Source organism: Acidaminococcus sp. AM05-11, from assembly GCF_003472805.1.
GTDB classification, from domain to species: Bacteria; Bacillota; Negativicutes; order Acidaminococcales; family Acidaminococcaceae; genus Acidaminococcus; species Acidaminococcus hominis.
The window spans coordinates 1-57,671 of the sequence record NZ_QRMX01000011.1 but is presented as its reverse complement, the minus strand read 5'-3'; the positions used below and the strand labels follow the sequence as shown (position 1 = coordinate 57,671).

Annotated in this window: 54 protein-coding genes, 1 tRNA gene and 1 pseudogene; 52 read left to right on the top strand and 4 right to left on the bottom strand. The window is 54.6% G+C overall.

Annotated elements, in window-relative coordinates; all coding sequences use genetic code 11:
* Window positions 1–3 precede the first annotated feature (3 nt).
* The 18 genes from DW089_RS07155 (at window position 4) to DW089_RS07070 (ending at window position 20,015) form a co-directional block, all read left to right on the top strand.
* Window positions 4–534: a TetR-like C-terminal domain-containing protein gene (locus DW089_RS07155; protein WP_105325386.1), complete on the top strand. Its 531-nt coding sequence runs from the start codon at window positions 4–6 to the stop codon at window positions 532–534.
* A gap of 161 nt (window positions 535–695) precedes the next feature.
* On the top strand, window positions 696–959 hold the full coding sequence (locus DW089_RS07150) for an IreB family regulatory phosphoprotein (RefSeq protein WP_105325387.1): 264 nt from the start codon (window positions 696–698) through the stop codon (window positions 957–959).
* Window positions 956–1,375 (top strand): Holliday junction resolvase RuvX, encoded by a 420-nt coding sequence (gene ruvX / locus DW089_RS07145; RefSeq protein ID WP_105325388.1) that lies wholly within the window; start codon window positions 956–958, stop codon window positions 1,373–1,375. The genes DW089_RS07150 and ruvX overlap by 4 nt, the downstream gene beginning before the upstream one ends.
* Before the next feature lies 1 nt (window position 1,376).
* Window positions 1,377–1,691: a DUF1292 domain-containing protein gene (locus DW089_RS07140; protein ID WP_118286986.1), complete on the top strand. Its 315-nt coding sequence runs from the start codon at window positions 1,377–1,379 to the stop codon at window positions 1,689–1,691.
* 16 nt (window positions 1,692–1,707) lie between these two features.
* On the top strand, window positions 1,708–2,724 hold the full coding sequence (gene mltG, locus DW089_RS07135; RefSeq protein ID WP_105325390.1) for an endolytic transglycosylase MltG: 1,017 nt from the start codon (window positions 1,708–1,710) through the stop codon (window positions 2,722–2,724).
* Entirely contained in the window at window positions 2,721–3,953 is a 1,233-nt protein-coding gene (locus DW089_RS07130) for a U32 family peptidase (RefSeq protein WP_105325391.1), read from the top strand. Before mltG ends, DW089_RS07130 begins: the two co-directional genes overlap by 4 nt.
* A 106-nt stretch (window positions 3,954–4,059) precedes the next feature.
* On the top strand, window positions 4,060–5,109 hold the full coding sequence (locus tag DW089_RS07125) for an aminopeptidase P family protein (protein WP_105325392.1): 1,050 nt from the start codon (window positions 4,060–4,062) through the stop codon (window positions 5,107–5,109).
* A gap of 35 nt (window positions 5,110–5,144) precedes the next feature.
* Window positions 5,145–5,702 carry an elongation factor P gene (efp, locus tag DW089_RS07120; protein WP_105325393.1) on the top strand — a complete coding sequence of 186 codons (558 nt, stop codon included), beginning with the start codon at window positions 5,145–5,147 and terminating at the stop codon, window positions 5,700–5,702.
* Between the two features lie 58 nt (window positions 5,703–5,760).
* Window positions 5,761–6,369, top strand: coding sequence for a histidine phosphatase family protein (locus DW089_RS07115; protein WP_118286985.1), 609 nt, complete (start codon window positions 5,761–5,763; stop codon window positions 6,367–6,369).
* 88 nt (window positions 6,370–6,457) lie between these two features.
* On the top strand, window positions 6,458–7,357 hold the full coding sequence (locus DW089_RS07110) for a DUF2156 domain-containing protein (protein WP_231086309.1): 900 nt from the start codon (window positions 6,458–6,460) through the stop codon (window positions 7,355–7,357).
* Between the two features lie 22 nt (window positions 7,358–7,379).
* Window positions 7,380–8,561 carry an enhanced intracellular survival protein Eis gene (gene eis / locus DW089_RS07105; RefSeq protein ID WP_105325395.1) on the top strand — a complete coding sequence of 394 codons (1,182 nt, stop codon included), beginning with the start codon at window positions 7,380–7,382 and terminating at the stop codon, window positions 8,559–8,561.
* A gap of 18 nt (window positions 8,562–8,579) precedes the next feature.
* Window positions 8,580–12,353: a phosphoribosylformylglycinamidine synthase gene (locus tag DW089_RS07100; protein ID WP_105325396.1), complete on the top strand. Its 3,774-nt coding sequence runs from the start codon at window positions 8,580–8,582 to the stop codon at window positions 12,351–12,353.
* An 81-nt stretch (window positions 12,354–12,434) separates the two neighbouring features.
* Entirely contained in the window at window positions 12,435–15,362 is a 2,928-nt protein-coding gene (locus tag DW089_RS07095) for an insulinase family protein (RefSeq protein WP_105325397.1), read from the top strand.
* A 170-nt stretch (window positions 15,363–15,532) separates the two neighbouring features.
* Complete coding sequence (locus tag DW089_RS07090) at window positions 15,533–16,447, top strand: LysR family transcriptional regulator (protein WP_199614657.1); 915 nt, start codon at window positions 15,533–15,535, stop codon at window positions 16,445–16,447.
* 104 nt (window positions 16,448–16,551) lie between these two features.
* The gene (locus DW089_RS07085) at window positions 16,552–17,649 is read left to right on the top strand and encodes an alpha/beta fold hydrolase (RefSeq protein WP_105325398.1); all 1,098 of its coding nucleotides are present in this window, start codon (window positions 16,552–16,554) and stop codon (window positions 17,647–17,649) included.
* Entirely contained in the window at window positions 17,646–18,281 is a 636-nt protein-coding gene (locus tag DW089_RS07080) for a flavodoxin family protein (RefSeq protein ID WP_105325399.1), read from the top strand. The genes DW089_RS07085 and DW089_RS07080 overlap by 4 nt, the downstream gene beginning before the upstream one ends.
* A gap of 12 nt (window positions 18,282–18,293) precedes the next feature.
* Entirely contained in the window at window positions 18,294–18,914 is a 621-nt protein-coding gene (locus tag DW089_RS07075; protein ID WP_105325400.1) for a flavodoxin, read from the top strand.
* Window positions 18,915–19,001: 87 nt separating this feature from the next.
* On the top strand, window positions 19,002–20,015 hold the full coding sequence (locus tag DW089_RS07070) for an aldo/keto reductase (RefSeq protein WP_118286984.1): 1,014 nt from the start codon (window positions 19,002–19,004) through the stop codon (window positions 20,013–20,015).
* Window positions 20,016–20,098: 83 nt separating this feature from the next.
* On the opposite strand, the gene hydF is transcribed toward DW089_RS07070, so the two are convergent.
* Window positions 20,099–21,316, bottom strand: a complete 1,218-nt coding sequence (gene hydF / locus DW089_RS07065; RefSeq protein ID WP_105325402.1) for a [FeFe] hydrogenase H-cluster maturation GTPase HydF — start codon at window positions 21,314–21,316, stop codon at window positions 20,099–20,101.
* A 571-nt stretch (window positions 21,317–21,887) separates the two neighbouring features.
* Here hydF and dprA point away from each other — a divergent pair.
* The 34 genes from dprA (at window position 21,888) to DW089_RS06895 (ending at window position 56,358) form a co-directional block, all read left to right on the top strand.
* Entirely contained in the window at window positions 21,888–22,994 is a 1,107-nt protein-coding gene (gene dprA, locus DW089_RS07060) for a DNA-processing protein DprA (RefSeq protein WP_118286983.1), read from the top strand.
* 12 nt (window positions 22,995–23,006) lie between these two features.
* The gene (gene topA / locus DW089_RS07055; RefSeq protein ID WP_105325404.1) at window positions 23,007–25,346 is read left to right on the top strand and encodes a type I DNA topoisomerase; all 2,340 of its coding nucleotides are present in this window, start codon (window positions 23,007–23,009) and stop codon (window positions 25,344–25,346) included.
* A 7-nt stretch (window positions 25,347–25,353) separates the two neighbouring features.
* Complete coding sequence (trmFO, locus tag DW089_RS07050) at window positions 25,354–26,667, top strand: methylenetetrahydrofolate--tRNA-(uracil(54)-C(5))-methyltransferase (FADH(2)-oxidizing) TrmFO (RefSeq protein WP_118286982.1); 1,314 nt, start codon at window positions 25,354–25,356, stop codon at window positions 26,665–26,667.
* A 78-nt stretch (window positions 26,668–26,745) separates the two neighbouring features.
* A complete protein-coding gene (gene xerC, locus DW089_RS07045) occupies window positions 26,746–27,663 on the top strand; it encodes a tyrosine recombinase XerC (protein ID WP_105325406.1) in 918 nt (305 codons plus the stop codon).
* Between the two features lie 14 nt (window positions 27,664–27,677).
* Window positions 27,678–28,454, top strand: coding sequence for a GTP-sensing pleiotropic transcriptional regulator CodY (codY, locus tag DW089_RS07040; protein WP_105325407.1), 777 nt, complete (start codon window positions 27,678–27,680; stop codon window positions 28,452–28,454).
* An 84-nt stretch (window positions 28,455–28,538) separates the two neighbouring features.
* Window positions 28,539–29,159 carry a site-2 protease family protein gene (locus DW089_RS07035; protein WP_233547571.1) on the top strand — a complete coding sequence of 207 codons (621 nt, stop codon included), beginning with the start codon at window positions 28,539–28,541 and terminating at the stop codon, window positions 29,157–29,159.
* Between the two features lie 30 nt (window positions 29,160–29,189).
* Window positions 29,190–29,912, top strand: coding sequence for a ScpA family protein (locus DW089_RS07030; RefSeq protein WP_105325409.1), 723 nt, complete (start codon window positions 29,190–29,192; stop codon window positions 29,910–29,912).
* Window positions 29,899–30,522 (top strand): SMC-Scp complex subunit ScpB, encoded by a 624-nt coding sequence (gene scpB, locus DW089_RS07025; RefSeq protein ID WP_105325410.1) that lies wholly within the window; start codon window positions 29,899–29,901, stop codon window positions 30,520–30,522. Before DW089_RS07030 ends, scpB begins: the two co-directional genes overlap by 14 nt.
* Before the next feature lie 13 nt (window positions 30,523–30,535).
* A complete protein-coding gene (locus DW089_RS07020; protein ID WP_105325411.1) occupies window positions 30,536–31,264 on the top strand; it encodes a pseudouridine synthase in 729 nt (242 codons plus the stop codon).
* Window positions 31,264–32,523, top strand: coding sequence for an NAD(P)/FAD-dependent oxidoreductase (locus tag DW089_RS07015; RefSeq protein WP_105325412.1), 1,260 nt, complete (start codon window positions 31,264–31,266; stop codon window positions 32,521–32,523). Before DW089_RS07020 ends, DW089_RS07015 begins: the two co-directional genes overlap by 1 nt.
* On the top strand, window positions 32,520–33,203 hold the full coding sequence (cmk, locus tag DW089_RS07010) for a (d)CMP kinase (protein ID WP_199614655.1): 684 nt from the start codon (window positions 32,520–32,522) through the stop codon (window positions 33,201–33,203). The genes DW089_RS07015 and cmk overlap by 4 nt, the downstream gene beginning before the upstream one ends.
* Window positions 33,185–33,781 carry a 1-acyl-sn-glycerol-3-phosphate acyltransferase gene (locus tag DW089_RS07005; protein WP_105325414.1) on the top strand — a complete coding sequence of 199 codons (597 nt, stop codon included), beginning with the start codon at window positions 33,185–33,187 and terminating at the stop codon, window positions 33,779–33,781. Before cmk ends, DW089_RS07005 begins: the two co-directional genes overlap by 19 nt.
* 3 nt (window positions 33,782–33,784) lie before the next feature.
* Complete coding sequence (locus tag DW089_RS07000; protein WP_105325415.1) at window positions 33,785–35,821, top strand: bifunctional 4-hydroxy-3-methylbut-2-enyl diphosphate reductase/30S ribosomal protein S1; 2,037 nt, start codon at window positions 33,785–33,787, stop codon at window positions 35,819–35,821.
* A 16-nt stretch (window positions 35,822–35,837) separates the two neighbouring features.
* Window positions 35,838–36,905, top strand: a complete 1,068-nt coding sequence (fni, locus tag DW089_RS06995) for a type 2 isopentenyl-diphosphate Delta-isomerase (protein WP_105325416.1) — start codon at window positions 35,838–35,840, stop codon at window positions 36,903–36,905.
* Window positions 36,906–38,237, top strand: a complete 1,332-nt coding sequence (der, locus tag DW089_RS06990) for a ribosome biogenesis GTPase Der (RefSeq protein WP_105325417.1) — start codon at window positions 36,906–36,908, stop codon at window positions 38,235–38,237.
* Window positions 38,238–38,250: 13 nt separating this feature from the next.
* Window positions 38,251–38,874, top strand: a complete 624-nt coding sequence (gene plsY / locus DW089_RS06985; protein WP_105325418.1) for a glycerol-3-phosphate 1-O-acyltransferase PlsY — start codon at window positions 38,251–38,253, stop codon at window positions 38,872–38,874.
* A 5-nt stretch (window positions 38,875–38,879) separates the two neighbouring features.
* Entirely contained in the window at window positions 38,880–39,872 is a 993-nt protein-coding gene (locus DW089_RS06980; RefSeq protein ID WP_105325419.1) for an NAD(P)H-dependent glycerol-3-phosphate dehydrogenase, read from the top strand.
* Window positions 39,873–39,944: 72 nt separating this feature from the next.
* Window positions 39,945–40,397, top strand: coding sequence for an ACT domain-containing protein (locus DW089_RS06975; protein WP_105325420.1), 453 nt, complete (start codon window positions 39,945–39,947; stop codon window positions 40,395–40,397).
* Window positions 40,398–40,413: 16 nt separating this feature from the next.
* Window positions 40,414–41,733, top strand: coding sequence for a homoserine dehydrogenase (locus tag DW089_RS06970; RefSeq protein WP_105325421.1), 1,320 nt, complete (start codon window positions 40,414–40,416; stop codon window positions 41,731–41,733).
* 20 nt (window positions 41,734–41,753) lie between these two features.
* Window positions 41,754–42,668: a homoserine kinase gene (gene thrB / locus DW089_RS06965; RefSeq protein WP_105325422.1), complete on the top strand. Its 915-nt coding sequence runs from the start codon at window positions 41,754–41,756 to the stop codon at window positions 42,666–42,668.
* Window positions 42,669–42,728: 60 nt separating this feature from the next.
* Window positions 42,729–42,805: transfer RNA gene (locus DW089_RS06960), tRNA-Pro, on the top strand.
* 133 nt (window positions 42,806–42,938) lie between these two features.
* On the top strand, window positions 42,939–44,549 hold the full coding sequence (locus DW089_RS06955) for a peptide chain release factor 3 (RefSeq protein ID WP_158572337.1): 1,611 nt from the start codon (window positions 42,939–42,941) through the stop codon (window positions 44,547–44,549).
* Between the two features lie 19 nt (window positions 44,550–44,568).
* Window positions 44,569–45,327: a WecB/TagA/CpsF family glycosyltransferase gene (locus DW089_RS06950; RefSeq protein WP_105325424.1), complete on the top strand. Its 759-nt coding sequence runs from the start codon at window positions 44,569–44,571 to the stop codon at window positions 45,325–45,327.
* Window positions 45,328–45,393: 66 nt separating this feature from the next.
* Window positions 45,394–46,035 (top strand): phosphatidylserine decarboxylase, encoded by a 642-nt coding sequence (locus DW089_RS06945; protein ID WP_105325425.1) that lies wholly within the window; start codon window positions 45,394–45,396, stop codon window positions 46,033–46,035.
* The gene (pssA, locus tag DW089_RS06940) at window positions 46,032–46,718 is read left to right on the top strand and encodes a CDP-diacylglycerol--serine O-phosphatidyltransferase (protein WP_105325426.1); all 687 of its coding nucleotides are present in this window, start codon (window positions 46,032–46,034) and stop codon (window positions 46,716–46,718) included. Before DW089_RS06945 ends, pssA begins: the two co-directional genes overlap by 4 nt.
* A 22-nt stretch (window positions 46,719–46,740) precedes the next feature.
* The gene (locus DW089_RS06935) at window positions 46,741–48,033 is read left to right on the top strand and encodes a glycosyltransferase family 2 protein (RefSeq protein WP_105325533.1); all 1,293 of its coding nucleotides are present in this window, start codon (window positions 46,741–46,743) and stop codon (window positions 48,031–48,033) included.
* 135 nt (window positions 48,034–48,168) lie between these two features.
* Window positions 48,169–48,843 carry an HAD hydrolase-like protein gene (locus DW089_RS06930; protein WP_105325427.1) on the top strand — a complete coding sequence of 225 codons (675 nt, stop codon included), beginning with the start codon at window positions 48,169–48,171 and terminating at the stop codon, window positions 48,841–48,843.
* Window positions 48,844–48,848: 5 nt separating this feature from the next.
* Complete coding sequence (locus DW089_RS06925; protein ID WP_105325428.1) at window positions 48,849–49,658, top strand: S-methyl-5'-thioinosine phosphorylase; 810 nt, start codon at window positions 48,849–48,851, stop codon at window positions 49,656–49,658.
* A 14-nt stretch (window positions 49,659–49,672) separates the two neighbouring features.
* Complete coding sequence (locus tag DW089_RS06920) at window positions 49,673–50,953, top strand: amidohydrolase (protein ID WP_118286981.1); 1,281 nt, start codon at window positions 49,673–49,675, stop codon at window positions 50,951–50,953.
* A 16-nt stretch (window positions 50,954–50,969) separates the two neighbouring features.
* On the top strand, window positions 50,970–51,812 hold the full coding sequence (locus tag DW089_RS06915) for a sulfide/dihydroorotate dehydrogenase-like FAD/NAD-binding protein (RefSeq protein ID WP_105325430.1): 843 nt from the start codon (window positions 50,970–50,972) through the stop codon (window positions 51,810–51,812).
* Complete coding sequence (gene gltA / locus DW089_RS06910) at window positions 51,809–53,197, top strand: NADPH-dependent glutamate synthase (RefSeq protein WP_118286988.1); 1,389 nt, start codon at window positions 51,809–51,811, stop codon at window positions 53,195–53,197. The genes DW089_RS06915 and gltA overlap by 4 nt, the downstream gene beginning before the upstream one ends.
* Before the next feature lie 18 nt (window positions 53,198–53,215).
* Complete coding sequence (locus tag DW089_RS06905; RefSeq protein WP_105325431.1) at window positions 53,216–54,376, top strand: hypothetical protein; 1,161 nt, start codon at window positions 53,216–53,218, stop codon at window positions 54,374–54,376.
* 201 nt (window positions 54,377–54,577) lie between these two features.
* A complete protein-coding gene (locus tag DW089_RS06900; protein WP_105325432.1) occupies window positions 54,578–55,063 on the top strand; it encodes a hypothetical protein in 486 nt (161 codons plus the stop codon).
* Window positions 55,064–55,161: 98 nt separating this feature from the next.
* The gene (locus DW089_RS06895; protein WP_105325433.1) at window positions 55,162–56,358 is read left to right on the top strand and encodes a hypothetical protein; all 1,197 of its coding nucleotides are present in this window, start codon (window positions 55,162–55,164) and stop codon (window positions 56,356–56,358) included.
* A gap of 88 nt (window positions 56,359–56,446) precedes the next feature.
* Here the strand turns inward: DW089_RS06895 and DW089_RS06890 are convergent, their stop codons facing one another.
* The 3 genes and pseudogenes from DW089_RS06890 to DW089_RS11625 form a co-directional block, all read right to left on the bottom strand.
* The gene (locus DW089_RS06890; RefSeq protein ID WP_147351156.1) at window positions 56,447–56,710 is read right to left on the bottom strand and encodes a hypothetical protein; all 264 of its coding nucleotides are present in this window, start codon (window positions 56,708–56,710) and stop codon (window positions 56,447–56,449) included.
* Between the two features lie 101 nt (window positions 56,711–56,811).
* Entirely contained in the window at window positions 56,812–57,237 is a 426-nt protein-coding gene (locus tag DW089_RS06885) for a hypothetical protein (protein ID WP_158572336.1), read from the bottom strand.
* A 211-nt stretch (window positions 57,238–57,448) separates the two neighbouring features.
* A pseudogene (locus DW089_RS11625) lies at window positions 57,449–57,671 on the bottom strand (IS200/IS605 family accessory protein TnpB-related protein); the annotation flags it as partial.

Here is a 57,671-nt window from a genome sequence, read left to right as displayed (position 1 = left end):
GATATGGATTCAAAAGTCAAATTGGGTAATGCCATTCATGATCTTTTGGAAGAAAAGGAATTGGACAAGATTACCCGGGAGGAAATCCTCCAAAAAGCTGGTGTAAGCGAAGCGGAGTTCGAAAAGTATTTCCACTCCAACGTTGAATTGGCCCACTGGGAATATCTTCACATCCTGTCCCTGCACGGGAAGGAAATCCTGGGTGCCAGCTGCTGGTCCGAAGCTTTGTACCGGAAATTTTTGGTGTATGATCTGCATTTGAAGTTTCTCCAGAATTTGTATAAAAGCAAGGATGTGGAAGCCATCCGGGTCACCAATCGGCGCTTTGTGCGGGATGCTTACAACATGATGCTGCGCAAGGCCGGGGCAGATCTGGATAATCCCCATATCCAATTCGCCGTGGAAATGGTGGTTGTCGGCGGCGAGGAAATTACCATGCGGTGGGTTATGGAAGGCATGAAGGTGCCTATCGAAGTCATGCTGGTATTGTTCCAGGAATCCATTCCACTTTGTATCAGTCAATATTTCTATTAAGAACGGGGAGTTTTGCCCCCGCAGGTGCAGGAAGCAGCGGGCGGCCGGGGAGAATTTGTACCAGCTGCCGCTGCCTGCGGGTAAGACGGAGTGTTGCTTTTTGGTGACACTCCCGTTTTGCTACCTGCATGCTGCACGCAAAACCTGAGGAGGGATTAACAATGTCTCAAACAACGCAAGAAACTACTATGTTTAAACCGGTTCCGGAGTCCAAGTCCGTGGCGGAAACCATTCTGGAGGTGGCGGCTGCCTTAAAGGAAAAGGGCTACAATCCCATTGACCAGCTGGCCGGCTACCTGCTCAGCGGGGATCCTGCCTATGTGACCAGCTACAAGGATGCCCGGCTGAAGATTCGCCGGTTTGAACGGTATGAATTGATTGAAGCCCTGCTCCAGGCCTATTTGCAGGAACAAACCGGCAAATGAGGATCATGGGGTTGGACCTGGGAACAAAAACCATTGGCGTAGCAGTCAGTGATGAAACGGGCTTCATTGCCCGGGGGATTGAAACCATCCACCGACGGAGCCTGGAAAAAGATTTAGAACGTCTGGCCGAGCTGGTACAGGCGGAAGACGTGGGGGCGTTTGTACTGGGCTACCCCAAAAATATGAACGGTACAGTAGGAGAGCGGGCCAAAGCCAGCGAAGCTTTTGCCGAGATACTGAAAGAACGGTTTCCCAGCCTTCCCGTAACCTTATGGGATGAGCGCCTTTCTACAGTGGCAGCTGAAAAAGTATTGATTCAGGCTGATCTCCAGAGAAAAAAACGCAAGAAAATCATTGATATGATGGCCGCGGTAGTGATACTGCAAAATTATCTGGATAGCCAAAGGAGGCTGTAACATGGAAGACAAGCGGGATTTAATCGACACGGAAGACCAGGAACCCATTGTTGTCATTACCGATGAGGAAGGCAACGAAACCTATTACCTTGAGGAAATGGTGATTCCGGTAAACAACAAGAACTTTGCCATTCTGACCCAGATTCCTGAAGACGAAAACAGCGAGGACGAGGAAGAAGCGGAAGACAACTGCATCATCGCCCGCATTGAATTTGACGAAAACGGCGATCCGACCTACCTGGATCCCACCGATGAAGAGTTCGACCTGGTGGCGGAAGCCTATAACCAGATGATGGACGACCTGGAAAAAGAATAAAAAGGAACTGATCCGGATGTTTAAGAAATTTGTGCCGATTGTGGCGGCGCTTCTATTGGCTTCCCTTTTTGGCGTGTATTGGTATTTCAACTATTTCAACAATAACGCCGCCTTGGCTACGGGGCAGAAGGTGCAGTTTACCGTAACCCAGGGAATGACCACTTCGGAAATCGCCACCATGCTCCATAAGCTGCGGCTGATCAATACCCCGGAATCTTTCCGCCTGGCGGCCAAGTTCCGTGGACTGGACAGTCACTTGCAGGCCGGCAACTACGAAGTGGTGGCTGGGATGTCGGATAAGGAAATCATTGAGATCCTGTCCAAAGGGAAAGTCCGCTACAACAAATTCACCGTTCCGGAAGCAACCACCATCAACCAGATTGCCGCCAAACTCCAGGAAGAGCATCTGGGCAGTGCAGACGCCTTTAAGGCCGCTGCCAAGAATTACACCCCCTATGAATATATGGAGACCAACAACCCCGATGTAGTCTACAAGGCGGAGGGCTTTGTATGTCCGTCCACCTACTACCTGCCGGAAAACGCCAGCGAAAAGGATATCCTCACCATGATGGTCCGGGAATTCAACAAGGAGCTGACGCCGGAAGTACGGGAAGACATCAAAAACAGCAAGATGCCGCTGCGGAGCATTGTGAACCTGGCGGCCATGGTGGAGGAGGAAGCCACCTTCAAGGAAGAGATGCCCCTGATTGCCGGGGTATTCCTGAAGCGCCTCCAGATGGGGATGCCCATCCAGTCCGACACCACCATCCAATATATTCTGGGGTCCCAAAAGAAGGAAATCACCTTTGAGGACCTGAAAATCGAATCCCCTTATAACACCTATCTTCATAAGGGACTGCCGCCGGGACCCATTGCCAATCCCAGCCTGGAAGCCATTGAGGCGGTGCTCCATCCGGTGAAGACCGATTATCTGTACTTTGTGGCGGATAAGCAGGGTCACCATCATTTCACTCGGACTTATGAGGAACATTTGGAAATGATCAAGAAGATTAATGGAGAAGCAGCACAGTGAGTAAACCAGAATTATTGGCTCCTGCCGGGAGCCTGGAAAAAGGAAAAATAGCATTGCTCTACGGGGCAGATGCCATCTATCTGGGCGGTAAAGCCTTTGGCCTGCGAGCATTCGCGGCCAATTTTTCTTTGGAGGAAATCCGGGAAATGACGGCCTTCGCCCACAAGCTGGGGCGGAAGGTGTACGTCACCGTGAACATCGTGCCCCACGATGAGGACCTGCCGGGGCTGCCCCAGTACCTGAAGGACCTGGAGGACGCCCAGGTGGACGGCCTTCTGATTTCCGACCTGGGGGTCTGGGCCATTGCCCGGAAAACCGTGGACCAAAGCAAGGTGGAGCTCCACGTCAGCACCCAGGCCAACGTCACCAACTCTGCCGCCGCCAAGGCCTGGGAAGACCTGGGGGCGGATCGGGTGGTTCTGGCCCGGGAATTGTCCATTCCGGAAATTGCCCAAATCCACCAGAACGTCAAGGCGGACCTGGAAGTGTTTGTGCACGGCGCCATGTGCATTTCCCATTCCGGCCGCTGCCTGTTGAGCAACTACTTTACCGGCCGGGACAGCAACCGGGGGGCCTGTGCCCAGGTGTGCCGCTGGGAATTCAGCCTGGTGGAAAAGAACCGGCCGGGACAGGCTTTTGACATTGCGGAAGATGAGCGGGGTACCTACATTATGAATTCCAAGGACCTGTGCCTCATTGACCACCTGCCGGAGCTTATGGCGGCCGGGGTCCGGAGCCTGAAGATTGAAGGCCGGATGAAGAGCATCCACTACGTGGCCTCGGTGGTCAGCGTCTACCGGAAGGCCATTGACGCCTGCTACGCAGACCCGGAGCATTATCAGGTGCAGGAAGCCTGGCGGCAGGAACTGGAGAAAATGTCCCACCGGCCCTACACCACGGGCTTTGCCCTGGGGCAGCCGGGACCGGAAGACCAGGTATACAGCACGTCTTCCTATGAACAGACTGCAGATTTTGTGGGCCTCATTCAGGGCTATGACCCGGAAACGGGCCGGGTGACTATTGAACAGCGGAACCATGTGAAGGAAGGAGAGCGTTTGGAAATCCTGAATCCGGACGGGGAAATCTTTGCCTGGACGGTAACGGAAATGCAAAACGACCAGGGAGAACCCATTACGGCAGCTCCCCACGCCCAGATGATTTACACTGCCAAAGGGGATTCCCGGATGGAACCCTGGTCCCTGGTTCGGCGGCTCAAGGAAAAAAACTAAGAACTCTCGGAGAAATACTTGATTTTACCGGGCTTTTAAGAGTAAAATAGATTGGTCAGACTTGTCTATAACAACTACAACTATCTTTTGACAGGGAGACGATAGAATGAGCGCACTGGAAAAATTACGTTCCTTTCTGGAACAGCAGCAGGTAACGGGCATTTTTATCAAGGGAGATTCCTCCATCCGGTACTTTACCGGCTTTACCGGCGGTGAAAGCCTTCTCTATGTGGACGGTAAGCGTCAGGTACTGATTACGGATTCCCGCTATACGCTGCAAGCCAGCCAGCAGGCTCCGGAATGTGAAATTATGGAGCACAAGCATGGCTTCTGGCCGGAAGCGGCCAAGCTGGTACAGAAGGGCTGCCTGGCCCTGGACGGGGATTACTTCTCCTACACCCAGCAGCAGGAGCTGGCCAAGGCACTGCCGGAGGTCACCTGGAAAAGCGTGAACCTGGTAGGCCTGCGTGCCGTAAAAACTCCGGAAGAACTGAAAATCATCCGTAAGGCCATTGCCATTTCCGATGAAGCCTTTATGCAGCTTTTGCCCCATATCAAAGTGGGTCGGGCCGAATGTGACCTGGCTGCAGAGCTGGAATACAACATGCGGAAACTGGGGGCTGCAAAAACTTCTTTTGACACCATTGTGGCTTCAGGCAAACGGAGCGCACTGCCCCATGGGGTAGCGTCCAGCAAGCTGGTGGAAACAGGAGATTTTGTCACCTTCGACTTTGGCTGCATCTATGAGGGCTACTGCTCCGATATCACCCGCACGGTGGTCATGGGCAAGGCAGCTCCCTGGCAAAAGGAAATCTATAACATCGTCCTGGAAGCCCAGCTCCTGGGTGAAAAGGTGCTGCGGCCCGGTCTTACCGGTGCCAGCGTTGACCAGACGGTGCGGGACTACATTACGGAAAAGGGCTATGGGCAGTATTTTGGCCACGGCCTGGGCCATGGTGTAGGCCTGGATATCCACGAGAAACCGGTACTGAACAAGTCCAATTTGGAACCGCTGCCGGTGAATGCCATCGTTACCGATGAGCCGGGCATCTACCTGCCGGATAAAGGCGGCGTACGCATTGAGGATACCGTACTGGTAACCGAGAACGGCTGTGAACCTCTCACTTCCGTTCGCAAAGATCTGTTAGAACTTTAAAATACTATAAACGAAAATTTTTGGAGGTTGTACTTATGATTTCTACTAACGATTTTAAAACTGGCGTAACTGTTGAAATTGACGGCGATGCATGGCAGGTCGTTGAATTCCAGCATGTAAAACCGGGTAAAGGCGCTGCTTTCGTACGGGCTAAAATGCGCAACCTGTGCACCGGCGCTGTGGTTGAGCGGACCTTCAACGCTGCTGAACGTCTGCAAAACGCCGTGGTTGAACGGAAAGAAATGCAATACCTGTACCAAGCTGATGAGAACTACGTTTTCATGGACAACGAAACCTACGAACAGCTGGAACTGAACAAGGATCAGCTGGGCAATGCCTTGAACTTCCTGAAAGAAAATATGGATGTTAAGGTTATTACTTTCAAGGATCGCGTCCTGGGCGTTGAACTGCCCAACACCGTAGAACTGACCGTAGTAGAAACCGAACCGGGCATCAAAGGCGATACCGCTACTGGCGGCAGCAAGAACGCCAAAATGGATACCGGCTATGTGGTTAAGGTTCCCCTGTTCATCAATGAAGGCGATGTGCTGAGAATTGATACCCGCAGCGGTGAATACATTGAAAGAGCATAAAAATCAGAAAACGAGCCTGCGACTTGGGCTCGTTTTTTTTACCATTTGAGGAATTCCTATGAAAACGATTTATTTGGTGCGTCATGGCGAAACCGAAGCCAACCGGCAGGGGGTGCTCCAGGGCTGGAACAACAATCCTTTGGACGCCGCCGGCCACAAGCAGGCAGAAGGCCTGGTGCTCCGGGCTTCCCGGGTGCCGTTGGAAACCATCTACGTTTCGGATCTCATCCGCACCCAGGAAACGGCGGCCCCTTTGGCCAGGGCTAGGGGAATGGAGCCGGTAATCCTGCCGGGACTACGGGAAATTTCCTTTGGCCGGTGGGAAGGGCTTACCTTCTGCCAGCTGCGCCGGGAGGAACCGGAACTTTTGGAATGCATCTTTATCACGCCCACCAAGGCCGATGTGGAGGCACCGGAAACCCTGGAGGCTTCCCAGGAGCGGGGCTGGGCGGCACTAACACAGATTACCCGGGACCTGGAGGAAGACAAGAACTGTCTGGTGGTCTGCCACGGGGCGCTGATTCGTCTGCTCCTGTGCCGGATTCTCAGTATGCCCATTGATGCCATGTGGCGGCTGTCCCTGGACAACACGGCGTCCTGCAAAGTGGTCTACACCCAGGAGTTTGGCTACCGGGTAGAAACCATGAATGCTTTAGGCTTTTTATAAGGGAATATTCGTATCTAAAATGCTTGGGTTTGCCCTTTGCCCCTTTACGGCATTTTTGCTATAATATCTTTATCTGTACAAATATAAGTTGGGAGAGATTTCTATTTTAGAATTTAAGCATATAAATATAGAGGATAAACCGATATTCGATGATTATTTTTCGGAAGAGGATTACCATGCTTCCGAATGCTGTTTCGGTTCCATCTTCATCTGGCGGGGGTGCTACGATACGTACTGGGCCATTTCCCATGGCTGCCTGCTGCTGAAGGTAACGGTAAACGGCAATACATTCATGCTGCCGCCTTTTGGCGGGGTCAGTGAAGATCTGCCCAAGGTACTGGATGCTCTGAAGGAATACTTCGGCGGCCCCTTTGAAATCCACGGGGTTTACGAACATACCCTGGAACGGTTCCAAAAGTACCTGCCAGAACTGACGGGCTTTGTGGAAGACCGGGATAACTGGGATTATGTGTATCTCCAGGAAAAACTGGCTACCCTGTCCGGCCGGAAATACCATCAAAAGAAGAACCATTACAACGCCTTTGTGAAGGAACATCCGGATTATGTCTATGAGACCATTACGGAAGCCAACAAGGACGAATGCATTGCTTTTGGCAAGGCCTGGTGCGCGGAGCGGGAGAAAACCGACCCGTCCATTGCCTGTGAATCCTGTGCCATTGAAGAAGGCCTGAACAACATGGAAAGACTGAACATTCGGGGCGGGCTGATCCGTCTGGATGGGCAGGTCAAAGCTTTCTCCTTTGGGGAAAAAGGCGGCCAGGATACGGCTGTCATCCATGTGGAAAAGGCGGACGCCGATATCCGGGGCCTGTTTACGGCCATCAACAAGGAATTTGTGGATCATGAATGGAAAGACGTGACCTACATCAACCGGGAAGAGGATATGGGCAAGGAAGGCCTGCGCAAGGCCAAAGAATCCTATAAACCGGAATTTATGGTGAAAAAGTACTCTACCAAAGTGCTGTAATCGTTGTAAAAGAGGGGCAATTATGGACTTTCGCTTGCTGAATCAGGAGACTCTGCCCCAGGCGGCGTCTCTTTGGGATTTTTGCTTTGAAAAGAAGGGAACACCTTTCTATGAATGGTACTTTTCCCAGTACTGTTTGAAGCAGAACCGGATTTTGGGCGGCTTTGACCAGGACAAACTGGTTACCATGCTCCACCTGAATCCCTACGAACTGCTGGTCCGGGACCGGGCCTGGAAGGTGCCCTACATTGTAGGGGTGGCTACAGAACCGGCCTTTCGGGGCAATCATGTGATGGGCCAGCTGATGGACACGGCCTTTACCATGCTCCGGGCCCTGAAGGTGCCCTTTGTAATCCTGATGCCCATTTACGCCGGCATCTACCAGCCCTATGGGTTCCAATACACCCATCTGCGCAAGGAATACAAGTTGCCGCTAGCAGGGCTTGAACCTGCCCGGACCTTGCTTCCCAGCTTTACGGCGGAGCGGGTGGACACCCTGGGGGCGGAACCGCTCCTGGCACCGGTGTATGCCAAGACTATGGAAAGCTACCACGGCTACGTGCTGCGGTCGTCCCAGAACTGGCAGAACTTCCTTATTACGGCGGCCCAGGAAAACGTGGAAACGGTGGTGGTCCGGGAAAACGGCACGCCCCGGGGCTACGCCCTGTACAGCCGGGAAGGGACCACGGTGAAGGTACTGGAGGCCCTGGCCATCGACCCGCCGGCCAAGCTGCGGCTTCTGCAGTATTTTAAGGGTCTTGCCGGAACGTACCAGGAGCTGGAGTATCTGGCGCCCGGTGACGACCTGACCTATCTGACGCTGCCGGACCAGAGCCTGGCCCCCAAGCTGGCACCCTTTATGATGGGGCGGGTGATTGATGCTGCCGCCATCCTGAAAAAGCTAAGCGTTCCCAAGGAACTGGAAGGCCGGGAGTTCATCCTGGGCCTGAAGGACGAACAGATTGCTCTCAATACCTTGCTGGTCAAGGTGCAGCTTACGCCCCAGGGGGTGCAGCTGCTGAATACGGTGGAGGAGCCCAACGTGCTGATGGACGTGGGAACCTTTACCCAGCTGTTCTTTGGTACCTATTCTGTCCAAACCCTGCTCCAGGCAGGTATGCTTTTTGCTGCTGATGCTTCCGCTGAGGATACACTAGCCAAATTATTCCCACAGCAGAACAATTTCATAAACGAGTACTTTTAAGGGAGACTGGAGACTGTCATGAGCGAACAAATCAGAAGAATTTTTGTAGAAAAGAAAAAAGACTACGCTGTTGAAGCAGAAGGCCTTTTGGCTGACCTGCAGCAAACCTTGGGCCTGAAGAACCTGACCGGTCTCCGGGTCATCAACCGGTACGACCTGGAAGGTCTCAGCGATGCGGACTACCAGGCTGCCAAATCCCTGGTGCTCAGCGAAGCTCCGGTGGACACGGTCTGTGACGAAACCCTGGAAATTCCGGAAGGCGTCCACAGCTTTGCCCAGGAACTGCTCCCCGGCCAATACGACCAGCGGGAAGATTTCGCTGCCCAGTGCATCCAGCTGATTACCCAAGGCACCCGTCCCATTGTGGCCGCTGCCAAAGTGTTCCTGCTGGAAGGGGACCTGACCGAAGCCGATGTGGAGAAAATCAAACATTACTGCATCAACCCGGTGGAAGCCCAGGAAGCTGCCATTGAAAAACCGGAAACCCTGGATATGACCTGGGAAAAACCGGCTTCTGTAGCCATTCTCACGGGCTTTAGGGAAATGAGCCAGGAAGCTCTGGCAGATTTTCTGAAGAAGCAGGAACTGGCCATGAGCTTTGAAGACCTGGCCTACATCCAAACCTACTTCCAAAAGGAAAACCGGGATCCCTCCATTACGGAAATCAAGGTGCTGGATACCTATTGGTCCGACCACTGCCGTCATACCACCTTCGAAACCAAGCTGGAGAATGTGGAAATCACCGACGGGGTGTACACCGAAACGGTAGCCAAAGCCTTTGAACTGTACAAAAAAGACCGTGCCTTTGTGTACGGGGAAGACACCAAGCGGCCCATTACGCTGATGGATATGGCCTGCCTGGCTGCCAAGAAGCTGAAGAAGGAAGGCAAACTGGCCGACCTGGACGCTTCGGAAGAAATCAACGCCTGCAGTATTGTGGTCCCCATTGAAGTGGACGGCAAGAAGGAAGACTGGCTGGTGATGTTCAAGAACGAAACCCACAACCATCCCACCGAAATCGAACCCTTCGGCGGTGCTGCCACCTGTCTGGGCGGCGCCATCCGCGATCCTTTGAGCGGCCGCAGCTATGTATATCAGGCCATGCGTGTCACCGGTTCCGGCGACCCCCGCACTCCTTATGAAAAGACCCTGAAAGGCAAACTGCCCCAAAGAAAGATTACCCTGGGCGCAGCTGCCGGCTACAGCTCCTACGGCAACCAGATTGGTCTGGCCACCGGTTCTGTAGAAGAATATTACCATGAAAAATTCGTGGCCAAGCGCATGGAAGTGGGCGCCGTAATTGGTGCTGCTCCCCGGGATGCGGTAGTCCGGGAAAGACCGGCTGCCGGCGACCTGATTGTCCTGCTGGGCGGCCGTACCGGCCGTGACGGCATGGGCGGCGCTACTGGCTCCTCCAAGGAACATACCACTGCTTCCCTGAGCGAATGCGGGGCAGAGGTCCAAAAGGGCAATGCGCCTAACGAACGGAAAATCCAGCGGCTGTTCCGCAATCCGGAAGTAACCCGCCTGATCAAGCGCTGCAACGACTTTGGCGCCGGCGGTGTATCCGTAGCCATTGGCGAACTGGCTCCTGGCCTGGTCATCAACCTGGACAAGGTGCCCAAGAAGTATGAAGGCCTGGACGGCACCGAACTGGCTATTTCCGAATCCCAGGAAAGAATGGCTGTGGTTATTGCTGCCAAGGACCTGGACAAATTCCTCCATGCTGCTGACGTGGAAAATCTGGAAGCCACGGTGGTAGCTGAAGTGGCTGAAGATCCCCGGTTGGTTATGTACTGGAGAGGGGAAAAGATTGTTGACCTGTCCCGGGCTTTCCTGGACACCAACGGCATTCCCCAAAAACATAATGTCATTGTAGATGGGGTGGAAGAAACTTCTCCCTTTAACAATCCGCCTGCTGTGGTAGAAGGCAAGGATATCAAGGAAGCCTGGCTGGCCAACCTGGACCGGCTGAACGTGTGCAGTCAGGAAGGCCTGGGCGAACGGTTTGACGGCTCCATCGGCCGGGGCTCCGTGCTGATGCCCTATGGCGGCAAGAACCAGCTGACTCCTACCGAAGGCATGGCAGCCCGTCTGCCGGTGCTGGGGGGCAAGACCACTGCCACCTCCGTGATGGCTGCCGGCTATAACCCCAACGTGGCCTGCTGGAGCCCGTACCATGGCGCCATGTACGCCGTGGTGGAAGCAGTCTGCCGGGCTGCAGCCCTGGGTGCTGACCCTGCCAAGCTGCGGCTTTCCATGCAGGAATACTTCCCCAAACTGCATACCGAACATACCTGGGGCCGTCCCTTCAGTGCCCTCTTGGGTGCCTACGAAGCCTGCTGCGAACTGGAACTGCCGGCTATCGGCGGCAAGGACAGCATGTCCGGTACCTTTATGGACCTGGAAGTTCCGCCTTCCCTGATCTGCTTTGCAGTAGGGGTTATGGACGGCCGGGATACTATTTCCAACGAATTTAAGAAGGCCGGCCATACGGTGGTGTTCATCCCCGTTCCCTGCGACGAACACGAAGTGGTGGATTATGCTGCCCTGCGGACCCTGCTTGCCAACGTGCATAAGGGCATCCTGGGCAAGCGCATCATCACCGCCGGCGTAGTGAAGGAAGGCGGCGTAGCAGCCGGTATTTCCTCCATGTGCCTGGGCAACGGTTTGGGCTTCGAATTCGTGAAACCCTTTGTCCATGAAGAATGCCTGTTCACCTTGCAGCCCGGCGGCTTCCTGGTAGAACTGGAAGACGGCGCTGACGCTGACAAGGTATTTGCCGGCAATGACTTCCTGGTACTGGGTACCCTGACTGATGACGGCAAGGTGGCTGTCAACGGCACGGATATCTCCCTGGAAGACATCAAGAAAGCCTACACCCACACTTTGGAAAGTGTATTCCCCTCTGTGGTGAAGGATTCCGGCAAGGAAATTGTCCGGCTGGCTCCCTATGCCAACGACCTGCCTTTGACCGCTCCCTACAATGTGGCCAAACCCCGGGTATTCATCCCTGTATTCCCGGGCCTGAACTGCGAATACGATACGGCTGCCGCTTTTGAAGCAGCTGGGGCTGAGGCAGACATTTTCGTGCTGCGTAACCTGACTCCGGAAGCCATCAAGGAATCCGTGGAAGAAATGGCGAAACGCATGGCCCAGGCCCAAATCCTGGCCCTGCCCGGCGGTTTCTCCGCCAGTGACGAACCGGACGGCTCCGGCAAGTTCATTGCCACCGTATTCCGGAACCCCATTCTGACGGAAGCTGTAAACCAGCTGCTGGAAGAACGGGATGGCCTGATTCTGGGTATCTGCAACGGCTTCCAAGCCCTGATCAAACTGGGCCTGGTTCCCTACGGCAAGATTGTGCCCATGACGGAAACTTCTCCTACCCTGACCTTTAACACCATTGGCCGCCACATTTCCCGGATGGTCCAGACCAAGGTTGTTTCCAACAAATCTCCTTGGCTGTCCCTGACGGAACCGGGGGATACCTTCACCATTGCCATTTCCCACGGGGAAGGCCGGTTTGTGGCTACCGAGGAAGAAATCAAGGCCCTGGCCAAGAACGGCCAGATTGGCACCCAGTACGTGAACCTAAAGGGCGAGCCCACCATGGAAAGCCCGTACAACCCCAACGGTTCTATGTACGCCATTGAAAGCATTACCAGCCCTGACGGCCGCATTTTGGGCAAGATGGGTCATACCGAACGCTACACTGACGGCCTGATGAAGAACATCTATGGCAATAAGGTTCAGCCGATTTTCCTGGCTGGCGTGCAATACTTTAAATAAGGAATCACTATATGAGCAAAGGGGGAGTGTAGCAGGTGCCGCACTCCCTTTTTCTTAAATTGAGAAAAGGAGGCCCTACATATGGAATTACAGCTTCATTCCCATCTGCATGGGTTTACAGTAGAAAAAATCACGGCACTGCCGGACATTGACGCTACAGGGTACCAACTGGTCCATGAGGTCAGCGGCGCCCGGGTGTTTTATGTGGCCTGCGCGGACGACAACAAGGTATTTACCATTGGTTTCCGCACCCCCAGCCAGGATGACACGGGGGTAGCCCACATTACCGAGCACTCTGTGCTCTGCGGCAGCCGGAAGTACCGGCTGAAGGAACCCTTTGTGGAACTGGTGAAAGGTTCCCTGAATACGTTCCTGAACGCCATGACCTACTCCGATAAGACGGTGTACCCGGTGGCCAGCCGGAACGACAAGGATTTCCGCAACCTGGTGGATGTGTACCTGGATGCGGTGTTCTATCCCCTGACCAGCGAAAACCCCTTCACCCTGAAGCAGGAAGGCTGGCATTACGAGCTGGGCGAAGGGGAGGACAAGCCCCTGATCTACAACGGCGTGGTGTACAACGAAATGAAAGGGGTATACTCCTCCCCGGACGCCATCGAGGAGCACGAGGTGTGCAAGGCCCTGTTCCCGGATTCCCCCTACCGGTTTGAATCCGGCGGTCTGCCGGAAGCCATTCCGGAACTGACCCAGGAAGGGTTCATTGCCTTCCACAAGAAATACTACAGCCCGGAAAACTCCTATATCTACCTGTACGGCAATATGGATATTGAGGACTACCTGGCCTACCTGGATAAAGAGTATCTGAGCCATTTCCCCAAGAGCGGGACCCTGAAGGTGGAAATTCTCTTGCAGGCACCCTTTGACCAGACCAAGGAAGTCCAGGCTACTTACCCGGTAGCGGCAGGGGACCCCACGGAACATAAGACCTACCTGTCGCTGAATATCGTAACGGGCACGGCCCTGGACCAGAAACAGGTGATGGCCCTGCGGATTTTGGAACATGTGCTGCTGGAGGGCAACAACGCTCCCCTGCGGCTGGCGCTGCTCAAGGCCGGCATTGGCACGGACGTGTCCGGTTCCCTGAACGCTTCCCAGCTGCAGCCGGTATTCTCCGTGCAGGTCAGCGGCTCCGACCCGGAAAAGGAAGACGAGTTCGTGAAGGTGGTATACCATACCTTGCAGGAACTGACCCGGACCGGGATTCCCAAGGACCTTCTGACGGCGGAACTGAATTCCGAAGAATTCAAGCTGCGGGAAGCGGACTACAACATTTATCCCAAAGGCTTAATCTACGGCCTGGGCTGCATGGAATCCTGGCTGTACGGGGGAGACCCGGCAGCGTCCCTGCAATTCACCGAAGAATTGGATTATCTGCGCTCCCAGATGGACAAGCGCTATTATGAGGGCCTGATTGAAACGGTGCTCCTGGACAACACCCACAAAGTGCTCCTGACCCTTACCCCGGAACCGGGGAAGGAAGAAAAGGATGCTGCGGCCCAGAAGGAAAAAATGGCCCAGCTGAAGGCCAGCATGGACGAAAAGACCCTGGAAGGCTACGCCCAACTGGCGGACGAACTCCATGCCCGTCAGGAAGCTCCGGACTCTCCGGAAGCCCTGGCTACCATTCCTCTCCTGAAGCGCACGGACATTGTCCGGAAGGCCGAAGCGGAAGCCTATACCACGACCCAGGACGGGAAGCACCAGCACCTGTTCCTGCCGGCCTTTACCAACAAGATTGCCTATTTTGACTGGTGCTTTGACTGCACCGGTATCCCAGAAGACCTGCTGTGCTACGGCTACCTGCTGACAGATGTGCTGGGCAAGGTGGACACCGATGACTATACCTACGAAGAACTGACCACCCTGTCCGATATTTATTTGGGCGGCCTGAACTTTGAGCTCAAGCCCTATGCCCAGTACAACAATACCAACTCTTACCGGAACGTGTTCAAGGTATCTGCCAAGGTACTGGAAAAGAACGAGGAAATGCTCTTTAAGATTCTTTCCAGCATTGCCCTGCGCAGCCATATTGGGGACAAGAAACGGCTGAAGGAAATTGTCAGCGAAGTGAAGACCGGCTGGGACAATGCGTTCTTTGCCCGGGGCATGACGGTTGCTGCCATGCGGCTGACCTCCTACTTCTCTAAGAGCGGCCGGAGCCTGGAGCACGACCAGCTGACCTATTACCAGTTCATCCAGGACCTGTGGGCCCACTTTGATGAACGGGCGGACGCTGTGGTGGAAAAACTCCAGCAGCTGGTACCGGCCTTCTTCCATCAGGACGAGCAGCTGGATTCCCTGTCCTGTGACGAGGACATGAAGACGGAAGCGGTGCAGCGCCTGGAAGCCTTTGTGGCCAGCCTGCCCCATTCCGCCTTTGCCGGAAAGCCCATGCCTGAGCTCCCTGCTGGGGAAACCAACGAAGGGGTGGTGACCTCCGGCAAGGTGCAGTACGTACTGGCCGGCGGCAACTACCGGGATCATGGCTACGACTACACGGGAGCCATGAAGGTACTGGAAACCATTCTGCGCTACGGCTACCTGTGGACCAAGGTCCGGGTCCAGGGCGGGGCCTACGGCGCCGGTGCCCGGTTTGACCGGAGCGGCGTGCTGTACTTGTCCTCCTACCGGGATCCCAACCTGGCAGAAACCCTGAAGACCTACCGGGATCTGCCGGCGTATCTGGAAAGCTTCGACGCAGACGCCCGGGAAATGACCAAGTACGTCATTGGGACGGTGAGCCTTTTGGATACGCCGCTGACCACGGCGATGCATCTGGAAAAGGCCATTGCGGCCTATATGACCGGTTTGCCTCAGGACGTGGTGCAAAAGGGCCGGGATCAGGTGATTGACTGCCAGGTGGCCGATATCCGGGCCCTGGCACCGGTGGTCAAGGATGTGCTCAGCGACGGCTACCTGTGCGTAGTGGGCGGCCAAAGCAAGATTGAAGACCATAAGGACTTGTTCCATAAGGTGGTCAAAGCGTAACTGCATAGCTAAATCAGCAGCAGGTTTTCCCCGCGGAAAGCCTGCTGCTTTGCATAAGGCGGAAGAAAAGTGAACATGGGGCAGGGCTGCCAGGGTATAGGCTGCCATGGTATAATAGTAGGAAATGCTGGGCGGGGAAGCTCCTGTCCAGAAGAAAGGAGGAGGGGCGTATGCTGATTAGTTCAGCGCTTGTCACTTTTGCGGCGGTGGCCCGGGCCGGAAGCTTTAATAAGGCGGCGGAAGAACTGAAAATCTCGCCCCCTGCCGTCCAAAAGCAGATTAACCTGCTGGAAGGGCAGCTGGGGCTCAGGCTTTTTATCCGGACCCACAGGGGTCTTAGGCTGACGGAAGCGGGTGCGTCCCTGGAGCGGGATGCCAGCCGCCTGCTGGACTATGCCCAGGAAGCGGTGGCACGGGCCCGGCTGGCGGAGGAGCAGCGGGAATATTTGCTGCGGCTGGGGACTTCGCCCATGACCCCTTCCCAGTTCCTCCTAAAGCTCTGGCCCAAGGTTCACCAGCTAAACCCCAAGCTCCAGGTTCAGCTGGTACCTTTTGAAAATACGCCGGAAAATGCAGTGCATATCCTGGAAAATCTGGGCCAGGACATTGACCTGGTGGCCGGGTATTCGGACCAGGGCCAGCAGGCGCTGTACAGCAAAACCCGGTTTCGGCAGCTGACCTGGGAACCCCTGCGCTGCGCTGTGGCCAGTACCCATCCTTTGGCAGCCAAGAAGCGGCTGACCCTGGAAGCTTTGTACGGCCAGCGGCTCTACGTGCTGCGCAGGAACAGCACGGTCTTTGATGACCTGAGACGGGAGCTCACGGAGCACCACCCGGCCATTGAACTGGTAGATTTTCCCTTTTACGATATGAAAATCTTCAACCGCTGCGTAGCGGAGCAGGCAGTGCTGGTGACCATTGACCCCTGGAGCAGCGTCCATCCCCTTTTGAAAACCCTGCCGGTGGACTGGGACTACACCATTCCCTATGGCATTCTCTACAGCCCCAGACCTTCCAAGGGGGTACGGGAATTCCTGGAGGCTTTGGACCAAATAGAGGAGGCTGGCAATGGGTTACAGCCCTAGGATAGTAGAAACTAAAAGTTAATAGCAGTAAACCAAGCGAGACTTCTCCGGAAGCCTCGCTTTTACTATACTGGGAATATAAGAAAAGAAGGGGAGGTAAAACAATGAAAGCGAAATATTTACCTTTATTTTGTGCGGCGGCCCTGTGGGCTTCTGCCAGTACGGGTTTTGCCTTTAGCCATCCGGTACTGCTCCAGGACCAGGGCAGCTTTTTTGCCGGCGGTACGGTAAAAACGGCTCCGGGCACCTATACCGGTGAGCTCCAAAGCCGGGCTGGAAATACCCTCCACGGGGATGCAGCCTACGCCTTTTACCAGATTCCAGTGAAGGCCCAGAAAAATGCCCTGGTGTTCCTGCACGGCGCTGGGCAGTCCGGCAAAACCTGGGAAACCACGCCGGATGGCCGGGACGGCTTCCAAAATATCTTTTTGGAACGGGGCTACAAGACCTATGTGGTGGACCAGCCCCGGCGGGGCAAAGCCGGCCAGTCCACGGTGCCTATGGCCCTTTCTGCCCAGCCCCAGGACCAGCTGTGGTACAACACCTTTCGCATAGGGGTGTATCCAAAGCCCTACGCCAATGCGGCGGTTCCCCGGGACAAGGAAGCGGAGGAGCAGTTCTTTTATCAGATGACCCCCAATACGGGCGCTTTTGATGCCAAGGTAATCAGTTCTGCCCTTGCGGCAGTGGTGGCCAAGGCGGGGCCTTCGGTGCTGGTCACCCATTCCCAGGGCGGCGGCCCAGGGTGGGACACGGCTATGGAGAGCCCACTAGTGAAGGGCGTAATCTCCTTTGAGCCGGGAACCTTCCCCTTCCCGGAAGGGCAAGTGCCGGCGGTGGAAAAAACTACCAGTCCCTTCCCGGCTGCCGGGTATGCGGTGCCCAGGGCGGAATTTCTAAAACTGACAAAGCTGCCCATTGCCGTGGTCTTTGGGGACAATATCCCCAGTGGGGACAAGCCGGTGGCCAACTGGGGCATGGACAACTGGCGGGTGCGGAAGAACCTGGCCGAAAAATGGGCGACGCTGGTTAACCAAAATGGCGGCCGGGCGGAAATCATTTCCCTGCCGGAACTGGGGCTTCGGGGCAACACCCACTTTGCCTTTGCCGACCTGAATAACCAAAAGGTGGCCCAGGTCATGGTACAGTGGCTGCAAAAAAATAAGCTGGCGGAAAGCCAAAACAGGAGGAACAAAAAATGAAGGTATTATTGGTAAACGGCAGTCCCCATCAAAAGGGCTGCACCTATACGGCGCTAAAGGAAGCGGCCAAAACCCTAAACACAGAGGGCGTGGAAACGGAATTCTTCTGGATTGGCAATGGCCCCCTTCATGGCTGCATTGCTTGTCACAAATGCAACACCTTGCATAGCTGTGTATTTGACGGTGACGGAGTAAATACGTTTTTGGACAAGGCCGCAGGGGCCGATGGCTTCCTGTTTGGCACACCCGTCCATTGGGCAGCAGCTGGCGGCGCCATTACGTCCTTTCTGGACAGGGCTTTTTATGCCGGGGCACGCCGGGAAAACAAACCTTTTTATCTGAAACCAGCAGCGGCGGTGATTTCTGCCCGCAGGGCCGGTACCACTGCTACCTATGATCAATTGAACAAGTACTTTGGGCTGATGCAGATGCCCATTATTTCCAGCCAGTATTGGAATATGGTCCACGGCCAGACCCCGGAAGATGTACTCCAGGACGCCGAGGGCTTGCAGACCATGCGGACGCTGGGCCGGAATATGGCTTATTTCCTAAAATGCCGGGAAGCGGCGGACGAGGCGGGAGTGGCTCTGCCGCAGCAGGAACCCCAGGTATTTACCAATTTTGTCCGCTAAAAGGAGAATAGCATGAAAAAAATTATTGTACTGTTTACGGCGCTGCTTCTGGCTCTGGGGGCTGCTGCCTGCGGCTCAGGGGAATCGCAGAAACCGACGGCGTCTGGGGCCAAAACGGAAAGCGCTGCCCCCAGCGTGAAGAAGGGCGGCAAGGTGCTGGTAGTGTATTTCTCCGGTACCGGGCATACCCGTTCTGTGGCCAAGACCATTGCGGAAGCGGTTCACGGGGACTTGTGGGAACTCCAGCCGGTCCAGCCCTATACGGAAGCGGACCTGAACTACCGGGATAAAAGCAGCCGGGTGGTAAAGGAACACGATAATCCCAGCCTTCAGGAGCAGGTGGCGCTTACCAATGCCAAACCGGCCAATTGGGATACGTACAGCACGGTCTTTATCGGCTATCCGATTTGGTGGCATTTGGCGGCCTGGCCAGTAAAAGGCTTTGTGAAAGCCAACGCTTTTTCCGGTAAAACGGTGATTCCCTTTGCTACTTCTGTGGAATCAGGAATGGGAGAAAGCGGCACCCAATTGCAGCAGCTGGCCGGTACCGGCACCTGGCTGGAAGGGAAACGCTTCCCCTCCAATGTGGCTGCCAAAGACGTTCAGGACTGGGTCTACAGCCTGGGCCTATAACGGTTGTTTGGGTATAATAGAAAGAAAAGCCCCTGGGTCCTGGTTGGAACCGGGGGCTTTGGACAAAGTAAGAAAAGAGAAACACCTATGGAGAAACGAAAATTGGGCAATCTGGAGGTATCTCCCATTGGCATGGGGTGCATGGGCTTTTCCCATGGCTACGGCCAAATCCCGGAGCGCAGCTACAGCATTGCTGCCATCCAGAAGGCTTATGCTTTTGGCTGCACCTTTTTTGATACGGCGGAAAGCTACGGTAAGGAGCTGTACTACCCCGGCCACAACGAAGAAATCGTAGGGGAGGCGGTGGAACCGTTTCGAAAGGACATTGTCCTGGCCACCAAGTTCCACCTGGGGGAAACGGAGGAGCTCCAGGGGAGCCTTTACAATACCATTCGGCTGCATTTGGACGCTTCCCTGAAGCGGCTGCGCACGGACTATGTGGACCTGTACTATCTGCACCGGATCAACGAACGGTTCCCGGTGGAAGAAATTGCCCAGGTGCTGGGGCAGCTCATTGACCAGGGGCTGATTCGGGGCTGGGGGCTGTCCCAGGTGCCGGCGGTAACGGTGGCTGCAGCCCACCAGGTAACGCCCCTGTCCGCGGTGCAGAACCTGTACAATATTCTGGAACGGGACTGCGAGAAGGAAATCTTCCCTTATACCCTGAAGCACCATATTGGGGTGGTGCCTTTTTCGCCCATTGCCAGCGGCTTTTTGTCCGGCAAGGTGACGGCAAAGACCCAGTTTCAGGGAGATGATGTGCGGAAGTTTGTGCCCCAGCTGTCCAAGGAAAACCTTTTGGCCAACCAGCCGATTCTGGATATTCTGAACCAGTTTGCCAAGGCAAAGGACGCCACTCCCGCCCAGATTTCCCTGGCGTGGATGCTCCACAAATATCCCAATGTGGTGCCCATTCCCGGGTCCAAGAACCAGGAGAGGATTTTGGAAAACCTGGGGGCCTGGAATGTGGAGCTGACGGACAGCGAATTTGCCCAGCTGGAAGGTGCCCTGGACCAGTGCCAGGTCCACGGACACCGGGGCATTGACGAATCCGAGCAGAGAAGCTTTGGCAAGCTTTGGGCCAAAAACTTTCAAAAATAAACAGGCAGGGCTGTTGGGTGCAGGGCCTGCGGCAAATCAAAAGACGGTGCTTCAGATAGTTCTGAAACACCGTCTTTGCTGTACTATTGGATTTTTTCCAGGTACTGGGGGAAGGGGGCCAGGACCCGGGGCAGGATGCCGTTCATATAGGCAATGGCAATGCCGTAGTTGGTCATGGGCACGTGCTGCTCCCGGGCAGTTTGCTGCCGATAGGCCACTTCCTGGGGGTTCAGCATGCAGCCGCCGCAGTGGACCACCAGCTGGACTTCCTGGAGCAGGTCCGGGAAGCTTTTGCCGCTGGAGAAGATGAATTCCGGCTGGGCCCCGGAGAATTTGCGAATCCAGTTGGGCATTTTCACGGCGCCAATGTCGTTGCACTGGCGGTGGTGGGTGCAGCCTTCCGAAATCAGCACCTTGTCCCCGTCTTTCAGTTTCCCCAGCTCTACGGCGCCTTCAATGAAGGGGCCCAGCTGGCCCTTGTAGCGGGCAAACAGGATGGAGAAGGAGGTCAGGGGGATTTCTGGGGGCACCATTTTGTTGACGATATGGAAGACCTGGCTGTCGGTGACCACCAGTTTAACGGTGCTGCCCAGGGCTTTCAGGAGGCTGGGGAGTTCTTCCGGCTGGGTAACCAGGGCGGTGCAGTGGCCGTCCAAGAGTTCCCGGATGGTTTGCTGCTGGGGCAGAATCAGCCGGCCTTTGGGGGCGGAGCCGTCCACAGGCACTACCAGTACGGTCAGGTCCCCGGGCTGGAGCAGGTCAAGAATCAGGGGGCGCTTGTGTTCCGTTTTGCCGGCCAAGGCGGCCAGCCGTTCCTTCAGCTCCGTAATATGGAGCTTCTCTTGGGCGCTGACGGCCAGGGCCACGGTTTGCAGGTCCTGGGGCAGGGCAAAACTCGGGGCCAGGTCAATTTTGTTGAAGACTACGATATAGGGAATTTTCCGAGCCTGGATTTCGGTGAGCAGTTTCTGGTCAAAGGGATTCAGGCCCTGGGCGGCGTCCACCACCAAGAGGGCCACATCGGTGCTGCGCAGCACCAGCCGGGCTTTTTCAATCCGGGACTGGCCCAGGTCGCTGTCGTCGTCCATCCCCGGGGTGTCCGTGAGCAGCACGGGGCCCAGGGGCAGGATTTCCATGGCTTTGGACACCGGGTCCGTGGTGGTGCCCTTAAAGTCGGAAACAATGGCCAAGTCCTGGCCGGTCAGGGCGTTGATCAGGGAGGACTTGCCGGCGTTGCGGCAGCCGAACAGGCCAATATGGACGCGTTCCCCGGAAGGGGTTTCATTTAAAGATGCAGGCATGGGGATTCTCCTTTGGGCTGCGGCAGGAAGGGTTTCCTGGGACAGCATATTGTAATGGAAGGTGATTTACCGATTTACCATAATAAGAGCGTTATTTGACGGTATTACTAAATTATACGGGATTTGGGAAAGATTACAAGTCCCTGCCCCCTGTGCAGGCCAAAAAAGTTGTGAATTTTTTGGAGGAACCTGCATTGTGATTTTTGTAAAAACGGTAAAATACTGGATAATCGGGAAATATTTCCGGAATTGGTTATTTTTTAAAATATGCTTCAAATGTGATAATATTTCTTGTGAATTTGCCCAATCAGAACATTTTTGAAGAAGATTTTAATCTGACACTTGATTTTTTCCCCGGAGTCCATGTATACTATGCTACAGTTTCAATATTTCTGAAACTTTCAGGTAATTTTCCTGCTAAAAGTTTTCCGCAACCCCATAAAGCTGTGGTCCAGGACCTGAAACGGGGCAAGGTATGCCGGGCAGGGATTGGACATTCTTTCTGTATTGTGTTATCTTCAATTATATGTACTAATGTACTCAGCTTATTTTCAACAAGGGATGTGGGAACATGGAACGCTATTACTATGCCGCCTTGGCCGACCTTTTGGGCTACCAGGCTCCCAACCGTGTGCGGGAGCTGGTCAGTTATTTTGGCTCCGCCAAGGCCGCCTTTCGTGCAGGCAGCAGGGACCTGAAGGCCTCGGGGCTTTTGAAGGAAGGCCTGCTTTCCTACTACGAAGAAATGTATCAAGGCGACCTGCCGGAACAAATCTACGACTACTGTGAAACCCATCAGGTGGCTGTGGTGACCGAGTATTCGGAGGAGTATCCTCCGGGCCTTCGGGAGCTTTCCAGTCCTCCGGCGGTGCTCTACCGGAAGGGAACCTTTCCTTCCTGGAAACGTACCCTGGGGGTGGTGGGTTCCCGGAAAGCCACGGCCTACGGGCTGGAAAATGCCCGGAGCTTTGCCCGCTATTTGGCAGGGCAGGGGGTAACGGTGGTTTCCGGGGGTGCCTTCGGCATTGACGCCGCAGCCCACCAGGGTGCCCTGGACGGAGGCGGCTGCACGGTGGCCGTTTTGGCCGGCGGCTTTCAGCATCTGTATCCGGCGGCCCATTCCCGGCTGTTTGGGCAGATTGCCCAGCACGGGGCTCTGGTTACCGAATACGCGCCCTGGGTGGAGCCTTTGCAGAAACGGTTTCCCCTGCGCAACCGGCTTGTGGTAGGGCTGTGCAGCGGGGTGCTGGTGGTGGAGGCTGCCCTGAAAAGCGGGGCCATGATTACCGCCCGGCTGGCCGCCGAGGAAAACCGGGACGTGTATGCCATTCCCGGGCTGATCCACTCGGCCACCAGCAAGGGTACCCATCAGCTGATTCGGGACGGGGCGCTGCTGGTGGATGGGCCGGAGCAGCTGCTCCAGGAAGCGTTTCCCCAGTGTGCGGTCCCTGCCAAAAAAGAAACAGAACTTTCGCTATTTGATCAGCTGCCGTCTGCGCAAGTGCCGCAGGCCCAGCAGGTTTTTTCCTGGCTCCAGGAGGCAGGCAGCCAGTCCATGGAACAGCTGGCAGAACATTTTTCCTGGTCCCTGGCCGAACTGAGTTCCGTACTGCTCCAGCTGGAAATCAGCGGGGCTGTGCGGCAGGGCCCGGGAAATCGTTATATGCTTGTAGTTTAGGAGGAGAAGAGAGTGACAAAAAATCTGGTCATCGTAGAGTCTCCTACGAAGTCGAACATCATTCAAAAATTCTTGGGCAAGAATTACACCGTCCGGGCCTCCATGGGCCACTTGCGGGATCTGCCCAAAAGCCAGTTTGGGGTAGATGTGGAGCATGACTTCACCCCCAAGTACATCAACATCCGGGGCAAGGGTCCCCTGATCAAGGAACTGCGGACCTTGGCCAAAAAGGCCGACAAAATTTATCTGGCAACTGACCCGGACCGTGAAGGGGAAGCCATTGCCTGGCATTTGGGCTATCTTTTGGGGGTAGGACCCCAGGACAAATGCCGGATTTCTTTCCATGAAATTACCCCTCAGGCCATCAAAGATGCCCTGAAGGATCCCCAAAATATCGACATGGACAAGGTGGACGCCCAGCAGACCCGTCGGATTCTGGACCGGATCGTAGGCTACCAGCTGAGCCCTCTCTTGTGGCGGAAAATCCGCAAGGGCCTCAGCGCCGGCCGTGTCCAGTCCGTAGCCGTCAAGATTATTTGCGACCGGCAAAAGGAAATCGACGAATTTGAGCCCCAGGAATACTGGACCAGCTCCGTAACCCTGGAGCCCAACGGCAAGCCACCGAAAATCCATGCGGACGTGAAAAAGAAAAACGGCGAAAAGCTGGAAATCCATAACCAGGAAGAAGCCAACGCCATTACCGAAGAACTCCAGCAGGTTTCCTACGCAGTGAAGGACTGCGCCGTGAAAGACCGGCAGCAGCGGCCGGCGGCTCCCTTTACCACCAGCTCCCTCCAGCAGGAAGCGGTAAAACAGCTGAGCTTTACCACCAAGCGCACCATGATGGTGGCCCAGCAGCTGTACGAAGGCCTGGACGTAGGCCAAAAGGGCGGCCCAGTAGGTCTTATTACCTACATGAGAACGGACTCCGTGCATCTGGCCGATACGGCAGTGGCGGAAATCCGGGACTATGTGGGTCAGAACTATGGGGATAAATACCTGCCCAAGACGCCCAACCACTACAGCAGCAAGAAAAACGCCCAGGAAGCCCACGAGGCCATTCGGCCCACCAGCGCGGCCCGGACGCCGGAATCGGTGGCGCCCTACCTGACAAGGGACCAGCTGCGGCTGTACACCCTGATCTGGAAGCGGACCATTGCCAGCCAGATGGCCAACAGCATCAGCAAGCTGACCACCCTCACCATTACCGGCGGCCCCTACGAACTGACGGCTTCTGGTTCCGTCATTACCTTTGACGGCTTCCGGGTGCTTAGCGGCCGGAAGGACGATGAAAAGGACAAAAAGGTACCGGCCCTGGAAAAGGGTACCCCTATGGAACTGGTGCAGGTGGACCCGGCGGTCCAGCACTTTACCGAACCGCCTCCGTACTTTACAGAAGCTTCCCTGGTAAAGGAACTGGAAGAAAAGGGTATCGGCAGGCCCAGCACCTATTCGCCCATTATCCAAACCATCCAGACCCGGGGCTACGTGGTCCGGGACGGCAAACGCCTTTTGCCCACGGAACTGGGCAAGACCACCATGGAAATGCTGAACCAGTACTTCTCCTATTTCATTGATGAAAAGTTCAGCGCCCACATGGAAGAAGAACTGGATGATATCAGTGAACATAAACGGGACAAGGAATCCGTGCTCAAGGAATTCTATGACCCCTTCGAAAAAGCTCTGAAAGTAGCCGATGAAAATATTCCCGTGGTGGAACAGCCGGTGATTGTCAGTGACGTGCAATGCGAAAAATGCGGCCGGATGATGGTGGTGAAGGAAGGGCGGCACGGCAAGTTCCTGGCCTGCCCGGGCTTCCCGGACTGCCGGAATACCAAGCCCATTGTGGTAAAAACCGGAGTGAAATGCCCCAAATGCGGCGGGGAAATCATCGAACGCCACAGCAAAACCGGCAAGCTGTTCTATGGCTGCCAAAGCTATCCCAACTGCGACTTTGTTTCCTGGGATAAACCCCTGCCGGAAAACTGCCCGGTGTGCGGCAGCATGCTGGTGGAACATACGGAACGCAATGGTAAGAAAATCATCAGTTGTTCCAATGAGAACTGCACCGAATTCAAGCTGCGCAAGCGGTCCGCCGCCAAAATTGCAGCGGCAGCCGGGGTTTCCAGCCCGGTAAAGGCCACGGCCAAAACTACTGCGGCAAAGAAAACCACGGCGGCAAAGAAAACTACTGCCAAGAAGACCACGGCGGCCAAAAAGACCACCGCCAAGAAAACTACAGCCAAGCGCACCACCAAAACGGCTGCGGCAAAGAGTACAGCGGGGGTCAAAAAGACCACCCGCACCCGAAAGAGCACGGCGTCTGCCGAGGCCCTGACGGCAGAGAAATGAGGTTAAGATGAACGTACATGTAATAGGCGCCGGACTGGCAGGCAGCGAAGCCACCTGGCAGCTGACCCGCCGGGGGATTCCGGTGATCCTCCACGAAATGCGGCCGGGGAAATCCGACCCGGCCCACCATACGGCCAATTTCAGCGAGCTGGTGTGCAGCAATTCCCTGCGGGCCAACAATATTGAAAACGCCGTAGGGCTGTTAAAGGAAGAAATGCGCCGGCTGGACTCCCTGATTATCCGGGAAGCGGATATCCATCAGGTTCCCGCCGGAGGCGCCCTGGCGGTGGACCGGGACGGTTTCAGCGCAGCCATTACCAAGGCCCTTCGGGAAAATCCCCTGGTGACGGTGGTGGAAGAAGAAATCACGGATTACAATTTCCCCGAGGAAGATATTGTGATTACAGCTTCCGGCCCTCTCACCAGCGACAAGCTGTCGGAGGCAATCCAGAAGCTGGTCCAAAAGGACTACTTCCACTTCTTTGATGCGGCGGCCCCCATTGTGACGGTGGATTCCCTGAATATGGACAAGGTGTACAAGGCCTCCCGCTACGACAAGGGGGAAGCGGCCTACTACAACTGCCCCTTTACCAAGGAAGAGTACCAGCACTTCTGGAACGAGCTGTGTCATGCCGAAACGGCAGCAGTCAAGGACTTTGAACACGGCAACGTGTTCGAGGCCTGCATGCCCATTGAGGAGATGGCTCTCCGGGGCGAAGAAACCATGCGGTTTGGCCCCTTAAAGCCCGTAGGTCTGCCGGACCCCAAAACCGGCAAGGACCCCTACGCCGTGGTGCAGCTGCGCCAGGACAACGGGGCAGGGACCCTGTACAATATTGTAGGGTTCCAGACCCATCTGCGCTGGCCGGAACAAAAACGGGTGTTCCGGCTGATTCCCGGCCTGGAAAACGCAGAGTTTGTCCGCTACGGGGTCATGCACAAAAACTCCTATTTGAACTCTCCGCTGCTTTTGAACCCGGATTATTCCCTCAGGGAGCATCCCCACCTGTACTTTGCCGGCCAGATGACCGGGGTGGAGGGGTATGTGGAATCCGCTGCTTCCGGACTGGCTGCCGGCATTTACGCCGCCCGGGCCATTGAGGGCAAGGAACCCTTTGTGTTCCCCAAGGAAACGGCCATTGGCGCCCTGTCCCAGTACATCAGCAACCCGGAAGTGAAGCACTTCCAGCCTATGAACATCAATTTTGGACTGATTGCTCCTTGGGATGGACCGAAATTTCGTGGCAAAAAAGAAAAAAATGCGGCAATTTCGCAACGGAGTCTTACTATTCTGGAAAATTTGCTAAAATCTCTTGCATGATTGAATAGTTTGTGATAATATGAATTGTCAAGAAATACCTTAAATTTGTACAATTCAAGAGCTGCTTCGGAGGCTAGCATGAAGAACAGTGCGTCCAAGGATCCGCTGGTGAAAAAGTTCCTGAACTACCTGACGGTGGAGAAGGACGATTCACCCCTTACGATCATCAACTATGAAGCAGACATCTGCCAGTTCGCCCAGTATATGGCGGACAAGGGCAAGGTTCTTGAATGGTCGCAAATTTCTCTGCTTGACATTCGCGGCTATTTGGCCGCCATGCACAAGGAAGAATTGGCCAGGCGGACCATTGCCCGGCGCATTTCTGCCCTTCGCTCCTTTTACCGGTTTTTAAGGAGGGAAGGCGTCATCAAGACCAATCCTTTTGCCAAGGTACGAACGCCCAAACTGGAGAAAAAGCTGCCCGTATTTTTGGAAGAATTTGAAATCAATCTGCTTCTGAAAATGCCGGACGTGACAACTTTGTTGGGCAAACGGGACAGGGCCATCTTGGAAACGCTGTACTCTACTGGGTGCCGGGTTTCCGAACTGGTGGGACTGACCTTGGATCGGATTGACCTGGGAAACCGGTATGTGCTGTTATTAGGGAAAGGGAACAAAGAAAGGCTGGTTCCCCTAGGACACCCCTGCGTACAGGCCATCACCCATTATCTGGAAGAATGCCGCAGGCATCTGATGAAAAAATATCAGGTGCGTGAACATTCCATCCTTTTTGTCAACAGCCGGGGTACGCCGCTGACCGCCAGAAGCGTCAGACGCATCCTGGACAAATACGTTGAAATGACAGCCTTACAAAAACATGTCAGCCCGCATACTATCCGGCACACCTTTGCTACCCATTTGTTGGAGCACGGGGCGGATCTGCGGTCTGTACAGGAATTATTAGGACATGCCAGCTTGTCGACTACGCAAATCTATACTCACGTTACTGCGGAGCATTTGACAGCTGAATATGAAAAACATCATCCACGGGCCTAACAGGAGGGACTATTATGCTTGCTTTACTTGAAAAAACACGTATGATCAACAAATTGTTACAAAACACCGAGACTGTCAGCTACAAAAAAATGGCTGAAGTGCTGAAGGACGTCATCAAAGCCAACATCTACATCGTTTCCAGCAACGGGGAACTTTTGGGTTACTCCATTCTGGATGGTTTTGAATGCGAACTGATGATTAAGAAAGTACTGGATGTGGGCCGTTTCCCTGATTCTTATGTGAAATGGCTGGAAGGCATCCGGGAAACTTCCTCCAACTATCGTCTGGTGAAGAATATGTGCGCCTTCAGCGAAGACACCAAGTGCCTGTTCGAAAGCAAGTTCACCACGGTAGTTCCCATCTTCGGCAACGGCGTTCGTCTGGGTACCTTGATTCTGGGCAAGTTCAAGAAGGAATTTGTAGATTCCGACCTGCTGCTCAGTGAATATGCTGCTACGGTTATTGGTATGCAGCTGCTCCACGACAAGGCCCTGAATATTGAAGAAGCTTCCCGGAAGAAAGCCATGGTACAGATTGCCTTCTCCAACTTGTCCTACAGCGAACTGGAAGCCATTTCTGAAATTCTGAAAGCTCTGCCGGGCAACGAAGGCCTGCTGGTCGCCAGCAAGATTGCTGACCAGGCCGGCATCACCCGGAGCGTCATTGTCAACGCCCTGCGTAAATTCGAAAGTGCCGGCGTTCTGGAAACGGAATCCCTGGGCATGAAGGGCACGTACGTACGGATCCTGAATGAATACCTGCGGGATGGCTTGAAGGAACATCGCAAATAAAATATGTGCAAAAACAGGGTCAATCTGCTCTAGGGGCACTTTGGCCCTGTTTCTATAAAGAAAGGATTTGCCTCTATGTTAGGAATGGATGCCACGATACTTTTTCGGATTCCGGCCCTGCTTCTGACCATTACCGTGCATGAATACGCCCACGGCGCCATGTCGGCCAGCCTGGGAGATCCCACGCCGGAAATGGACGGCAGACTGACCATGAATCCTTTGGCCCATCTGGACCTGGTAGGGTCCCTGATGCTGCTTTTGGTGGGCTTTGGCTGGGCCAAGCCTGTGCGAATCGATCCCCGGTACTACGCCAATCCCCGTTCGGGACAGCTGAAGGTGGCCTTTGCCGGCCCCGGCAGCAACCTGTTTCTGTGCTTTGTGGCCATGGCCCTGCAATTTTTGATGGTCCGGTTCATGAATCCCGGCAGCGGGGTGATGTTGTTCTTGAATTGGCTGATGATGTACAATGTCTGGTTCGCTTTTTTCAACCTGATTCCCATTCCGCCCATGGATGGGTACCAGATTCTCCGCAACTGGCTGCCTTTTACCACGGCTATGCGCTATGAGAGCCTGCTGGGACCCTACAGCACCCTTATCTTGATTGCCCTATGCTTTACGGGTATAATTGGAGTGATTGTATCCCCTCTTGCCAGTCTGTATCTCAGTCTGTGCCACAGTATCCTGAACCTGCTCTTCTTTTTTTAAGTTTGTTCAGGCAAGACAAGGAATGACTTCATGGCAGCTTATACGGTAAAATTGGCGGATTTTCAAGGTCCTTTGGACCTGTTGGTCCACCTGATTGAAAAAGATAAAATCGATATTTACGATATTCCCATTGTTTCCATTACGGAGCAGTACATCGCCTATCTGAATACCCTTCAGGAGTATGACCTGGACGTGGCCAGCGAGTTTCTTCTGATGGCGGCTATGCTGCTGCAGATCAAGTCCCGAATGCTGCTCCCCAAGGAAAAGGACGTGGAAGAAGAGGAAGAGGATCCCCGGACCATGCTGGTGGAGATGCTGGTGGAATACCGACGCTTCAAAAAGCGGGCGGTGCTGCTGCGCCAGTGCCTGGACAAGGCCAGCCTGTGCTGGAGCCGGGAGCCTGCACCGGCACCCCGGCAGCAGCAAAAGGTGAAGCGCTACTATCTGGGGGACCTGCTGCGGGCCCTGGCCAACCTATTCCCGGAACGGGAACAGGAGCAGCCCATTATTCCCCGGCAGGAATTCCACGTGCAGGACAAGATGGATGATATTATGGGAATGCTGGAAAATCGGCAGAAAGGACTGTCATTCCAGCAGGTGCTGAAGAATAAGGCCAGCCACAGCGAGGTCATTGCCTCGTTCCTGGCCATCCTGGAACTGCTTCGGCTGCAGAAAATCTGCATCCGCCAGGATCAGCCCTTTGCGCCGATTACCCTATCGAAACGGGAGGAGGGTGCGTATGGCACTGCATAAGCTTGGCAAACTGGAAGCGCTGCTGTTTGCTTCCGGCCAGCCCCTTTCCCTGGAAAAAATGGCAGGGGCCCTGGCCCTTACCCAGGCCCAGACTGCGGACCTGCTGGAGGAGCTCCAGCATGGGTACCAGGAGGCGGACCGGGGGCTGACCCTGCGCAAGGCCGCCGGAGGCTGGCAGCTGGTGACCAAGGAAGAAGCGGCTCCGGTGCTCCAGATCCTTTACGAGCAGCAGGAACAGAAGCTGTCCACGGCGGCTATGGAAACATTGGCCATTGTGGCTTTTAAGCAGCCGGTGACCAAAAGTGAAATGGAAGCCATCCGGGGGGTGAAGGTGGACGGGGTATTAAATACCCTGACGGACTTGGGGCTGATTACCGAGGTGGGCCGGAAGGAAGTTATCGGCAAGCCCATTTTGTACGGTACCACGGATCGGTTTTTGACCACCTTCGGTTTTAATACCCTGGCCGATTTGCCGGATATTCCGGACGAAATCCTGGAGCAGAAACTGTTCCCGGAGGAGGGGGAGGAAGTCTTGGAGCTGGAGAGCTCTGAGGACGCCCCGGAAGAAAATGAACACCCGGCTGGGGAAGAACCCCAGCAGAAAGCATAGAATAGGACAACAAATGGAAGAGAAACTGGAAAGACTGCAAAAGGTAATGGCTGCGGCAGGGATTGCGTCCCGCCGGGAATGCGAAAAAATGATTCAGGCCGGACGGGTCCAGGTCAACGGGAAAACCGTTACCGAACTGGGAACCAAGGTGGGGCCCAAGGCCTTCATCACCATTGACGGCAAGGGCCTGCGGCCTACGAAAAAACGGTATATTCTCCTGTACAAGCCCCGGGGCGTGGTGACCACCATGAAGGATCCCCAGGGCCGCCGGACGGTGGCTGAGATGCTGGAAGGCGTACGGGAACGGCTGTACCCGGTGGGGCGGCTGGATTACCAGACCGAGGGACTGCTGCTGATGACCAACGATGGGGAACTGGCCCAGAAAATGACCCACCCCAGCCACCATGTGAACAAGACCTACGAGGTCACGGTCAAGGGCAAGGTTCCAGAAGAAAAGCTGGACATCCTGCGCATGGGCGTACCCCTGGAAGACGGGCTGACTGCTCCGGCCCTGGTGTACGTGAAGGGCTATGACCCGGAAAAGAATTTGACGCTGTTTACCGTGACCATCCACGAAGGCCGGAACCGGCAGGTGCGCCGGATGTGCGATTTCATTGGCTTCCCGGTAAACAAGCTGAAACGGGTCCAGATTGCCAGTCTTACTCTGGAAGGGCTCAAAAAGGGTGAGTACCGGGAACTGGAACCGGAAGAAGTGGAAGCCCTGCAGAGGCTGGTGAAATAATGAACAAGGTAGTAATAGTCGGAGCCGGGGCAGCGGGCCTGATGGCCGGCATTGCAGCCGGTGCAGCAGGCGCCCAGGTGACGCTTTTGGAAAAAATGGGGCAGGCCGGCCGGAAGCTGATGATTACCGGCAAGGGCCGCTGCAACGTTACCAACGCCTGCACCATGCAGGAAATGATAGCCATGCTTCCCGGCAACGGAAAATTCCTGTTTGGGGCGTTCCATAAATTTACCAACCAGGATATGATGGACCTGTTGGAACGCAATGGGCTACCACTCAAGGTAGAGCGGGGCGGCCGGGTGTTCCCCCAAAGCGATAAGGCCATCGATGTGGTGAATACCCTGGAAAAAATCCTCCGTTCCTACGGGGGAAAGATTCTGCTCCATAAGAAAGTTTCCCAGCTGAAGCTGGTGAACGGCAAGGTGGTTGGGGTGGAGGACACGGAAGGCAAGCTTTACCGGGCGGACGCGGTGATTATTACCACCGGCGGCGCCTCCTATCCCCGGACCGGTTCTACCGGCGATGGTTATGCCCTGGCCAAAGAGGCCGGCCATACCATTATCCCTCCCACCGGCGCCCTGGTGCCGCTGGAGAGCGACGACGAGGACGTAAAGAAACTTATGGGTCTGTCCCTGCGCAACGTCCGGGCCAGCCTTTTGGAACAGGACAAGGTGCTGGCCCAGGAATTTGGGGAAATGCTCTTTACCCATTTTGGGGTATCGGGGCCCATTATCCTGTCGCTGAGTCGGACGGCGTCGGAATGCTGGAAAAAGAATCCTAAGGCGCTGCTGGACCTGTCCATCGATTTAAAGCCGGCACTAACGCCGGAACAGTTGGACAACCGGATCCAGCGGGACTTTGTGAAATACAGCAGAAAACAATTGAAGCATGGGTTGGACGATTTGCTGCCCCAGAGCCTGATTCCTGTGATTATCGACCGGGCGGTCCTGAACCCGGAGCAGCCGGTGAACCAGATTACCCGGAAGGAACGGCTGCGGCTGGTCCAGACCCTGAAGCAGTTTACGGTGCCCCTGACGGGTACCCGGCCCCTGGCGGAAGCCATTGTCACCGCCGGCGGGGTCAATACCAAGGAAGTCAGTCCCAGTACCTTCGCCTCCAAACTGGTTCCCAACCTGTATTTTGCCGGTGAAGTGCTGGACGTAGATGGATATACCGGCGGCTATAACCTGCAGGCAGCCTTTTCATCGGGCTACGTGGCAGGAACTGAGGCCGCCCAAGGAAAAGAGGAATCTCTGTGAAAAAGATCATCATTGCCATTGACGGCCCTGCCGGCGCCGGCAAAAGCACCATCGCCAAAAAGGTGGCTGCCCAACTGGGCTATGCCTACATCGATACCGGTGCCATGTACCGGACGGTAACCCTGCGGTTTTTGGCCAAACAGCTGCCTTTTTCGGAAGAAACAGTAACAGAGCTGGCCAAACAGGTAAAAATCACTTTTCGTTTCGCAGACGGGCTAAACCGGGTCTTTGAAAGCGGGGAAGAAGTGACGGAAGCCATCCGCTCCTTGGAAGTGACCCAGCACGTGTCCCAGGTGGCTGCCGTTGGCGGCGTCCGGGCGGCCATGGTGGAAGCCCAGCGGGAAATCGGGGCCCAGGGCGGCGTAGTAATGGACGGCCGGGACATTGGCACGGTGGTATTTCCCCAGGCTGAGCTGAAGGTGTTTCTTACCGCTTCCGTGGAGGAACGGGCCAACCGCCGCTACCTGGAGATGAAGGAAAAAGGCCAGGACGTGGACCTGGAAGATTTGAAACAACGGATTGCCCAGCGGGATCATCTTGATGAAACCCGGGAAATCTCGCCTCTGCGCTGCGCAGAGGATGCGGTGTACTTGGATTCCACCCAACTGTCCATTGATCAGGTAACCGATCAAATTATCGCTTTGGCAAGGAAGGTTCTAGCATGTGGTACCGTTTCGTAAAAATAATTTTCTCCGTCCTGTTTCGGATTATTCTTAGGCTCAAGATTATCGGCCGGGAAAATATTCCCATGGAAGGTCCGGTAGTGATTGCCAGCAATCATATGAGCCTGTTGGATCCGCCGGTGGTAGGGACGGCCTCGTCCCGGCCCGTGAATTTCATGGCCAAGTCCGAGCTGTTTGTACCCGTTCTGGGGGCCCTGTACAGCTCCCTGGGAGCGTTCCCTGTGCACCGGGGAGCCGCCGATTCCCACGCCATTAAGCACGCTCTGTTGCTGTTAAAGAACAAGCAGGTGCTGGGGATTTTCCCGGAAGGCCACCGGATGCCAGAAGGTCATTTGGGCAAGGCAGCTCCGGGCGCCCTGGCCATTGCCATTAAGGGTAAGGCCACGGTAGTACCTACGGCCATTATCGGCAGTGACCTGAAGCACCGGAAAACCTTCTGGCCCAAGGTCACCGTGGTTTTTGGCAAACCGTTGTCCATGGAAAACCAGGACGGAAATAAAGTAAAAGTGGAGGAACTCAGTGAGCGGCTCATGGCCCAAATTGCGGCGATGATTGAAGCCCACCGGGAAAAATAATCTATGGAAATTTATGTAGCAGACCCCTGCGGATTTTGTTATGGTGTAAAAAGGGCGGTTGACATTGCACAAACCCCCATAAAAGGGTATAATGATAGTATTGCCACTCTGGGTGAATTGGTACATAATCCCCGCGTTGTAAAAAAACTAGAGCAACAAGGCGTTCTATGTAAGGAGAAGCTGGCTGATTTCTCGGCTGGTGATGTTGTCATATTCAGATCCCATGGGGTTGGGCCCGACGTTTATGCGGAGGCCCAACAGCGTGGATTACACGTCGTCGATGCCACTTGTCCTCATGTGCTGAAAGCACAAAAAACGGCTGCCGAACTGGCCAGTGAAGGTCGTTTTGTGATTATCATTGGGGAAAAGCGTCATCCTGAGGTGCAAAGTATTAAGGCTTGGGCAGGGCAGGATTCCCTGGTCATCGAAACTTCTGATGACCTGGTATCTCTTCCTGTAAAAGATAAGTATGGGGTAGTCAGCCAGACAACTTTTGAAGCTGAGAAGTTTAACCTTCTGCTTCGTATGGCTCAAGAGAAATGCCCGGGAGACTACAAAGTGGTGCGCACCATCTGTACTGCCACAGCAGACAGACAAGGCGCTGCACGGGAACTGGCAGGCAAGGTTGACGTATTCTTCGTGTTTGGCGGCAAGAACAGCGCCAACACCAGACATCTGTACGACATTGCTGCAAGTCTGAATCCCCGTTCTTATCACTTACAGGACGCCAGTGAGATTACCGCATCCATGCTGGCCGGAGCAGGAAAAATAGGCATTACTGCTGGTGCATCTACACCGCAGGAAATTATTGAGGAGGCTATTGGAACTATGGAAACAATGGAAAGTTTGTTGGGCGAACAGGAGAGCATGAAATTACACATTGGCATGATTGTGGAAGCTACGGTGGTAGCTGTAACTTCCGATGAAGTCGTCGTTGACTTCGGCTATCAAAGTGAAGGGTCTGTGGCCTTCGACCAATGGACTTTGGGCGGTACCAAGGAAACCGTAGCCCCCACCGTTAAAGTTGGCGACAAAGTGACCCTGAAGGTTATTGCCAGCGAAAACCAAGATGGTTTGGTTGTTCTGTCCAGAACCAAAGCTGAAGCTGATCAAGCTTGGCTGAAACTGCCGGAACAATTGGCAGAAGTAAAGACTGTTACGGTCAAAGGCCTGAGAGCAGTAAAGGGCGGTTTGACTGTTTCCTATAATGGTTTGACTGGCTTTATCCCTGCATCCCACCTGGACCTGAAACATGTGGATGATGTGAAGGAATATGAAGGCAAGGAACTGGAAGTTGCCCTGCTGGAAATCAACCCTGAAAAGAAACGTCTGGTATTCTCCCGCAAGAACGTCCTGAGAGAAGAACGGGCTGCCAAGAACCAGGCTTACAAGGAAGAACGCGCTCGTCGTGAAGAAGAACGCCATGAAGCTTTGGAAAAAGCTTTCGAAACCTTCCATGAAGGCGAAACGGTGGAAGGTACCATTAAGAGCATTGTTGACTTCGGTATGTTTGTGGAAATCGCTCCGTTCGTACAGGGCCTGGTACACATCTCCGAAATCTCCTGGGACCGCAGCGTGAAACCGGCTGACCTGTACAAAGTTGGCGACAAGGTAAACGTTTACATCAAAGGCTTGGATCAGGAAAAAGGCCGTATCAGCCTGTCCATCAAAGCTCTGCAGGAAGACCCCTGGGAAGCTGCTGCCAAAGACATCAAAGTTGGCGATGTTGTAACCGGTAAAGTGGTACGGTTCCTGCCCTTCGGCGCAATCGTTAAACTGAACGAAGAAAACGAAGGCATGATCCACATCTCCGAAATCGCTGAACAGCGCATTGAAAAACCGGAAGATGTTCTGGAACTGGGCCAGGAAGTTAAAGTAAAGGTGCTGCGTGTTGACACCGAACATAAGAAAATTGCTTTGAGCATCACCAAAGCCAAAGAAGACGCTGAAAAAGCTGAAATGCGTCAATACCTGGGCAAGAAGGGCACTCTGTCCCAAGGCCTGGGCGAAAAGCTGGCTGAAGCCGAAGCTGAAAAATAAGAGGAGTTCGTACTAGATGAAAAGCCGGGAGAGTCGTAAACTAGATCATATCAGGTATGCAGTAAGCCTCGAGGATGGTCCTTGCGCCACCGGCTTTTCTGATATACGGGTCATGCATAACTGTCTGCCCCGGGTGAATCGTGATAAGGTAAGCCTTGTCACGGCTTTGCCCGGGGTTGGGCCGTTATCCAACCCTGTGATTCTCAATGCTATAACAGGCGGAGCCGGTCCGGTGAAAGCCATCAACGAGCAACTGGCGCTGGTGGGCCGGGAGACTGGGTGTGCTATGGCTGTGGGGTCCCAATATGGGGCGGTAAGGTCCCAGCTGCATGACGATACTTTTTCTGTGGTTCGCAAGCTTTACCCCAAGGGCATCCTGTTTGCCAATATCAGTGCCCTGGCCACCGTGGACGAAGCACGGCGGGCAGTGGCTATGATTGAGGCCCAGGGGCTGCAAATCCACCTGAATCCAGCCCAGGAGCTGGCCATGGAGGAGGGGGACCGGGACTTTAGCCGGTGGAGTGAGCATATTGCCCAAATCTGCCAGAAGGTGGAAGTACCCGTCATTGCCAAGGAAACGGGCTGCGGTATGGCCCGGGAGCAGGCTCAGGAACTGCTGGACTGCGGGGTCACCCTATTAGATATTGGGGGCGCCGGCGGTACCAATTTTCCTGCCATTGAAGGCTGCCGCTATCCGGAAGGCAACCGGGAACTGGCGGAGTGGGGCATTCCCACCGCGGTTTCCCTTGCGGAAGTGGTGGGCGTGAGAGGCTGGCAGCAGGGCATCATTGCGTCGGGCGGTATCCGTTCGGCCCTGGATATCCTGAAGGCACAGCTTTTGGGCGCCAATGCGGTAGGCATGGCCGGAAATGTGCTGAAGTGGGTAGTGGAAGACGGTACAGAAGCCGCCATTACCCGGATGAAACAGTGCCTGGAGGCACTGAAGGACTTTTATGCCCTGACAGGCTGTGAGCAGATAGGCCAGCTCCGGCAGGTCCGTTACTATGTAACGGGTGAACTGGCAGAGGCCCTCCGCTGGTTATCCCAGGATGAACCGGAGAATATAAGCGAAAGAGGAATTTAAATGAGTAAACCCATAGTTGCCATTGTCGGCAGACCCAATGTCGGCAAATCAACGCTGTTTAATATATTTGCAGATAGCCGGATTTCCATTGTGGAAGATACCCCCGGGGTTACCCGGGACCGTCTGTACGCAGATGCAGAATGGCTGGACCGGAAGTTCACCATGGTGGATACGGGCGGTATCGAAATGCAGAATACCGACTCCATCGCGGTTTCCATCCGGCAGCAGGCAGAAATTGCCATTAAGGAAGCAGACGTCATCTTGTTTGTCTGCGATGCCCGTACCGGCATTACCATCGATGACGAGGAAGTGGCCAAGATGCTGCGCCAATCCCGGAAACCGGTGGTACTGGCTGTAAACAAGGCTGATACCCCCAAACAGGAAAACGATGCCTACGAATTCTATAATCTGGGCATTGGTGAACCTTACATGATTTCCGCTTCCAACCGCCTGAACCTGGGCGATTTGCTGGATGCGGTGGTAGAGAAGTTCCCCCCTGCCTCGGATGATGACGACGATAACGACGATGTAATCAAGGTTGCCATTATCGGCCGCCCTAATGTAGGCAAATCTTCCATCTTTAACGATATTATTGGCCAGACCCGGTCCATTGTCAGTGACGTGGCCGGCACCACCCGGGACGCCATTGACGTACCGGTGATGAAAGATGGCCAGACCTATCTGTTCATTGATACCGCTGGTATGCGCCGGAAGGGCAAAATCGATGAACCCATCGAAAAATACAGCATTATCCGTACCCTCCGGGCCGTGGACCGGTCCGACGTAGTGCTCATGGTGCTCAGCGCCGTGGAAGGCATTACCGAACAGGATAAGAAGATTGCAGGCTATGCCCACGAAGCCGGCAAAGGCATTGTCATCGTGGTAAACAAGTGGGACCTGTACCCCAACAAGGGCAACAATTCCACGGTGGAATTTACCGATAAGGTCTACAAGGAACTGATTTTCATGCCCTATGCCAACATTGCTTTCGTGTCGGCCCTGACCCAGCAGCGGATTTCCCGGCTGCCGGAAATGATCAAGGACGCTGCCGAAGCCAACAGCATGAGAATTTCCACTTCCGTCCTGAACCAGGTGATTACCGACGCTGTGGCGATGAACCAGCCACCCCAGGAAAAGGGCAAGCGCCTGAAGATTTTGTATACCACTCAGGTGAAGGTCAAACCGCCTACCTTCGTGATTTTCTGCAACGAACCGGAGATTATGCACTTCTCCTACCAGCGGTATCTGGAAAACAAGCTGCGGGAAGCCTTTGGCTTCAGAGGCACCCCCATCAACATCATTGTCCGGGGCAAGAATGAGGACAACCAGTAAGGCGGGATAAACCATGGATTATGTAATTGGTATTCTGATTGGTTATCTGCTGGGCTCCATTCCCTGCGGCCTGGTCCTGGTGAAAGCCGTCTGCGGGATTGATATCCGGGACTATGGCAGCCACAACATTGGCGCCACCAACGTTTTCCGTACGGTGGGGGCTCGGATGGCTTCCTTCGTGCTTTTGGGGGATTTGGGCAAGGGAGCACTGGCCCTATGCCTGACCAACCATCTGGTTTCCAGTGATCTTGGGGTGCTGTTGGCCACGGCCGTTGCGGCCCTGGCTGGCCATAGCTTTTCCCTGTTCCTTCATTTTAAGGGGGGTAAAGGGGTTGCTACCGGCCTTGGCATCCTGCTGTACTTTATGCCGGAAGTTTCTGTGTTTGCCCTGACCCTGTGGCTGGCTATTGTGTATGTGAGCCGCTACGTTTCCCTGGGCTCCATTGCGGCGGCGTTTGCCACCCCTCTGGCAGCCTATTATCTGGGCTATGACTACCGGCTGGTGGTTTTCACGGCTTTTTGTGCGGCTGTGATTATCGCCCGGCATTACGAAAATATGGTCCGTTTGGTCAACGGTACCGAAAACAAAATAAAACAAGGTCATTTTTCCAAGAAGAACAACACGCCAAAGGAGTAAGCTTTATGAAAATTGCTGTTATTGGCGCTGGCAGCTGGGGAACCGTCCTGGCTCAGATTCTGGCAGACAACGGACACGAAGTCTGCCTCTGGGCCCGGAATCCCCAAAAGGCTGACCAGATCCAACGTACTCGGAGAAACCAAGATTACCTTCCGGATTTGGAACTTTCTCCTTCCATTTTGGTAACCCATGACCTGCAGCAAACCATCGAACGAGCCTCTGTGCTCGTTTTTGTCGTTCCATCCAAAGGAATGGCTGCGGTGGCCCAGCAGGCCGCGGCCTTTACCGACTGCCGGGAGCAGATTCTCCTTTCCTGTACCAAAGGGTTTGACCTGGCTACAGGGAAGCTGATGACGGATATTCTGGAAGAAACGTTCCCCCAGGCCAAAGCGGTGGCAGCGCTCAGCGGCCCCAACCTGGCCAAGGAAATTGCCAAGCGGCAGCCCGCTGCTTCCGTCATTGCCTGCAAGGATTTGAAAATTGCCAAGGCTTTGCAGAAGATTTTTATCAATGGATATTTCCGGCCCTACACCAGCCGGGACGTTATCGGGGTAGAGCTGTGCGGCTGCAGCAAGAACTGCATTGCCCTGGTCAGCGGCATTCTGGCCGGCCTGGGCTTTGGGGAAAACAGCCAGGCAGGACTCATTACTCGTGGCCTGGCGGAAATCACCCGCCTGGGGGTGAAAATGGGCGCCAAACGGGCTACTTTCTCCGGCCTTGCCGGGGTGGGGGACCTGGTGGCTACCTGCAGCAGCCCCCTGAGCCGGAACCGTTCCGCAGGGGTGGCCCTGGCCCAGGGCAAGAGCCTGGAAGAAATTACCCAGGGAACCCATATGGTCATCGAAGGCATCAATGCGGCGCCGGTGGTGCGGCAGCTGGCCCTGGCCCATGGGGTGGAAATGCCCATTATTGAGCAGCTGTACCAGGTACTTTTTGCCAAAAAGTCCGTGGAGATAGCCATTGCAGATTTAATGAAACGGGTTGCCAAGAAAGAGTAGTATTTTTAGAAGACTTGTGTTATAATGTCTACCTAAGAAGGATAAAAATTCTTATGAAAAGGATAGAGGCCGATGAACAACGATAAAAAATCCGAATTTTACCTGGTAAGAGAAGAAATTCTGCCGGAAGCTATCAAAAAGACCATTATGGTCAAAGAAATCTTGAAACGGGGCAAAATGAGGACGGTCAATGAAGCCGTAGCCAAGGTGGGCTTGAGCCGGAGCGCCTACTACAAGTATAAGGACTACGTGTTCCCGTTCTACGATGCCAGCAAGGAAAAGGTGATCACCATTTCCCTGCTGCTGGAACATAAGCCCGGGGTACTGTCCAGCGTACTGAATACCATTGCCGGCGACGGGGGCAGCGTCATCACCATCAACCAGGGGGTTCCCCTGCAAGGTGTTGCCAACACCACCATTTCTGTAGAAACCAAGTACCTGACCATTGACATGGAAGCTTTGCTGGACAAACTGCGTCTCATTGACGGAGTAAAACGCCTGGACGTATTGGGACAGGTGGACTAAAGGGGATCGATTTGCGATGAAAAAGGAAATCAATATTGGCTTATTGGGCGCTGGCACGGTAGGCGGCGGCGTCATCCTGGTTTTGAAAAACAACTGCGCACTGATTACGGAACGGGTGGGGGTTCCTGTCCGTATTAAGACTGTTCTGGCACGTCACCCGGAAAAGGTCACCGCGCTGGACCCCACCTTGAAAACCACGGACAACATCGAAGACATTATTGGGGATCCGGATATCGACATTGTGGTAGAGCTGATTGGCCGGGAGCATCCTGCCCTGGACTATATGCTGGCTGCCCTCAGGGCCGGGAAAAATGTTGTAACAGCCAATAAGGACGTAGTAGCCGAGCACGGCAAGGAACTCTTTGACCTGGCGGCAGAAAAACACGTGGATTTCCTTTTTGAGGCTGCGGTAGCAGGAGGCATTCCCATTATCCGTCCGCTGAAGGAATCTTTGGCGGCCAACCGGATTGACCAGATTATGGGCATCATCAACGGCACCACCAACTATATGCTGACCAAAATGACCGAGGACCATATGGACTTTGCAGAAGTCCTGAAGGAAGCTCAGGATAAGGGCTACGCCGAGTCCGACCCCACCGCCGATGTAGGCGGCTGGGACGCTGCCCGGAAACTGGCTATCCTGGCCTCCATCGGCTTCAACAGCCGGGTGTCCCTGAAAGATGTCAGCGTGGAAGGCATTGAGAAGGTATCCCTGCGGGATATCGAATACGCCGACGAGCTGGGCTACGTGGTGAAGCTTTTGGGTATTGCCAAGCAGAAAGAAGGCAAGGGCATCAGCGTCCGGGTACATCCCACCATGCTGCCGAAGAACCATCCTTTGGCCACCGTTAATGATGTGTTTAACGCCGTCTTCGTTAAAGGCGAACCGGTGGGCGAAACCATGTTCTTTGGCCAGGGAGCCGGCCGGATGCCTACTGCCAGCGCTGTCTGCGGGGATATCCTGGAATCCACCCGGAATATTCTCCACGGCTGCACCGGCCGGGTAGGGTGCACCTGCTACGAGCAGAAACCCTTTATGGGCCCCAAAGACATCTACTCTCCCAGCTACGTACGTATGCTGGTGCAGGATCGGCCCGGTGTCTGGGCCGCCATTGCCACCGCTTTCGGTGACAACGAAGTCAGCTTGAAGACCGTTGTGCAAAAACGCTCCCTGGGGAACCTGGCAGAAATCGTGGTAATTACCCACGGGGTCTCCGAATATGCCCTGCGCAAGGCTGAAAAAGCCCTGTCCAACCTGAGTGTGGTCTCCCGGATCTGTAACATCATCCGGGTAGAAGACGACAGCCTGAACGAACAGCTGAAAGAGCAAAACTAAACCGAAAGGTCTTGGATACAATGGCAGCAATACGCAAGGTCACTGTACGGGTCCCTGCCACTTCCGCTAACTGCGGACCGGGCTTTGACTGCCTGGGACTGGCCTGCACCTTGTACAATACCTTTACTTACGAAATGATTCCGGAGGGAATCGTGATTGAAGCCCTGGGTCAGGACGCAGGGCTTTTGCCCCAGGGGAAAAACAACCTGGCGGCGGAATCCTTTTATATCCTGTGGGATAAATTGGGTCAGCCGGCTACGGGCATCAAAATCACCTCGGAAACCCAGGTGCCGGTTTCCCGGGGCCTGGGCAGCAGCTCCACCGCTGTGGTAGCCGGCCTGATGGCCGCCAACGCCTTGGCAGGGTCTCCCCTTGGCCAGGCAGACCTGGTGACGGAGGCTACCCTTATTGAAGGCCATCCGGACAATGTGGCGCCTGCAATTTTGGGCGGCATGACCATCAATGTCATGGAGGAGGGAAAAGTACGGAGCTTGAAACTGGCCCCGGCCAAACCTCTGAAACTGGTGGTCTTGGTGCCGGATATGCAGCTTTCCACGGCCAAAGCCCGGGCAGCCATGCCCAAGGCTATTTCCGTGCGGGATTCTGTGTACTCCACCAGCCGGGCTGCCCTCCTGATTGGCGCCCTGGCCACCGGCCGCTATGAATTCCTTTCTACGGCCTTGCAGGACAAGATTCATACGCCTTACCGGCTGCCTCTGATTCCAGGGGCCCAGGAGGCGTTAAAACGGGCTCAGGAGGCCGGAGCGTACCAGGCTGTTATCTCTGGTTCCGGCTCCACGCTCATGGCTTATGCGCCAGTTGACGCAGATCTGGAGACCATTGGCAGGGCCATGCGTGAGCCCTTTACGAAACGTAAGATTGACACCACGGTGCACCTTTTGGACCTGGATTTTGAGGGCGCAAAAATTTTTTAAAAAAGTTTTGGAAAAACGCTTGACGAATGGTTCAAAACACCGTATAATAGCTCTTGTGTTCGGGGCGTAGCGCAGTTTGGTAGCGCGCTTCCTTGGGGTGGAAGAGGTCGTGAGTTCGAATCTCGCCGCTCCGACCATTTAAATGAACTGGACGCCACAAAGGTTATCTTTGTGGCGTTTTTTCATGCAAAAATGACGAAAAATGCTATAATAAGATTGAATGTGCGGCTCCTTTTCAAAAGGACGCCAAGAAACGGAGGTTCAGCTTGCATGTCTGATCTGCAGGATAAGATTGCGAAAAGAAGAACGTTTGCTATCATTTCTCATCCGGATGCCGGTAAAACGACTCTGACTGAGAAATTATTGCTATATGGGGGCGCCATCCATTTGGCCGGCTCCGTAAAATCCAGAAAGGCCAACCGCCATGCGGTGTCCGACTGGATGGAAATCGAAAAACAGAGAGGGATTTCCGTTACCTCCAGTGTGCTGCAGTTCGACTACGACGGCTACCGGGTAAACATTCTGGATACCCCTGGGCACCAGGACTTCAGTGAAGATACCTACCGTACCCTGATTGCTGCCGACAGCGCCGTTATGCTGATCGACGCTGCCAAAGGCGTGGAACCTCAGACCAAGAAGCTGTTCTGGGTCTGCCACCGGAGAAAACTTCCTATCTTTACCTTTGTGAATAAATTGGACCGTTACGGCCGGGCCCCCATGGACTTGATGGACGAAATCGAGAAAGTGCTGCATATCAATGCTTTCCCCATCAACTGGCCCATTGGCGTGGACGGCCACTATATTGGCGTGTACGACCGGCTGAAGAAGCAGGTGGAGCTGTTTGACAACGACTCCAGTCACGGCTCCAAGATTTTGAAATCCACCACCGGTGACCTGAACGACCCGGCTATCCGGGAAGCCATCGGGGAAACCAATTACCAGAATCTCCTGGACGATATTGAGCTGCTGGATCTGGCCGGGGATGAATTTGACCTGGACAAGGTGAACGCAGGGGAACTGACCCCTATGTTCTTCGGGTCCGCCATGACCAACTTTGGCGTGCGCAGCTTCTTGGAAAAGTTCCTGGAACTGTCTCCCATGCCCCAGCCTCGCCACCTGAAGGACGGAGGCGTGGTAAAGCCTACCGACGAAACCTTCTCCGCCTTTATCTTCAAGATTCAGGCCAATATGAACCCGGCCCACCGGGACCGGATTTCCTTTATGCGCATCTGCTCCGGGGTGTTTGAAAAGGGCATGACCGTGTACCATGTCCAGGGGGGCAAGCCCGTAAAGCTGTCCCAGCCCCAGCAGTTCATGGCCCAGGAACGGACCACCGTAGAAAAAGCCTATCCTGGTGATATCATTGGGGTCTTTGACCCGGGCATCTTCACCATCGGGGATTCCCTGTGCGATGAAAAGCATCAGGTACAGTTTGAAGATTTCCCCATTTTCCCGCCGGAAATTTTCGCCAAGGTGCAGCCCAAGGACTCCATGAAGCGGAAACAGTTTGAAAAGGGCATTGTCCAACTGGCCCAGGAAGGCGCCATTCAGGTATTCCGCCAAAAGAATATCGGTATGGAAAGCTTTGTGGTGGGCGTGGTTGGCGTTTTGCAGCTGGAAGTACTGGAATACCGGCTGCTTAACGAATACGGCGCCAAACTGCTGATGGACCAGCTGCCCTACACCGTAGCCCGCTGGGTTTACGCCGACGATGCCGACGACATCCGGAACATCAAGGGCCTGGACAACGGCATGCTGGTGTACGACAAGCTGGACCGGCCGGTTATCCTGGTTTCCAACGAATGGAACCTGAACTGGATCCTGGAACGGAACCCGGGCATCAACTTTACCACCGTGCCCAGTGAAGCCAGAGCCATCTGACCCTGGGGAGGACCAGAACATGGATACAAGCAAGAAACCCGTAATGGATATCATGGGGGTTCCCGTGAGCCCCTTTTCCATGCAGGAAGCCGTAGCCTGGCTGCTGCAGCGGATTAAGGATAATAAAAAGACCCAGGTGGTGACCGCCAACGCGGAAATCATCATGATGGGCCTCCAGGATCCTCGGTATCTGGACCTGCTCCAGAAAACCGACCTGGTGCTGGCGGACGGCGCCGGCACGGTCTGGGCCGGCCGGACCCTGGGCTATACGGTGCCTGAGCGGGTGGCGGGCTTTGACCTGTTTGTCCAGCTGCTGAAACAGGCAGCGAAAACAGGGGAGACCATCTACCTGTTTGGGGCAGCACCGGGCATTGCCGAGGCCGCCAAAGCCAAGGCCGAAGAAATTGCTCCCGGGGTAAAGATTGTGGGCACCCGGAACGGCTACTTTAAGGAAGAAGAGTCCGGTGCCATTATTGACGAAATCAACCGCAGCGGGGCCCAAATCCTGTTTGCAGCCCTGGGGGCGCCTAAGCAGGAGTACTGGCTGGACAGCCATCGGGACGAACTGAAGCCCCCGGTCCGGGTGGGCCTGGGCGGCAGTTTCGACGTGCTGGCCGGCAAGATGGAACGGGCTCCCAAGTGGATGCAGGAAGCCTCCCTGGAGTGGCTGTTTCGGCTGTACAAGCAGCCCAGCCGCTTTGGCCGGATGCTGGCCCTGCCCAAGTTTGTGCTGGAAGTTTTGGGCACAAAATATGGCGTACTTCACAAAAAGAAATAACCTGGCAAGCATTAGACAAAGCTCGAATGTTGTATTATAATAAACAAAATAGGTGGAGGTGAAGTTGTGTCCAAATTTACAATCGTGAAAGAAGGGTATCCCTTTATTGGCATTTGCGCCATGGCGACTCTTCTGGTTGGGTATTTTGTAGGGGTGGACTTTGCCGTACTGCCTCTGGTCCTGACCGCGTATTTCACATATTTTTTCCGCAACCCCGATCGTCCCACCCGGATTGATCCCAGCATCCTGTATTCCCCGGCGGACGGTACCGTTATGGGGGTGGAGGGTTTCTACGATCAGGAATTTCTCAATGAACCTGCAATCAAGGTGACGATATTTCTTTCTGTCTTCAATGTGCATACCAACCGGGCTCCCATGGACGGCACCGTGACCTACCAGCGCTATACCTGCGGCGGTTACGAACCGGCCTACAAGAACTCGGCCCCCATTGTCAACGAACGGATGGCCATTGGCCTGGACAACGGGAAGAACCGTGTCCTGGTAATCCAGATTGCCGGGATTCTGGCCCGCCGGATTGTGTCCTGGACCTCCCTGGGCAGTACCCTGAAACAGGGCGAATGCTACGGGATGATCAAATTTGGCTCTTGCACGGAACTGGTAATGCCCAGATCCGTAGAAGTCATGGTAAAAAAAGGTGACAAGGTCAAGGGCGGATTAAGTATTATTGGGAGGCAGAAAGCAGAATGAATTATAGACGTATGGTTCCAAACAGCATCAGTGGCCTTAGCCTGGTGCTGGGAGTTCTGTCCATTTATCTTTCCATGGACCAGGAATTCACAAAAGCAGCAATCTTTATCATCTTGGCCATTCTGGCAGATTCCTGTGATGGCCGGGCAGCCCGGGCACTGGGCGTCAGCGGCCCCTTTGGGGTGGAAATGGATTCCCTGTGTGATGTCTGCTCCTTTGGCATGGCACCGTCTGTTTTGATTTATTGTTATTCCCTGCACCAGCTGGGTCTGGCTGGACAGATTATTTCCGCCATGGTTGCCTTCGGGGCAGCCCTGCGGCTGGCACGTTTTAACGTGAACGTATCCGCCATCCACGGTTATTTCCAAGGGATGCCTGCTCCGGCCGGCGCCTGCGTGGTGGCCACGTTCGTAGCCTCCGGTTTCCAGGTAAATCCGGTGCTGGTAGCCATCGGCACCCTGGGCGTTGCTGTGCTCATGTACAGTGAAGTCCGGTATCCTGATTTCAAGGGGAAGGGCAACCCGCTTTTCAAAGGGCCCGTGCTTGTTTCCTTCCTGATTGGTGCGTATCTGCTGTACATCAATGTGTCAGCTTGGCCCTTTGTCATCATGTTCACCTACACCCTGTGCGGTGTATTTAATGCTCTGTATGTAAAGGTGACTGGCAAGCAAGCCGGCCATTAAGAGGAGGAAGTCTGTGTTCATCATGAGCAGCTATTTTGATATTATTATGATTCCTCTGCAAGTGTTGATCGTTTTCTTTACGATTTACTACTTTACCATTTCCCTGTTCGGCATTCTGCCCCGGAAAAAGGAAAAGAAGATCCTGACCCCCAAAACCACTTTTGCGGTGGTTGTGGCTGCCCATAACGAGGAAAAGGTAGTTGGCCAGCTGGTGGATAACCTGAAGATGCTGCGTTATCCCAATGATATGTACGATATTTTCGTGGTAGCTGATAATTGCAGCGACCATACGGCGGAAGTGGCAGCTCGTGAGGGCGCCCTGGTGTACGAACGGCACAACACCAACGAAATGCAGCAAGGCAAGGGCTTTGCCCTGGAATGGATGTTCCAGAAGCTGTTTGCCCTGCCCAAGCAATACGATGCCGTGGTGATTTTCGATGCGGACAACCTGGTGCATCTGGACTTCCTGATGGAAATCAACAACCGGTACTGCAAAGGGGAACGGCTGATTCAGGGCTACCTGGACTCCAAGAACCCCAACGATACCTGGGTCAGCGGCGTGTTCGCCATTTCCTTCTGGATCATCAACCACGTTTGGCACTTGGCCAAATACAATATCGGCCTGTCCTCCGTCTTTGGCGGTACGGGCATGTGCATTTCCACCGATATTTTGAAGAAATACGGTTGGCAGGCTACCTGCCTTACCGAAGATATGGAATTTACCATGAAGTCCCTGCTGGAAGGGATTCCCACCACCTGGTGCCATGATGCCATTGTGTATGATGAAAAGGTGGTTACCTTCAAGCAGTCCTGGAACCAGAGAAAACGCTGGGCCCAGGGGCATTTCGATGTGGCTGAGCGGTATATCCCCAAGCTGCTGAAGGAAGGTATCAAGCGCCGGGATATCGTCATTCTGGACGGCATCATCGACCTGATTCAGCCTTACTTCCTGCTGATCTCCGCGTTCTTTGTTATCTGCAGCACCATCTACTCCTTTGTTCCTTTCTACACCAACGTGCTGTATGCCCTGCTGCCCTACGAAATCTGGCAGGTAATCGGGATTGGCCAGTATGTGATTCCGGCCATTATCCTCTTTAAGATCCATGCGGCTCCCAAGTCCTGGTTCTACACCCTGTTCTATCCGATTTTCGTATACAGCTGGATTCCCATTACCATGGCCGGCTTTATCCATCGCCATGAACACGCCTGGAGCCACACCCTGCATACCCGGAACATCAGCTTTAACGATGTGCTGGTGCCGGAAAGCGCAGAAGTGGGACCCAAGCAGATTATCCACACCAAAAAGAGAAACTAAAACAAAACCTGAAGCTGTGCAGCGCTGCACAGCTTCTTCTTTTTGGGCCAGAGGGGCGCTGCAATGGTACTTGTGTTCACTTTACCTGGCAAATATGGTAAAATAAAAGGTATATCTAACGCAAAGGAGTACCTTATGGCAATTCGAGGGATTTTATATGATTTTGACGGAACCTTGGCCAATACTACACCGTTAATTTTGGCCACCTTCCAAAAGACGCTGGAGCATTTCCTGGACCAGCCTGTGGAGCAGCAGGCCATCATCAACACCTTTGGCCTGCCTCTGCGCCAGGGCCTGTCCGTGGTAACGGGCATTACGGACCCGGACCGGATTGAGGAAATGGTCCAGTACTACCGGCACTACAATATCAAATGGCACGACCAGATGATTGAGCCCTTTCCCGGGGTGGCAGAAGGCTGTCAAAAGCTTCAGGAAAAGGGCATTGCCCAGGCCATCGTCACCAGCAAGTTCAAGGCCACCTGTCAGCGGGGTTTGGACTGCCTGGGGCTTTCCTCCTACATTGACGGAGGCATCATCGGGGCCCAGGAATGTCAGGCCCACAAGCCCGACCCGGAACCCATGGCCAGCGGCGCAGCCCTTTTGGGCCTTGCTCCGGAGGAATGCCTGTGCGTGGGGGACAGCCCCTACGACCTGTTAAGCGGACGGGCTGCCGGCTGCCGGGCTACGGTAAAAGTCGGTTGGTCGTCTTTTAAACAAGATTTTTTTGACGGCAAAATCCACCCGGATTACGTCATTGGGCAAGTCTCGGATCTCCTTTCGATTATTGATGAATTGAACCAGAAGAGGTGAGAAGATTGCGTAAAATCGGAATTATCGGAGGCACCGGCGTTGAAGATGCCTCCCGTTTTGGTACCCTGGAACCTGTAACCGTGAAAACCCCCTTTGGTGAGGCCCACTGCCTCAAGACCACCTTGAACGGCCACGAAGTGTATTTTATGGCCCGGCATGGAGCGAATCATTCCCTGCCTCCCCATAAGATCAACTATCGGGCCAATATTTTCGCCCTAAAGCAGCTGGGAGTCACAGAAATCCTGTCCTTTACGGCAGTAGGCTCCATCAACGTGGCCCTGCGGCCCGGCACCTTCGTGGTTTGCAGCCAGCTTTTGGATTTCACCAAAAACCGGGTGAACACCTTCTTTAACGGGGAGGGTGGCAAGGTGGCCCATGTGGATTTTGCTTACCCCTACTGTCCGGTGGTTCGGGAGCGGGTCATCCATGCTCTTATGCAGCTGGGGCTGCGCCACTGCAAGCAGGGTACCTACGTGGTTACCGAAGGCCCCCGCTACGAAACGGCGGCGGAGAACAAAATGTTCGCCTGTCTGGGCGGGGACGTGTGCGGCATGACCAATATGCCGGAAGCGGTCCTGGCCCGGGAAGCCGAAATCTGCTACGCCAACGTGTCCGTGGTTACCAATATGGGTTCCGGTTTTGCCCAAAGGGCTTTGTCCCACGAGGAAGTAACCGCTGCCATGGAACTCCAGGGCAGACAGATTCTTGCGGTGATGGAAGCCTATATTAAGGATACGGAAACACCCCTGCACAGCTGCAGCTGCCGCGAGGCCCTAAAGGAATACGGCGGCTTCCACTGTGAAGACTTTCAATAAAAAGGAGATTACCTATGAACTATGATGTGGTTTTGGCCAATGTGGAACTGGCTGCCGCCGGCAGCGGCAAACCCTGCTATATTGGCATTAAAGATCGGCGTATCGCCTATATCGGGCCGGATGCCATTACGGGCACCCAGACCATTGATGGACGGAACCACCTGGCGGTACCGGGCTGGGTCAACGCCCACACCCATACGGCCATGACGCTGTTCCGCAGCTATGCGGACGACATGGTGCTGATGGACTGGCTCCAGAACAAAATCTGGCCTATGGAAAACAACCTGGATGGCCGGGCAGTGTACTGGGGCAGTCTCCTGGGCATGGCGGAAATGATCCGCACGGGCACCACCTGCTTTGCGGATATGTATTTCTTCATGGACGAAACGGCCCAGGCAGCCCGGGACTGCGGCATCCGCGCGGTGTTATCCCGGGGACTTACCGGCGCCTCTGTGGCGGACGGTAAATCCCGGCTGGACGAAAACACGGAGCTGTACAAAAAGTGGCACGGCGCCTGCGATGACCGGATTCGGGTAATGTTTGGCCCCCACGCCCCCTATACCTGCAGCCCGGATTTCATCAAATCTGTGGTGGAACGGGCCGGCAGCCTGGGTGCAGAAATCCATATGCATCTGTCCGAAACCCAGGGAGAAGTGGACGACTGCCTGAAGCAGTACGGCAAGACCCCCATTGCCCTGATGGAAGACCTGGGCATGTTTGAACTGGGGACCCTGGCCGCTCACTGCGTCCATGTGACAGAAGAAGACCAGGCCATTATGGCCAAGCACCACGTCCGGGTGGCCCACAATCCTCAAAGCAACCTGAAACTGGCCAGCGGCATTGCCCCTGTGGCCAGTATGCTGGAAAAGGGCCTTACCGTAGGCCTGGGCACCGATGGGGCTTCCAGCAACAACAACCTGGATATGCTGGAAGAAGTCCGGCTGGCAGCGCTTTTGGCCAAGACCGAGTCCGGCAATCCCAAAGCCGTCCCTGCGGCCCAGGCTCTTGCTATGGGTACGGTCCAGGGCGCCAAAGCCGTGGGCTACGATGACCTGGGACAGCTTGCCGTAGGCCAGCGGGCCGATATCGTGCTCTATAATATGGATTCACCGCATTGGTACCCCCGGCATGACCGGGTTTCTCTCCTGGTGTATGCTGCTTCTGCCCAGGATGTGGACACCGTTTTGGTAGATGGCCGCGTCCTGCTCCAGAACAAGGAACTGACCACCATTGATTTGGAAAAGGTCATTTTTGAGGTCAACCGGTGCATTGAATATGTTTTGCCCAAAAATTAAAGGGGAGTGATTCATTGTGGCAAAAGTACTGAAGAAGCTGCAGCTTGCGCCTGCAGTGTGGGAATTTGAAATTGAAGCACCGCTCATTGCCCATAAATGCCAGCCGGGCCAGTTTGTTATGGTCCTGGTGGATGAAGACAGCGAACGGATTCCTCTCACCATTGGCGATTTCGACCGGGAGCGGGGCACCATTACCCTGATGGTCCAGGCCGTAGGCGCCACCACCACCCATCTGACCCACGACTTTGAGGTAGGGGACGAATTCCAGCACGTACTGGGACCCTTGGGCCAGCCCTCTGAAATGGGCAAATTCGGCACCGTGGTCATGGTCTGCGGCGGTATCGGCGTAGCCCCCGTCCATCCCATTGCCCGGGCCTATCACGAACTGGGCAACAAGGTGATTACCATTATCGGCGGCCGCAGCAAGGACCTGATCCTGTGGCGGGACCGGATGGAAAAAATCAGCGATGAAGTAATCATCACCACCGACGATGGTTCTGACGGCATCAAGGGCTTTGTTACCGATCCGCTGCGAAAAATGCTGGAAGCCGGCACCAAAGTGGACCTGGTGGTAGCCATTGGACCCATCATCATGATGAAGAACGTGGCCAAGACCACCCTGCCTTTCCACGTGAAGACCACTGCCAGCCTGAGCTGCCTGATGGTGGACGGCACCGGTATGTGCGGCGGCTGCCGGGTGAAGGTAGGGGATGAAAGCAAGTTTACCTGCTGCGATGGTCCCGAATTCGACGCCCATCAGGTGGATTTTGACAACCTGATGACCCGTTCCAAGATGTACAAGGATCAGGAAGCGGAAGAATATAGTTGTGGGGGGCATTGCAAATGCGTGGCGGAATGAGAAATCCTATGCCGGAACAACCGGCGGACGTGCGGAACAAAAACTTTAAGCAAGTAGCCCTGGGCTACTCGGAAGAAGTGGCTGTGGACGAAGCCCAGCGCTGCCTGAACTGCAAGAACCCGCGCTGCGTACAGGGCTGCCCCGTGAATGTGGACATTCCCCAATTCATCCATGCCATTACGGAAAAGGACTTTGCCGGCTCCATTCGGATTCTGAAGGGCAAAAACGCCCTGCCCGCAGTGTGCGGCCGGGTCTGCCCCCAGGAAAACCAGTGCGAAAAAGTCTGCATCTTGGGCATCAAGGGAGAACCGGTGGCCATTGGCCGGCTGGAACGGTACGTGGCTGACCGGGCCCGGGAAGAGGGCACCGACCAGATTACCGAAGGCCTTGCCCCCAAAAACGGCATCAAGGTGGCTGTGGTAGGCGGCGGCCCGTCCTGCCTGACTGCTGCTGGAGACCTGGCCAAGCTGGGCTACGATGTAACCCTGTTTGAAGCCCTCCACAAGGTGGGCGGCGTGCTGATGTACGGGATTCCGGAATTCCGGCTGCCCAAGGACATTGTCCAGCACGAGGTTCAGGCCCTGAAGGACCTGGGGGTCAATATCATGACCGACGTGGTTATCGGCCGTACCTTTACCCTCCACGAGCTGCTGAATGAGGAAGGCTTCCAGGCTGTGTACGTAGGTACCGGCGCTGGGCTGCCCCACTTTATGCATATTCCCGGCGAAGCCCTGAACGGGGTGTACGCTGCCAACGAATTCCTCACCCGGGTGAACCTGATGGGAGCCTGGCAGTTCCCCAAGAAGGCCACTCCCGTATATGTAGGCAAGAACGTAGCCGTAGTAGGGGCCGGCAACGTGGCCATGGATGCTGCCCGTACGGCCAAGCGCCTGGGCGCAGAAAATGTCTACGTGGTCTACCGCCGCAGCGAAGCGGAAATGCCCGCCAGAAAAGAAGAAATCGAACACGCCAAGGCTGAGGGGATTCAGCTCCATATGCTGAACAATCCCTGCCGGATTGTGGGCGATGACAAGGGTTGGGTCAAAGGCATCGAATGCATCCGCACCCAGCTGGGCGAACCGGATGCTTCCGGCCGCCGTTCTCCTGTAGAAATCCCCGGCTCCAACCATGTGTTTGACGTGGATATGGTGGTAATGGCCATCGGCCAGGGGCCCAACCCGCTGCTCAAGCACACCACCCCGGATCTGGTTACCAACAAAAAGGGCCTGATTACCGTGGATGAAAACGAAGAAACCTCCATTCCCGGCGTTTTTGCTGGCGGCGACATCGTTACCGGTGCTGCCACCGTTATCTCTGCCATGGGTGCAGGGAAGAAGGCTGCCGTGGAAATCGACAAGTATATCAAAGAAAAAGCCAAAAAATAAAGAGAAAAGAAGGTCCCTATGAAAAAATTACAGCTGCTACTGGCCGCTGCTTCCTTGTTTTTGCTGAGCAGTACGGGTCTGGGTTCTTCTGCCCAGGCGGCGGAGAAAAAGGACCAGGTATTCAAGCCGGCCAGCGGCGGATACACCTTGACGGTGCCCCCGGGCAGCCAGGAAATCTACCATACCACCACCGGCATCCGGTTTACGGTGGGGAAGACCTTCCTGGTTTCCGCCGATTTGTACACCCTGCCTAACTTTGTTTCTGTGCCCATGCGCCAGTATTCCTCGGAACAGCAGAAGGAATTTACCAGCTTTATCGGGAAGGTCCAGGATATGCAGGATTCCACCATTGTGGAAGACGGCGTAAAGGGCAGTACCGGCCAAAGCGCTGCCGCCGACCGGCTGCGGGCTGTGCTGCGCCGGGTGAACAACCCGGAACTGATGCGGGCCCGGGAGGACGAAAAGTCCGGCTACGACCGGGACACCTTTACCTACGAAGCCATTCCCAAGGATTCCCTGAAAACCCGGCGGCCCTTTACTGTGGGCAAGGTTTACCAGCCCCAGAAGAACATTGCCCTGGTGGTGAATGTCAGTGCGCCCCAGGACCAGGAAGCGGCAGCCAGGGAGGCCCTGAAAGCCCTGACCAAGGATTTGTCCCTGGCCAAGGTTCGCTACACGGATATCAACCTGCTGACGGTGCCTTCCATGGGTTTTGAAATGGAAATCCCCAGCGGCTGGCGGATGTACACCCTGCGGGCGGACAATATCCTGTTTGGCCGTTCCCTGAGCTCCGTCCATACCGATGACCTGATGATCCGCCGCTTCAGCGACCCGTCCTTTGCAGAACTGGGCACTGCTACACCGGCCAACCTGAAGCAGGCCGAAAGCAATTTCCTGGACAAGGTGACTCGGTATACCCCCAACGTGACCATCCTGCGCCACGAACCCATTACCGTGGGGACCCTCAACGGCAGTCTGGCGGAATCCACCGACAACGAAGACCTGAAAAAGGTGTTCATCATCAATACCTATCTGATGAATCGCCAGGGCTCCGGGTTCCAGATCCGCTACGAAACCGATGATACCATCAACTATGATTTGAAGCTCAATGCCTTTAAACAATCCATTGAGTCCTTTACCCTTCTGCCGGACGCCCAAAACCGCGCACCCCAGCAGTAAAATTGGATATGTAAAAACGGAAAGTTCCTAAACGGGGCTTTCCGTTTTCTGTTTCAAAAGTATCAGCTTCTGGCCCTTCTCTAAGGGCGGAGCGCTTCTCCTGGATTTTTGACCAAAGTTGTGGGTATAATATTATCGAATTAGTGTGAATAATAACAGGTGCACCGCTGGTGCCTATGTATACAGAAAGAAGTGGTCAGTATGAAGAAATTTGGCGCAATCCTGGTGGCGGCGGCCTGCCTTCTGGCTCCCTGCTTTACCCAGGCAGAGGCCCAGGGAGTTGACTTTAACCCCAAACGCTGCGTCAGCGTGGCTTCTTCCCTAAGGGAGCAGACCTGGGTGGATTTGGACTCGGTAAAGGTGGTGCGGGAAGAAGCCCCCTATTACCAAATCAAGGCTCGGACCTTCTATCGGAACTACGAAAAGCATCAGGTGGTGGAAACCCTTGGTTACTATTACTATAATGCGGATAAAGGGGAGCTATATTCCGAGCCCCTGACCCTGATTATCCAGGACCGGCTCACGGGTAAAACCGAAACCCGGAAGGTAGTCCAGCCCCGGCTGATACCCGCTGCCTACCTGGACAAGGACTATATTGCCGGAAACCTGGTCTTTCACAAGGTATACGGCCGTTGGTTCAGCCCGGATTATCCCCAGTACCCGGAGGCCGGTGAAGCCAAGGGATAAAAACTGGTGCCTGGGAAACCGGGCCCAGTCTTTAGCAGCAATAAGCCGCCGGTCCCTAGGGAAACTGGGCGGAAACTAAAGAACGGAGGCGTTAGTGTATGGCAAGAGATACAGAAATGGATGCATTCTTGGGGAAATTGCCCCAAAAAGTGGTGGTCATCACCCGCCCGGACGATAACAAGGACAACCGGGATATTATCTACCAGGAAGTTACCGTAACCAGCCAGGGCAAGGGCATGGGAGCCATCTGGTGGCGGCCGGGAGAAGTGGTCACCGGCAAGCGCAAAGGGGAACCCTTTGCCTTCGAGACCCATGAGGAACTGGCCCGCCGGATAATGGAACGGGCCCAGAAGGTTGTGGCCTATTACCGGCTGGCTGCCATTACCGAGGAACGGGATCCGCTGAACCCGGAGGCAGAGGACCAGCCCTTCTGGCAGGTTATCCTGTACTACGAAGGAGGCAAAACCGTGGAGGCTGCCCATCTGCTGGAAGAAGAACCGGGCCGGCTGCCAGGCCTGTCCACCCTGATCCGCATGGCCTGCAAGCGGGAAGACCTGTCGCTGCTGGACGGCAATGCGGCAGACGCCCTGTATATGGAAATCCGCCTGAAGCCCGGTACGGACAACTCTGAAGGCAGTAAGGAAAAGTTTGTGGTGGATTTGGTGAAAAATAAGGCCAAGGTCACCCTGAAAGGGGACCACGGGGAAAAGCTCAGCGTTTCCCACCAAAATGATGAAATCGAAGTGTTCCGGGAAATCCTGCCCTGGCGGCAGGAAATCAAGGATAATTTTGACTTTCCCCAGGACCCCAAACCCGAAACCTATACCCTGTACGACCTGCGGGTAACCACCGCCGCCGGCAAGGAGCACCGGACCCGGAATATCTACGATGCGCCCCATTTGGCCAAAGATTGGGCCTACTTTATGGACGTAGCCCGGACCCTGTTCCCCCTGACCATCTACGCCGTGCTGTTCCAGGAAAAATCCTACAGCCGCCGGGCTCCCCGGCAGGGGGACGTGGCCCTGTGCCAGGTAGAACTAGCGGATGGCAAAAAGGCGTACTTCTGCTCCGATACGGACAATATCTATCCAGAAGACGTGGTCCGGGTACCGGGCCCAGAAGCTGGTACGGACCAGGAAGGCCGGGTGACCCAGGTGTTCTATGCCAATCCGGCGGATTCCCCCGTGCCCCTGCCGGAAGTAAAAACCATTTTGGAAATTGTGGAAACCTCCCGGGATCCCCTGGGACCGGACCCACTGCCCGAATGGACGCCCCAGCGGGACGAAATGGAGTGAGAACACCCTCCCGTATAGATCTACCATGAAATACCCCCCAGAAAGGCAAGCTGCCTCTCTGGGGGCTATTTATTTATTGCTTTACTGCCTACCACCAGCGGATGCCGGGGGTGACCCGGCTCCGCTTCCGGGCTGCCTGAGGCAGGGTTTTCAGCCGGGCCCTGACCTGCTTTTCCATTCCCATTTCAAAGTCCAGCAGGAACTTGTAGTCAACATTGCTCAGGGCCAAAAGCAAATCGGCATAGTCTGCTGGTGAGTACGGACTGAAAAGGGAATCAATCCGCTGAAAATTCCGCATTGCCCGTCCGTAGAATTCCAGATCCGATTCCCAGCCCAGCCTGTCTCGCAGCATTTGCAGCTGTTCAACCATTTTGTCGGAGGGCCGCCGGGGATACTCGTAAAGGTAGTCCAAATAATGGTTGAGATGGATTCCCAGGTTCTTGGCAGTGGGAGTCAGGTCGTCCTGATAGGCCAGGTGAGCAAACTGGTAGGCAAAAACTGCGCACCAGTTATAAAAGGCAGCCCCCCAGCATTTTTCTGCAAGAGAAAGTCCAGCATGGTTTGCCGCCAGCCCAGAAACTCCTCCATATGCCCCAGTTCGTAGCACTCTCGGGCCTTTTGCTGATAGTACTGCCAAATCAGGTCCTGAAAGGAATCTCCCGGCTTTGCGCCAGCCAGCAGCCTGTTCATATCCCAAAGGGTAATGGTATTTCTGTCACAAATATAGGCCACGTAGGGATTTTCCGCCAGCTCGGCTTCGCCCTTGGCAGTGCGCTGATACAGATGGTAGGAGAGCTCCTGAGCCGCTTTTTCCACCAGGCCTGCTTCCTGGAGCCGCAGGAGCATGATTTCCCGATAAAAGGAAGCAGAGACGCCCACCGTAAAATAAAATCATACAAAACAGGGTAAGACAAATTCCCAATGATTTCGAGTGTTACGGCACACTCATATTTACCAACAGCTCAATTCTGTTTCTCTTATTGCTAAGTGGCACAACAAAATATAACTGTTGTTGTCTATTTTATAGTTTCCGTTAAGTACAAGGACTGCAATCTCTTGGAAGCAGTTCTTTCTTAACGGAAGTTTTTGTTTATGAGGACTTCTTTTTGCTTATATATTCATCTGCGAAGCCCTGACCTCTACGAGCAATAACATAACTTGCTCCTTGGTGAATAATGAGTTTCTTTCTGTCACAATATTTTTGCTTTGCAATCTTGCTTGTATAAGCAGGATTGACTTGAATCAAATTAACATTTCGTTTAAAACAACAATTTTCGAAAGTTTCCTTATATCTCGAATAGTCAAAGGCATGA

Excerpts from the sequence above, each read along its gene's own strand:
- DW089_RS07155 (WP_105325386.1), top strand. The coding sequence starts at position 4 with ATGGATTCAAAAGTCAAATTGGGTAATGCCATTCATGATCTTTTGGAA.
- DW089_RS07150 (WP_105325387.1), top strand. The coding sequence starts at position 696 with ATGTCTCAAACAACGCAAGAAACTACTATGTTTAAACCGGTTCCGGAG.
- ruvX (WP_105325388.1), top strand. The coding sequence starts at position 956 with ATGAGGATCATGGGGTTGGACCTGGGAACAAAAACCATTGGCGTAGCA.
- DW089_RS07140 (WP_118286986.1), top strand. The coding sequence starts at position 1,377 with ATGGAAGACAAGCGGGATTTAATCGACACGGAAGACCAGGAACCCATT.
- mltG (WP_105325390.1), top strand. The coding sequence starts at position 1,708 with ATGTTTAAGAAATTTGTGCCGATTGTGGCGGCGCTTCTATTGGCTTCC.
- DW089_RS07125 (WP_105325392.1), top strand. The coding sequence starts at position 4,060 with ATGAGCGCACTGGAAAAATTACGTTCCTTTCTGGAACAGCAGCAGGTA.
- efp (WP_105325393.1), top strand. The coding sequence starts at position 5,145 with ATGATTTCTACTAACGATTTTAAAACTGGCGTAACTGTTGAAATTGAC.
- DW089_RS07115 (WP_118286985.1), top strand. The coding sequence starts at position 5,761 with ATGAAAACGATTTATTTGGTGCGTCATGGCGAAACCGAAGCCAACCGG.
- eis (WP_105325395.1), top strand. The coding sequence starts at position 7,380 with ATGGACTTTCGCTTGCTGAATCAGGAGACTCTGCCCCAGGCGGCGTCT.
- DW089_RS07100 (WP_105325396.1), top strand. The coding sequence starts at position 8,580 with ATGAGCGAACAAATCAGAAGAATTTTTGTAGAAAAGAAAAAAGACTAC.
- DW089_RS07095 (WP_105325397.1), top strand. The coding sequence starts at position 12,435 with ATGGAATTACAGCTTCATTCCCATCTGCATGGGTTTACAGTAGAAAAA.
- DW089_RS07090 (WP_199614657.1), top strand. The coding sequence starts at position 15,533 with ATGCTGATTAGTTCAGCGCTTGTCACTTTTGCGGCGGTGGCCCGGGCC.
- DW089_RS07085 (WP_105325398.1), top strand. The coding sequence starts at position 16,552 with ATGAAAGCGAAATATTTACCTTTATTTTGTGCGGCGGCCCTGTGGGCT.
- DW089_RS07080 (WP_105325399.1), top strand. The coding sequence starts at position 17,646 with ATGAAGGTATTATTGGTAAACGGCAGTCCCCATCAAAAGGGCTGCACC.
- DW089_RS07075 (WP_105325400.1), top strand. The coding sequence starts at position 18,294 with ATGAAAAAAATTATTGTACTGTTTACGGCGCTGCTTCTGGCTCTGGGG.
- DW089_RS07070 (WP_118286984.1), top strand. The coding sequence starts at position 19,002 with ATGGAGAAACGAAAATTGGGCAATCTGGAGGTATCTCCCATTGGCATG.
- hydF (WP_105325402.1), bottom strand. The coding sequence starts at position 21,316 with ATGCCTGCATCTTTAAATGAAACCCCTTCCGGGGAACGCGTCCATATT.
- dprA (WP_118286983.1), top strand. The coding sequence starts at position 21,888 with ATGGAACGCTATTACTATGCCGCCTTGGCCGACCTTTTGGGCTACCAG.
- trmFO (WP_118286982.1), top strand. The coding sequence starts at position 25,354 with ATGAACGTACATGTAATAGGCGCCGGACTGGCAGGCAGCGAAGCCACC.
- xerC (WP_105325406.1), top strand. The coding sequence starts at position 26,746 with ATGAAGAACAGTGCGTCCAAGGATCCGCTGGTGAAAAAGTTCCTGAAC.
- codY (WP_105325407.1), top strand. The coding sequence starts at position 27,678 with ATGCTTGCTTTACTTGAAAAAACACGTATGATCAACAAATTGTTACAA.
- DW089_RS07035 (WP_233547571.1), top strand. The coding sequence starts at position 28,539 with ATGGATGCCACGATACTTTTTCGGATTCCGGCCCTGCTTCTGACCATT.
- DW089_RS07030 (WP_105325409.1), top strand. The coding sequence starts at position 29,190 with ATGGCAGCTTATACGGTAAAATTGGCGGATTTTCAAGGTCCTTTGGAC.
- scpB (WP_105325410.1), top strand. The coding sequence starts at position 29,899 with ATGGCACTGCATAAGCTTGGCAAACTGGAAGCGCTGCTGTTTGCTTCC.
- DW089_RS07020 (WP_105325411.1), top strand. The coding sequence starts at position 30,536 with ATGGAAGAGAAACTGGAAAGACTGCAAAAGGTAATGGCTGCGGCAGGG.
- DW089_RS07015 (WP_105325412.1), top strand. The coding sequence starts at position 31,264 with ATGAACAAGGTAGTAATAGTCGGAGCCGGGGCAGCGGGCCTGATGGCC.
- DW089_RS07005 (WP_105325414.1), top strand. The coding sequence starts at position 33,185 with ATGTGGTACCGTTTCGTAAAAATAATTTTCTCCGTCCTGTTTCGGATT.
- DW089_RS07000 (WP_105325415.1), top strand. The coding sequence starts at position 33,785 with ATGGAAATTTATGTAGCAGACCCCTGCGGATTTTGTTATGGTGTAAAA.
- fni (WP_105325416.1), top strand. The coding sequence starts at position 35,838 with ATGAAAAGCCGGGAGAGTCGTAAACTAGATCATATCAGGTATGCAGTA.
- der (WP_105325417.1), top strand. The coding sequence starts at position 36,906 with ATGAGTAAACCCATAGTTGCCATTGTCGGCAGACCCAATGTCGGCAAA.
- plsY (WP_105325418.1), top strand. The coding sequence starts at position 38,251 with ATGGATTATGTAATTGGTATTCTGATTGGTTATCTGCTGGGCTCCATT.
- DW089_RS06980 (WP_105325419.1), top strand. The coding sequence starts at position 38,880 with ATGAAAATTGCTGTTATTGGCGCTGGCAGCTGGGGAACCGTCCTGGCT.
- DW089_RS06975 (WP_105325420.1), top strand. The coding sequence starts at position 39,945 with ATGAACAACGATAAAAAATCCGAATTTTACCTGGTAAGAGAAGAAATT.
- DW089_RS06970 (WP_105325421.1), top strand. The coding sequence starts at position 40,414 with ATGAAAAAGGAAATCAATATTGGCTTATTGGGCGCTGGCACGGTAGGC.
- thrB (WP_105325422.1), top strand. The coding sequence starts at position 41,754 with ATGGCAGCAATACGCAAGGTCACTGTACGGGTCCCTGCCACTTCCGCT.
- DW089_RS06955 (WP_158572337.1), top strand. The coding sequence starts at position 42,939 with ATGTCTGATCTGCAGGATAAGATTGCGAAAAGAAGAACGTTTGCTATC.
- DW089_RS06950 (WP_105325424.1), top strand. The coding sequence starts at position 44,569 with ATGGATACAAGCAAGAAACCCGTAATGGATATCATGGGGGTTCCCGTG.
- pssA (WP_105325426.1), top strand. The coding sequence starts at position 46,032 with ATGAATTATAGACGTATGGTTCCAAACAGCATCAGTGGCCTTAGCCTG.
- DW089_RS06935 (WP_105325533.1), top strand. The coding sequence starts at position 46,741 with ATGAGCAGCTATTTTGATATTATTATGATTCCTCTGCAAGTGTTGATC.
- DW089_RS06930 (WP_105325427.1), top strand. The coding sequence starts at position 48,169 with ATGGCAATTCGAGGGATTTTATATGATTTTGACGGAACCTTGGCCAAT.
- DW089_RS06920 (WP_118286981.1), top strand. The coding sequence starts at position 49,673 with ATGAACTATGATGTGGTTTTGGCCAATGTGGAACTGGCTGCCGCCGGC.
- gltA (WP_118286988.1), top strand. The coding sequence starts at position 51,809 with ATGAGAAATCCTATGCCGGAACAACCGGCGGACGTGCGGAACAAAAAC.
- DW089_RS06905 (WP_105325431.1), top strand. The coding sequence starts at position 53,216 with ATGAAAAAATTACAGCTGCTACTGGCCGCTGCTTCCTTGTTTTTGCTG.
- DW089_RS06900 (WP_105325432.1), top strand. The coding sequence starts at position 54,578 with ATGAAGAAATTTGGCGCAATCCTGGTGGCGGCGGCCTGCCTTCTGGCT.
- DW089_RS06895 (WP_105325433.1), top strand. The coding sequence starts at position 55,162 with ATGGCAAGAGATACAGAAATGGATGCATTCTTGGGGAAATTGCCCCAA.
- DW089_RS06890 (WP_147351156.1), bottom strand. The coding sequence starts at position 56,710 with ATGCTGCGAGACAGGCTGGGCTGGGAATCGGATCTGGAATTCTACGGA.